63 protein-coding genes, 1 pseudogene and 1 riboswitch (2 of these 65 only partly in view) are annotated in these 57007 nt (G+C 35.4%); of the genes and pseudogenes, 38 read left to right on the top strand and 26 right to left on the bottom strand.

The features are described from left to right. From NKG37_RS00700 to NKG37_RS00650, 11 genes are all read left to right on the top strand, one after another. Positions 1-359: the 3' portion of a sugar O-acetyltransferase gene (locus NKG37_RS00700; protein WP_169189712.1), read on the top strand. The gene continues 202 nt to the left of window position 1, outside the view; only the last 359 of its 561 coding nucleotides appear in the window; the start codon falls outside the window, past its left edge; its stop codon occupies positions 357-359. Between the two features lie 23 nt (positions 360-382). Then, positions 383-1177 carry an HAD family hydrolase gene (locus tag NKG37_RS00695; protein ID WP_169189028.1) on the top strand — a complete coding sequence of 265 codons (795 nt, stop codon included), beginning with the start codon at positions 383-385 and terminating at the stop codon, positions 1175-1177. A gap of 137 nt (positions 1178-1314) precedes the next feature. Continuing rightward, on the top strand, positions 1315-2073 hold the full coding sequence (locus NKG37_RS00690; RefSeq protein WP_016202429.1) for an IclR family transcriptional regulator: 759 nt from the start codon (positions 1315-1317) through the stop codon (positions 2071-2073). Positions 2074-2340: 267 nt separating this feature from the next. Beyond that, complete coding sequence (locus tag NKG37_RS00685; RefSeq protein ID WP_169189027.1) at positions 2341-2988, top strand: bifunctional 4-hydroxy-2-oxoglutarate aldolase/2-dehydro-3-deoxy-phosphogluconate aldolase; 648 nt, start codon at positions 2341-2343, stop codon at positions 2986-2988. 2 nt (positions 2989-2990) lie between these two features. Beyond that, on the top strand, positions 2991-3995 hold the full coding sequence (locus NKG37_RS00680) for a sugar kinase (RefSeq protein ID WP_169189026.1): 1005 nt from the start codon (positions 2991-2993) through the stop codon (positions 3993-3995). Positions 3996-4017: 22 nt separating this feature from the next. Beyond that, positions 4018-4848, top strand: coding sequence for a 5-dehydro-4-deoxy-D-glucuronate isomerase (gene kduI, locus NKG37_RS00675; protein WP_235678988.1), 831 nt, complete (start codon positions 4018-4020; stop codon positions 4846-4848). Between the two features lie 175 nt (positions 4849-5023). Next, on the top strand, positions 5024-5815 hold the full coding sequence (locus NKG37_RS00670) for a gluconate 5-dehydrogenase (protein WP_367976429.1): 792 nt from the start codon (positions 5024-5026) through the stop codon (positions 5813-5815). A gap of 567 nt (positions 5816-6382) precedes the next feature. Further along, positions 6383-7228 carry a DUF72 domain-containing protein gene (locus tag NKG37_RS00665; RefSeq protein WP_169189023.1) on the top strand — a complete coding sequence of 282 codons (846 nt, stop codon included), beginning with the start codon at positions 6383-6385 and terminating at the stop codon, positions 7226-7228. Positions 7229-7296: 68 nt separating this feature from the next. Then, positions 7297-8655 carry a bifunctional metallophosphatase/5'-nucleotidase gene (locus tag NKG37_RS00660; protein ID WP_169189022.1) on the top strand — a complete coding sequence of 453 codons (1359 nt, stop codon included), beginning with the start codon at positions 7297-7299 and terminating at the stop codon, positions 8653-8655. 95 nt (positions 8656-8750) lie between these two features. Then, positions 8751-9053 (top strand): YunC family protein, encoded by a 303-nt coding sequence (locus tag NKG37_RS00655; protein WP_016202422.1) that lies wholly within the window; start codon positions 8751-8753, stop codon positions 9051-9053. Positions 9054-9280: 227 nt separating this feature from the next. Beyond that, positions 9281-10375, top strand: coding sequence for an HD-GYP domain-containing protein (locus tag NKG37_RS00650; RefSeq protein ID WP_169189021.1), 1095 nt, complete (start codon positions 9281-9283; stop codon positions 10373-10375). A gap of 72 nt (positions 10376-10447) precedes the next feature. On the opposite strand, the gene NKG37_RS00645 is transcribed toward NKG37_RS00650, so the two are convergent. Next, positions 10448-11401, bottom strand: a complete 954-nt coding sequence (locus NKG37_RS00645) for a M23 family metallopeptidase (protein WP_224428446.1) — start codon at positions 11399-11401, stop codon at positions 10448-10450. A 282-nt stretch (positions 11402-11683) separates the two neighbouring features. On the opposite strand from NKG37_RS00645, the gene lipA reads away from it, so the two are divergent. From lipA to NKG37_RS00620, 5 genes are all read left to right on the top strand, one after another. Further along, positions 11684-12598, top strand: coding sequence for a lipoyl synthase (gene lipA / locus NKG37_RS00640; protein ID WP_016202419.1), 915 nt, complete (start codon positions 11684-11686; stop codon positions 12596-12598). Between the two features lie 337 nt (positions 12599-12935). Beyond that, positions 12936-13208 carry a YutD family protein gene (locus tag NKG37_RS00635; RefSeq protein WP_016202418.1) on the top strand — a complete coding sequence of 91 codons (273 nt, stop codon included), beginning with the start codon at positions 12936-12938 and terminating at the stop codon, positions 13206-13208. 267 nt (positions 13209-13475) lie between these two features. Further along, positions 13476-14771 (top strand): EAL domain-containing protein, encoded by a 1296-nt coding sequence (locus tag NKG37_RS00630; protein ID WP_016202417.1) that lies wholly within the window; start codon positions 13476-13478, stop codon positions 14769-14771. 22 nt (positions 14772-14793) lie between these two features. After that, positions 14794-15231, top strand: coding sequence for a DUF86 domain-containing protein (locus NKG37_RS00625; RefSeq protein ID WP_016202416.1), 438 nt, complete (start codon positions 14794-14796; stop codon positions 15229-15231). Between the two features lie 28 nt (positions 15232-15259). After that, the gene (locus NKG37_RS00620; protein WP_169189020.1) at positions 15260-16036 is read left to right on the top strand and encodes a TIGR01457 family HAD-type hydrolase; all 777 of its coding nucleotides are present in this window, start codon (positions 15260-15262) and stop codon (positions 16034-16036) included. Between the two features lie 80 nt (positions 16037-16116). Here NKG37_RS00620 and NKG37_RS00615 read toward each other — a convergent pair whose 3' ends face one another. Then, positions 16117-16608, bottom strand: coding sequence for a phosphatidylglycerophosphatase A family protein (locus NKG37_RS00615; RefSeq protein ID WP_101729214.1), 492 nt, complete (start codon positions 16606-16608; stop codon positions 16117-16119). Between the two features lie 192 nt (positions 16609-16800). Here NKG37_RS00615 and yutH point away from each other — a divergent pair, with 192 nt between their 5' ends. From yutH to thrB, 5 genes are all read left to right on the top strand, one after another. After that, on the top strand, positions 16801-17802 hold the full coding sequence (gene yutH / locus NKG37_RS00610; RefSeq protein WP_016202412.1) for a spore coat putative kinase YutH: 1002 nt from the start codon (positions 16801-16803) through the stop codon (positions 17800-17802). Between the two features lie 661 nt (positions 17803-18463). Then, the gene (locus NKG37_RS00605) at positions 18464-19579 is read left to right on the top strand and encodes an IS4 family transposase (protein ID WP_169188410.1); all 1116 of its coding nucleotides are present in this window, start codon (positions 18464-18466) and stop codon (positions 19577-19579) included. 283 nt (positions 19580-19862) lie between these two features. Beyond that, positions 19863-21158 (top strand): homoserine dehydrogenase, encoded by a 1296-nt coding sequence (locus NKG37_RS00600; RefSeq protein ID WP_169189019.1) that lies wholly within the window; start codon positions 19863-19865, stop codon positions 21156-21158. Beyond that, entirely contained in the window at positions 21158-22219 is a 1062-nt protein-coding gene (thrC, locus tag NKG37_RS00595; protein WP_101729212.1) for a threonine synthase, read from the top strand. Before NKG37_RS00600 ends, thrC begins: the two co-directional genes overlap by 1 nt. Next, complete coding sequence (gene thrB / locus NKG37_RS00590; protein WP_016202409.1) at positions 22216-23136, top strand: homoserine kinase; 921 nt, start codon at positions 22216-22218, stop codon at positions 23134-23136. Before thrC ends, thrB begins: the two co-directional genes overlap by 4 nt. Before the next feature lie 57 nt (positions 23137-23193). On the opposite strand, the gene NKG37_RS00585 is transcribed toward thrB, so the two are convergent. Continuing rightward, a complete protein-coding gene (locus NKG37_RS00585) occupies positions 23194-23430 on the bottom strand; it encodes a NifU family protein (RefSeq protein WP_016202408.1) in 237 nt (78 codons plus the stop codon). Positions 23431-23642: 212 nt separating this feature from the next. Between NKG37_RS00585 and NKG37_RS00580 the strand changes: the two genes are divergently transcribed. Then, a complete protein-coding gene (locus tag NKG37_RS00580) occupies positions 23643-23966 on the top strand; it encodes a YuzD family protein (RefSeq protein WP_016202407.1) in 324 nt (107 codons plus the stop codon). Between the two features lie 52 nt (positions 23967-24018). On the opposite strand, the gene NKG37_RS00575 is transcribed toward NKG37_RS00580, so the two are convergent. Then, positions 24019-25092: an NAD(P)/FAD-dependent oxidoreductase gene (locus NKG37_RS00575; protein ID WP_016202406.1), complete on the bottom strand. Its 1074-nt coding sequence runs from the start codon at positions 25090-25092 to the stop codon at positions 24019-24021. A gap of 203 nt (positions 25093-25295) precedes the next feature. Here NKG37_RS00575 and NKG37_RS00570 point away from each other — a divergent pair. Further along, positions 25296-25532 (top strand): annotated as a pseudogene (locus NKG37_RS00570) (YuzB family protein). A gap of 58 nt (positions 25533-25590) precedes the next feature. On the opposite strand, the gene NKG37_RS00565 reads toward NKG37_RS00570, so the two are convergent. Beyond that, positions 25591-26277: a DUF2225 domain-containing protein gene (locus tag NKG37_RS00565; protein ID WP_101729211.1), complete on the bottom strand. Its 687-nt coding sequence runs from the start codon at positions 26275-26277 to the stop codon at positions 25591-25593. A gap of 367 nt (positions 26278-26644) precedes the next feature. Here NKG37_RS00565 and NKG37_RS00560 point away from each other — a divergent pair, with 367 nt between their 5' ends. Beyond that, positions 26645-26956 carry a HesB/IscA family protein gene (locus NKG37_RS00560; protein WP_051993900.1) on the top strand — a complete coding sequence of 104 codons (312 nt, stop codon included), beginning with the start codon at positions 26645-26647 and terminating at the stop codon, positions 26954-26956. 158 nt (positions 26957-27114) lie between these two features. On the opposite strand, the gene NKG37_RS00555 is transcribed toward NKG37_RS00560, so the two are convergent. Next, positions 27115-28107, bottom strand: a complete 993-nt coding sequence (locus NKG37_RS00555) for an NAD(P)/FAD-dependent oxidoreductase (protein WP_016202402.1) — start codon at positions 28105-28107, stop codon at positions 27115-27117. A 316-nt stretch (positions 28108-28423) separates the two neighbouring features. Here NKG37_RS00555 and NKG37_RS00550 point away from each other — a divergent pair, with 316 nt between their 5' ends. Continuing rightward, positions 28424-29131 (top strand): 3D domain-containing protein, encoded by a 708-nt coding sequence (locus NKG37_RS00550; protein WP_101729210.1) that lies wholly within the window; start codon positions 28424-28426, stop codon positions 29129-29131. Positions 29132-29749: 618 nt separating this feature from the next. On the opposite strand, the gene NKG37_RS00545 is transcribed toward NKG37_RS00550, so the two are convergent. Beyond that, entirely contained in the window at positions 29750-30238 is a 489-nt protein-coding gene (locus NKG37_RS00545; protein ID WP_254415626.1) for a divergent PAP2 family protein, read from the bottom strand. Positions 30239-30645: 407 nt separating this feature from the next. On the opposite strand from NKG37_RS00545, the gene NKG37_RS00540 reads away from it, so the two are divergent. Both NKG37_RS00540 and tnpA read left to right on the top strand, forming a co-directional pair. After that, positions 30646-32148, top strand: coding sequence for a leucyl aminopeptidase (locus NKG37_RS00540; protein WP_254415625.1), 1503 nt, complete (start codon positions 30646-30648; stop codon positions 32146-32148). 347 nt (positions 32149-32495) lie between these two features. Then, the gene (gene tnpA, locus NKG37_RS00535; protein ID WP_100525941.1) at positions 32496-32963 is read left to right on the top strand and encodes an IS200/IS605 family transposase; all 468 of its coding nucleotides are present in this window, start codon (positions 32496-32498) and stop codon (positions 32961-32963) included. A 136-nt stretch (positions 32964-33099) separates the two neighbouring features. Here the strand turns inward: tnpA and NKG37_RS00530 are convergent, their stop codons facing one another. Genes NKG37_RS00530 through NKG37_RS00520 form a run of 3 tightly spaced genes read right to left on the bottom strand, consistent with a single transcriptional unit; the run spans position 33100 to position 35415 of the window. Continuing rightward, the gene (locus tag NKG37_RS00530) at positions 33100-34113 is read right to left on the bottom strand and encodes an alpha/beta fold hydrolase (RefSeq protein ID WP_254415624.1); all 1014 of its coding nucleotides are present in this window, start codon (positions 34111-34113) and stop codon (positions 33100-33102) included. 2 nt (positions 34114-34115) lie between these two features. Further along, positions 34116-34604: a hypothetical protein gene (locus tag NKG37_RS00525; protein ID WP_254415623.1), complete on the bottom strand. Its 489-nt coding sequence runs from the start codon at positions 34602-34604 to the stop codon at positions 34116-34118. A 43-nt stretch (positions 34605-34647) separates the two neighbouring features. Beyond that, complete coding sequence (locus tag NKG37_RS00520) at positions 34648-35415, bottom strand: glucose 1-dehydrogenase (protein ID WP_254415622.1); 768 nt, start codon at positions 35413-35415, stop codon at positions 34648-34650. A 244-nt stretch (positions 35416-35659) separates the two neighbouring features. On the opposite strand from NKG37_RS00520, the gene NKG37_RS00515 reads away from it, so the two are divergent. Further along, complete coding sequence (locus NKG37_RS00515) at positions 35660-35851, top strand: hypothetical protein (protein WP_254415621.1); 192 nt, start codon at positions 35660-35662, stop codon at positions 35849-35851. A gap of 194 nt (positions 35852-36045) precedes the next feature. Here NKG37_RS00515 and NKG37_RS00510 read toward each other — a convergent pair whose 3' ends face one another. The 9 genes from NKG37_RS00510 to NKG37_RS00470 all read right to left on the bottom strand — a co-directional run bounded on the left by NKG37_RS00510 (position 36046) and on the right by NKG37_RS00470 (position 42605). After that, a complete protein-coding gene (locus NKG37_RS00510; protein ID WP_254415620.1) occupies positions 36046-36468 on the bottom strand; it encodes a YuzC family spore coat inner layer protein in 423 nt (140 codons plus the stop codon). Positions 36469-36596: 128 nt separating this feature from the next. Then, on the bottom strand, positions 36597-36779 hold the full coding sequence (locus tag NKG37_RS00505) for a hypothetical protein (protein WP_016202393.1): 183 nt from the start codon (positions 36777-36779) through the stop codon (positions 36597-36599). Positions 36780-36887: 108 nt separating this feature from the next. After that, entirely contained in the window at positions 36888-37250 is a 363-nt protein-coding gene (mnhG, locus tag NKG37_RS00500) for a monovalent cation/H(+) antiporter subunit G (RefSeq protein ID WP_016202392.1), read from the bottom strand. Then, positions 37231-37518: a Na(+)/H(+) antiporter subunit F1 gene (locus NKG37_RS00495; protein ID WP_016202391.1), complete on the bottom strand. Its 288-nt coding sequence runs from the start codon at positions 37516-37518 to the stop codon at positions 37231-37233. The genes mnhG and NKG37_RS00495 overlap by 20 nt, the downstream gene beginning before the upstream one ends. After that, positions 37518-37994 (bottom strand): Na+/H+ antiporter subunit E, encoded by a 477-nt coding sequence (locus NKG37_RS00490; RefSeq protein ID WP_016202390.1) that lies wholly within the window; start codon positions 37992-37994, stop codon positions 37518-37520. The genes NKG37_RS00495 and NKG37_RS00490 overlap by 1 nt, the downstream gene beginning before the upstream one ends. 5 nt (positions 37995-37999) lie before the next feature. Continuing rightward, positions 38000-39472 (bottom strand): Na+/H+ antiporter subunit D, encoded by a 1473-nt coding sequence (locus NKG37_RS00485; RefSeq protein ID WP_254415619.1) that lies wholly within the window; start codon positions 39470-39472, stop codon positions 38000-38002. Further along, a complete protein-coding gene (locus tag NKG37_RS00480) occupies positions 39465-39803 on the bottom strand; it encodes a Na(+)/H(+) antiporter subunit C (protein ID WP_016202388.1) in 339 nt (112 codons plus the stop codon). Before NKG37_RS00480 ends, NKG37_RS00485 begins: the two co-directional genes overlap by 8 nt. Continuing rightward, positions 39803-40228: a Na(+)/H(+) antiporter subunit B gene (locus NKG37_RS00475; RefSeq protein ID WP_016202387.1), complete on the bottom strand. Its 426-nt coding sequence runs from the start codon at positions 40226-40228 to the stop codon at positions 39803-39805. The genes NKG37_RS00480 and NKG37_RS00475 overlap by 1 nt, the downstream gene beginning before the upstream one ends. After that, a complete protein-coding gene (locus NKG37_RS00470; protein WP_254415618.1) occupies positions 40215-42605 on the bottom strand; it encodes a Na+/H+ antiporter subunit A in 2391 nt (796 codons plus the stop codon). Before NKG37_RS00470 ends, NKG37_RS00475 begins: the two co-directional genes overlap by 14 nt. Before the next feature lie 227 nt (positions 42606-42832). Here NKG37_RS00470 and NKG37_RS00465 point away from each other — a divergent pair, with 227 nt between their 5' ends. Both NKG37_RS00465 and kapD read left to right on the top strand, forming a co-directional pair. Further along, positions 42833-43039 carry a hypothetical protein gene (locus NKG37_RS00465; protein WP_101729205.1) on the top strand — a complete coding sequence of 69 codons (207 nt, stop codon included), beginning with the start codon at positions 42833-42835 and terminating at the stop codon, positions 43037-43039. A gap of 316 nt (positions 43040-43355) precedes the next feature. Then, on the top strand, positions 43356-43970 hold the full coding sequence (gene kapD / locus NKG37_RS00460; RefSeq protein WP_101729204.1) for a 3'-5' exonuclease KapD: 615 nt from the start codon (positions 43356-43358) through the stop codon (positions 43968-43970). A gap of 246 nt (positions 43971-44216) precedes the next feature. On the opposite strand, the gene NKG37_RS00455 is transcribed toward kapD, so the two are convergent. Then, positions 44217-44606 carry a kinase-associated lipoprotein KapB gene (locus tag NKG37_RS00455; protein WP_016202383.1) on the bottom strand — a complete coding sequence of 130 codons (390 nt, stop codon included), beginning with the start codon at positions 44604-44606 and terminating at the stop codon, positions 44217-44219. Positions 44607-44735: 129 nt separating this feature from the next. Between NKG37_RS00455 and NKG37_RS00450 the strand changes: the two genes are divergently transcribed. Continuing rightward, the gene (locus NKG37_RS00450; RefSeq protein ID WP_016202382.1) at positions 44736-45251 is read left to right on the top strand and encodes a superoxide dismutase family protein; all 516 of its coding nucleotides are present in this window, start codon (positions 44736-44738) and stop codon (positions 45249-45251) included. Positions 45252-45642: 391 nt separating this feature from the next. Next, positions 45643-45882 (top strand): hypothetical protein, encoded by a 240-nt coding sequence (locus NKG37_RS00445; RefSeq protein WP_169189011.1) that lies wholly within the window; start codon positions 45643-45645, stop codon positions 45880-45882. Between the two features lie 277 nt (positions 45883-46159). Here NKG37_RS00445 and NKG37_RS00440 read toward each other — a convergent pair whose 3' ends face one another. The 5 genes from NKG37_RS00440 to NKG37_RS00420 form a co-directional block, all read right to left on the bottom strand. Beyond that, a complete protein-coding gene (locus tag NKG37_RS00440) occupies positions 46160-47434 on the bottom strand; it encodes an Nramp family divalent metal transporter (RefSeq protein ID WP_254415617.1) in 1275 nt (424 codons plus the stop codon). Positions 47435-47811: 377 nt separating this feature from the next. Further along, the gene (locus tag NKG37_RS00435; protein WP_224427632.1) at positions 47812-48360 is read right to left on the bottom strand and encodes a polymer-forming cytoskeletal protein; all 549 of its coding nucleotides are present in this window, start codon (positions 48358-48360) and stop codon (positions 47812-47814) included. A 247-nt stretch (positions 48361-48607) separates the two neighbouring features. Continuing rightward, on the bottom strand, positions 48608-49429 hold the full coding sequence (locus NKG37_RS00430; protein WP_254415616.1) for a MetQ/NlpA family ABC transporter substrate-binding protein: 822 nt from the start codon (positions 49427-49429) through the stop codon (positions 48608-48610). A 29-nt stretch (positions 49430-49458) separates the two neighbouring features. Then, on the bottom strand, positions 49459-50124 hold the full coding sequence (locus NKG37_RS00425; protein WP_101729565.1) for a methionine ABC transporter permease: 666 nt from the start codon (positions 50122-50124) through the stop codon (positions 49459-49461). 1 nt (position 50125) lies between these two features. Beyond that, a complete protein-coding gene (locus tag NKG37_RS00420; protein WP_101729202.1) occupies positions 50126-51139 on the bottom strand; it encodes a methionine ABC transporter ATP-binding protein in 1014 nt (337 codons plus the stop codon). A 156-nt stretch (positions 51140-51295) separates the two neighbouring features. Continuing rightward, positions 51296-51402, bottom strand: a riboswitch (SAM riboswitch). 173 nt (positions 51403-51575) lie between these two features. On the opposite strand from NKG37_RS00420, the gene NKG37_RS00415 reads away from it, so the two are divergent. The 5 genes from NKG37_RS00415 (at position 51576) to NKG37_RS00395 (ending at position 56107) form a co-directional block, all read left to right on the top strand. Then, positions 51576-51836 (top strand): DUF1871 family protein, encoded by a 261-nt coding sequence (locus NKG37_RS00415; protein ID WP_016202376.1) that lies wholly within the window; start codon positions 51576-51578, stop codon positions 51834-51836. A gap of 326 nt (positions 51837-52162) precedes the next feature. Then, complete coding sequence (locus tag NKG37_RS00410) at positions 52163-52663, top strand: Lrp/AsnC family transcriptional regulator (RefSeq protein WP_254415615.1); 501 nt, start codon at positions 52163-52165, stop codon at positions 52661-52663. After that, positions 52663-53832, top strand: a complete 1170-nt coding sequence (locus NKG37_RS00405; protein WP_016202374.1) for an aminotransferase — start codon at positions 52663-52665, stop codon at positions 53830-53832. The genes NKG37_RS00410 and NKG37_RS00405 overlap by 1 nt, the downstream gene beginning before the upstream one ends. Before the next feature lie 246 nt (positions 53833-54078). Continuing rightward, entirely contained in the window at positions 54079-54483 is a 405-nt protein-coding gene (yugI, locus tag NKG37_RS00400; RefSeq protein ID WP_016202373.1) for a S1 domain-containing post-transcriptional regulator GSP13, read from the top strand. A 412-nt stretch (positions 54484-54895) separates the two neighbouring features. Then, on the top strand, positions 54896-56107 hold the full coding sequence (locus NKG37_RS00395; RefSeq protein WP_101729564.1) for an ornithine--oxo-acid transaminase: 1212 nt from the start codon (positions 54896-54898) through the stop codon (positions 56105-56107). A gap of 73 nt (positions 56108-56180) precedes the next feature. Here the strand turns inward: NKG37_RS00395 and NKG37_RS00390 are convergent, their stop codons facing one another. Beyond that, positions 56181-56414, bottom strand: a complete 234-nt coding sequence (locus NKG37_RS00390; RefSeq protein ID WP_016202371.1) for a DUF378 domain-containing protein — start codon at positions 56412-56414, stop codon at positions 56181-56183. Between the two features lie 217 nt (positions 56415-56631). Between NKG37_RS00390 and NKG37_RS00385 the strand changes: the two genes are divergently transcribed. After that, positions 56632-57007: the 5' portion of an iron-containing alcohol dehydrogenase gene (locus NKG37_RS00385; RefSeq protein WP_224427633.1), read on the top strand. The gene runs 788 nt beyond the window's last position; 376 of the gene's 1164 nt are visible here — the first part of the coding sequence; it begins with the start codon at positions 56632-56634; the stop codon falls past the right edge of the window.

Below are 57007 nucleotides of genomic sequence, written 5' to 3'. Positions count from 1 at the left end.
GTTGCGACTATGGTTATAACATCCATGTAGGAGAAAATTTCTTTGTTAATTTTGATTGCGTATTTTTAGATGTTTGTAAGATTAGAATTGGTGATAATTGCTTCATCGCTCCAGGGGTACATATTTATACAGCTACACACCCATTAAATGCGCAAGAAAGGATAGCGGGAGTCGAATACGGAAAGCCAGTGAATATCGGCGATAATGTCTGGATTGGCGGAAGATCTGTTATCAATCCTGGAGTAAACATAGGAAATAATGTTGTTATCGCTTCCGGTTCTGTTGTAACAAAGGATGTACCAGATAATGTCGTTGTAGGTGGGAATCCAGCAAGAATTCTTAAACGAATCGAAGAATAAATACTAGCTTAGGAGGAATTCCGATGATTAAATTAGTTCTAACAGATATGGATGGAACATTTTTGTCTAATAGCGGTGATTTTAATAGGGAACTGTATAAAGATGTAAAAAAAATAATGAAAGATAAAGGTGTTGCTTTTGCTCCTGTTACTGGCAAACAATGCGAACGCATCGAAGAGCTATTTGGAGAAGATGCAAAGGATATATGGATTTTAGGGGATAGTGCAACTCGAATAAAACATAATGGGAAATTTGTCTATGAATCTCTGTTAAGTAATGAGCTAGCATTAGAAATTATTCGTTTACTAGAGGAAATCAGTCTAAATTATACTATTATTGCTTGTACTAGAAATGGTGCATATATAAAGGATAGCATTGCACCTGAAGAAGCATCAATTGTCAGAAAATCTTATGCGCAAGTAAGCAAAGTATCTGACTTTGAAGAAATAACAGATGATTTTGTGAAAATAACGATTCATGATCCACTACTTAAATGTTTTGAAATAAAAGAAAAACTATCTTCCTTTTTTGAATCTGCTTATATTGTAGCATCTGAAGCAGCATGGATTGATATAGCTAATGCAAATGTTCATAAGGGTACAACGGTCGAGCACTTACAGCGGATATTGAATGTCACACCTGAAGAAACGATGGCATTTGGTGATGGTTATAATGATATTGAACTCATGTCGCGTAGTACCTATAGCTTTGCTGTTCGGAATGCAGTGGAAGAATTAAAAGATGCAGCAAATTTTATTACCCGTACGAATGAAGAGGATGCTGTAATGAAAACAATTATACGAATGTTGACCTTATGATAAAAATATCTTCAATATGTCCTTGTAGATACAGCTATTTCTTCACGAAAATTTTTCTGTCTTACATTTTGGTTAAGAGGACTTTTATTTTACCCACTTTTCGTATATAATTTCTTTATTGGAAAAGAGGGTGTATAATGGAGAAAACGAAACCGTATGGAACTGTCCTATTAAGAGCTGCAAAAATTATGGATCATCTTTCAGAAAATCCAAATCAGTCTTTGCAAAACATTGCCCAAAATACAGAGATGACCACTTCTACTACATTGAAAATATTGGATACTTTATTGTTAATTGGCTTTGTTAGCAGGGATAAAAATAAAAATTATCGATTAGGATCGAAGCTTATTCGATATGCCAATCAAGGTGTAGACCAACTGGACTTAGTAGAGCTAACATTGCCGTATTTAGAAAAACTGCAAAAGATGATTGATGAAACAATCCACCTAGGTGTTCTCGTAGACAATGAAATTTTATATGTTAATAAGTTAGAGGCTAAACATCAGACAATAAGAATGTCATCAAGAGTAGGGATAACAAGACCTTTGTATAGTTCCGCAATGGGAAAAGCAGTTCTTGCAGAATTAGAAGAAGAGGAATACTTAAATTATATAAAGGCAACCACATTAGTTCCGTATACAGAACATACAATAACTAACTCTTTAAAATTAGCTTCTGAATTACAGAAAGTTAGAGAAACTGGCATTGCCTTTGATGATGAAGAAATGGAGAAAGATATTTTCTGTATTGGAGCTTCTTTAAAAAAAGATGGGAAAATCATCGGAGCATTTAGTGTAAGTATGCCAAAATATAGGCTCACAGAAGATTTTAAAAATCAAATAATTAAGGCTATCGTCGAGACAAAAAATGAGTTAACGCAAGCTGTGACTCACTAAATCGTTTCGACGATTTTTTTATCCCACTCTTAACGGACAGTAAGACTCCCCTCTCAAGCATATGAGAATACGAGGAAGATAAGTGGGAGATCAAAGGTCCGATTGGTTCAACTAACCATCAGAGGGGGAGGAAGGATAACTCCCCACTAACGGAAGTTTCACTTTATTTGAGGAATGCGTTTACATTTTTCAAAAAAGTATGTATAATCAAGTTATATATTTCTTAATAATAAATTTGTATTTCTAAATAAGAAAAGAGTGGTGGAAATGAAACGAGTTGAAACGTTACAACGTTTAAAGAGTGCTGGAGTTATCGCGGTAGTTCGCGGTAATAGTAAGGAAGAAGCAGTGAAAGCAAGTAGTGCAGTCGTCAAGGGAGGCATGAAGGGAATCGAATTAACTTTTACCGTTCCCAATGCGGATAAAGCGATTAGTGAATTAGTGGAAATGTATAAGCATGATTCGGATATTGTAATTGGTGCAGGTACTGTTTTAGATGCAGTAACGGCTCGTCTAGCAATTATGGCTGGAGCAGAATACATTGTTAGCCCGAATTTTGATAAAGAAACGGCTGAACTATGTAATCTTTATCAAATACCCTATCTTCCTGGATGTTTAACGATTACGGAGATGAAAGAGGCATTAAAGGCTGGAGTAGATATTATTAAGCTATTCCCTGGTAGTGCTTATGGACCGAGTATCGTTTCCGCTTTCAAAGCGCCGATGCCTCAATTAAATATTATGCCAACTGGCGGGGTAAGCTTGGAAAATATGGAGAACTGGTTCAATGCTGGGGTAGTTGCTGTAGGGGTTGGAGGAAATCTATTAGCACCCGTAGCAAATGGAGACTTTGATAAAGTTACAGAGGTTGCTGGTCAGTATATGGAAAAATTTCATCAAATTAAAGGAGCATAAATATGGGGAAGGTTGTCACATTAGGTGAAATCATGCTTCGTCTTTCGACTGATTCTGGAATTCGCATTGCACAGGCCGAAAATCTACATGCTCACTATGGCGGGGGAGAAGCAAATGTAGCAATTTCACTTGCTAATTTTGGCCACGATGTCTATTTTGCAAGCAAAATTCCAGACAATGGTGTAGGAGAAGGAGTAAAAAAGCATTTAAGTCGTTATGGCGTTCATACCGATTTCCTCTTAAGCGGGGGATCTAGATTGGGCACTTATTATATGGAAGCGGGAATTGGTGAAAGAGCAGCGAATGTCATTTATGATCGAGCAGGTTCGAGTTTTGCGGAAATAGCTGAAAGTGAATGGCAAAAGGAAGAACTATTTAAAAATGTCGATATCTTTCATATTTCAGGTATTACTCCTGCTTTATCCTCGAATTGGAAAAAAACAACTATTACGCTCATAAAGGCGGCAAAAGAGGCTGGCTGTAAAATCAGCTTTGATATTAACTATCGAGGTAAATTATGGTCGCAAAAAGAAGCAGGAGAGACAATTACAGAAATTTTGCCGCTGGTAGACTACTGTTCAGCGGGTAAGCTTGATGCTATCTATCTGTTAGGAATTCCTGAATACACTGGCGATGATAATGAATTAGTATACTACTATCAAGAAATACAGAAGAAGTTTCCAAATATCGCTATTTTATATTCTACGAAAAGAAAAGTACTTTCAGCTAGTAGCAATGAATTAATAGGAACATTATGGATGAATGACAGCTACTATGAATCTCAAATACATCTAATTAATCCCATTGTTGATAGAGTAGGAGGAGGGGATGCTTTAGCGGGAGGCATTCTTCATGGAATATTAGTTCAAAACACTCCTCAGGAGATTATTAATTTTGCTTCAGCTGCATCTGCTTTAAAACATACTATTTATGGTGATTGTAATCAATTTAGTGAACCAGAGGTCAAGAGCTTTTTATTAGCTGGCTCTGGAAAAATAAATCGATAGGAGTGACTTAAAAATGCAAAATATGGAAACGCGTTATACACATAGCCCAGAGGATATTCGTCATTACTCTACAGAACAATTACGAAAAGAGTTTTTAGTAGAAAAAGTGTTTATACCTGGAGAAATTAGTTTGACTTATACACATAATGACCGCATGATTTTCGGTGGAGTTACGCCAACGGAAATGTCATTGGAAATTAGTTTAGATAAACAATTAGGTGTAGATTATTTCTTGGAACGTCGCGAGCTTGGAGTCATTAATATTGGAGGCCCTGGTTATATCGAAATCGATGGAGAAAAAGAAGAAATGAAAAAGCAAGATGGTTATTATATTGGCAAAGAAACACGTCATGTAGTCTTTTTTTCTGAAGATCCAAAAAATCCAGCTAAATTTTACATTAGTTCTGTGCCAGCCCACCACAAATATCCAAATGTGAAAATTAGTATTGATAACATTAAACCGATGGAAACCGGTGAACCGTTAACATTAAATCAACGAAAAATATATCAATACATACATCCAAATGTATGTGAAAGTTGCCAATTGCAAATGGGTTATACCATTTTAGAACCTGGTAGTGCATGGAATACAATGCCTTCTCATACACATGAAAGACGTATGGAAGCATATGTCTATTTTGATATGGAAGAGGATACGCGTATTTTCCACATGATGGGCAAGCCAGATGAAACAAAGCATCTAGTTATGAGTAGTGAGCAAGCAGCTATTTCGCCAAGCTGGTCTATTCATTCCGGAGTTGGTACAAGTAATTATTCCTTTATATGGGCAATGTGCGGGGAGAATATCACCTATACGGATATGGATATGATTCCGATGGATAAATTGAAATAAAGTGAAACTTCCATCAATGGGGGGGCCTTCATCCCCCACTGATGGTTAGTTGAACCAATCGGGCCTTTACGGACAGTTGATCTCCCTAGCTTCCTCTTATTCTCATAAGCTTGAGGGGGGAGTCTTGCTGTCCGTTAAGAGTGGGATAAAAGGAGAGAGAAAAATGACATTTGGAATGGATAAATTCCGCATAGACGGAAAAGTTGCATTAGTAACAGGAGCAGTTTACGGAATTGGTTTTGAAATTGCAAGCGCCCTATCAAAAGCGGGAGCAAAAATTGTATTTAATTCTTTAAATCAAGAATCTGTAGAGCAAGCTCTTCGAAGTTATGAAGAAGCTGGAATAGAAGCGAAAGGCTATGTTTTTGATGTAACAGACGAAGAAGCGGTGCAAGCAGCGATTGTGCAAATCAAAGAAGAGGTTGGTCCCATTGATATTTTAGTAAACAATGCTGGGATCATCAAGCGTATTCCAATGGTAGAAATGTCAGCAGAAGACTTCCGTCAAGTAGTGGATGTAGACCTGAATGGACCGTTTATCGTTTCAAAAGCAGTTATTCCCGACATGATTCAAAATGGTGGCGGTAAAATCATTAACATTTGCTCCATGATGAGTGAGCTTGGTCGTGAAACGGTAAGTGCCTATGCTGCCGCAAAAGGAGGACTAAAAATGCTCACAAAGAATATTGCTTCTGAATATGGAGAATACAATATTCAATGTAATGGAATTGGACCTGGTTATATTGCGACACCACAAACAGCTCCATTACGCGAAAAGCAAGCAGATGGATCCCGTCATCCATTTGATCAGTTTATTATAGGAAAAACACCTGCTGCTCGTTGGGGAAATCCTGAGGACCTAGCTGGTTCAGCTGTATTTTTAGCATCCGAAGCATCAAACTTTGTTAATGGGCATATTCTCTATGTTGATGGGGGAATATTGGCTTATATTGGTAAACAGCCTTAAATGATAAAAGAGATAAAATAATATTACTCTAACATTTGTTTAATCAATTAAATTTATAAAACGCAGTAATCAATAATCTTGCTGATTTTGTGGCATATATAATAGATAAAACAAATTTGTCTCCAAATAATCTATATAAGCATCCCGTGTTTCATCCTCTGACGTTAACACGAGCTCAATCTGTTAATTTCTTGTGTTCTTAATTGTATAAAAAAACTTCCATCAGTGGGGGATGAGCCCCCGATTGATGGAAGTTTTTTTATCCCACTCTTAACGGACAGTAAGACTCCCCCCTCAATCTGATGATAATTAAGATGTGTAAGTATATTTAAACTAGATAAAAAAATATCCCAACTTCTTTTGTACTAATTCATTTATCAAAAAAGGCGTACAACAGGTATAGAGCAATGCAGTTATGTCCATTTGCTTTTTATTAGTTATTTAAGGTAATTATGATATGATATTTAGTATGGAAGATTAAATAATATTGTTTTGATTTTAAACGTAATTATGTCTAATCCATATAAATTCCACCTAGAGAAAGACATTGTTATAGAGGTGATTTAATTGATTCATATTGGTTTAACAGGTTGGGGAGACCATACTAGTCTTTATGGAAAAAATACTTCATCACAAAATAAGTTATTCGAATATGCCGGTTATTTTCCTACTGTAGAAGTGGATGCTTCTTTTTATGCGGTGCAATCAGTGCATAATGCAGAAACTTGGGTAAGGAAAACACCTGATTCTTTTCAGTTTATTGTAAAGGCATATCAAGGAATGACGGGACATAATCGCGAAGATACTCCGTACTCCTCGAATGAAGAAATGTTTTCTGCATTTATCGATTCCTTAGTACCGTATAGAAAAGCAGGGAAACTAGCAATGGTCTTGTTTCAATTTCCACCTTGGTTTGATTGTACAAAGGGAAATGTCCAGTATTTAAGAGCATGTAGGAAAAAGATGGGAGATATTCCTCGTGCTCTTGAATTTCGACATCAGTCTTGGTTTGAGCCTAAGTATCGAGAAGGAACGCTTCGGTTTATGAAGGAAGAAAATTGGATTCATAGTATTTGTGATGAACCGCAAGTAAAGCCAGGTTCTGTTCCTACTGTACTGGAAGTTGGCGGTGAAGAAAAAGTACTGATTCGTCTTCATGGTAGAAATCATTATGGATGGCAGCAAAACAATAATCCAAACTGGCGAGAAGTTCGTTATTTATACCGATATAATACTGTTGAATTAAAAGAGTGGGCAGAAAATATTCGCCAGCTTGAAAAGATATGTAGGGATATTTATGTTGTTTTTAATAATAACTCTGGTGGAGATGCTGCCGACAATGGGAAAGAGCTTATTAAATTGCTAAATATAGAATATACGAATTTAGCTCCAAGACAATTAGATTTATTTTAAATGGGAGAAAAGGCAAAAGGAATCATCTCCAACAAATAGAGAAAATACAAAATAAGGAAGGCGAGAAGATGGAAGTCATCCACATATATCATACCAATGATTTACATAGCCATTTTGAAAATTGGCCAAGAATATATGAATTGCTGCGTGAAAGAAAAAAATGGCATAAAGAGGCTGGCGAAGCTGTTTATTTATTTGATATAGGTGACCATTTGGATTTGTCTCATCCTTATACTGAAGCGACGAAAGGCAGAATTAATACGAAGCTTTTAAATAAAGAACAATATGACGCTGTGACAATAGGAAATAATGAAGGAATTACCCTCTCCTATGAGGCATTAGATCATTTATATGATGATGCTTTATTTGATGTAATTGTTGCTAACCTTTATATGAGTGATGGGAAACGACCAGCTTGGGCGATTCCTCATCAAATATACGAGACGGACCAAGGGACAAAAATAGGCGTGATTGGAATTACTGCCTATTTCGAGCGGTTATATGAGCTCTTAGGCTGGAAATTGACTGAGCCAATTCAAGAACTTTCTCAACAAGTAGAAGCGCTTAGAGGACATGTTGATATCATAGTATTGCTATCCCATTTAGGAATAAACGATGATGAAGTTATTGCAACAAATTATCCAGAAATTGATGTGATTTTAGGTGCACATACGCATCATATTTTTCACCAAGGGAAATTAATCAATAATAATCTTCAAGGTGCTGCTGGTAAGTACGGCTATTATATTGGTCATATTGAATTAAAGGTCGATGACTCAAAAAATATAATCGATAAAAAAGCGATATTATATGATACAAGCAAATTACCAATTGCGCATGAAGAGAAAGCTATTATAGAAAATTATTATTTACAAGGAAAGCAAGCATTAGCTGAAAAAGCAGTCACAACAGATGCGCATATTTCTCGAGAAGTCCTAGCAAAAATGCTCTGTGAGAAATTAGTTTCTTGGTGTCATTCAGATTGCGCCATTATTAATGAAGGGTTAATACTAAATGGATTGGATGAAGGAGATGTCACTTACTTTGATTTATTATCGATTTGTCCACATCCAATTAATCCGTGCAATGTTACTTTAACAGGAGCTGAATTAAAAGAAATTTTGCTCGATATGAAAGCAGCAAAATGGGAGACATTGCCTGTAAAGGGTCTTGGATTCCGTGGAACATTAATGGGCAGAATGATATCAGCAGGAATTACACGCGAGATAATTGGAGAAAGAGAAAAATTTTATATACATTCCAAAGAAATACAGGCTGATCAGGAATACATCGTTACAGTTCCTGATATGCTTACGTTCGGTAATTTTTTCCCATCTATTTATCGTGCAACAAAGAAAGATTATTTTCTTCCAGAATTTATGCGGAATATTCTTGCTGATACGTTACGCGATAAGGTAAAAGCTTAAAATTTTTCTTGAGACATAATAATCACTGAATCAATTTCTTCTCTCTTGAATATAATTACCATGAAGGTAAAGAGAGGAGTTGAGCACGAAGTATTATGATTGATGTGTATCCTGTTGATATCAAGGGACATACCTTTATTGCGGTCTCAGTACTATTGCCTAAAACTACTTTACTTGCTGTGAAAAATGATAAAGGTTATATCATGTGCGGAGCGCTAGATGTAGGATTATTAAATGATAAGCTGAAAGACCGAAAAATAATTGCTGGCAGAGCTGTTGGTGTTAGAACGATTGAACAATTGCTGGAGGCACCTTTAGAATCAGTGACAATAGAAGCCGAAGCGTATGGAATCCATAAAGGTATGATTGGAAAAGATGCATTGTTACAAATGGTTTAAATAAAAGCTGTAAAGAAGGTTTAACGAATGGAGGATATTTATCTTTTCGTTAAGCCTTCTTTTTTTATTGCAACAAACTTTATGAAAATAGTCTTTTCTAAAGAAAGAAGCACACTACGATTTAACTACTTAACATTATTTTTAATTTTCTTTCTATAGGTATAAAGAAACAGGAGAGAAAGTACGGTATAATAGTTTGTATACAAATTATTAGGAGCCAATAAAGCATGAGATTAGTTGGGACAAAGAATATAAAAGAGGGTGCAATCTTAGCTAAGCCCATATTAAATAATCATGGAAAAGTGTTAGTAAATAGTGGAGTCCGATTAGAGCAAAGAATTATAAAAAGGTTGCTTGATTTTGGTGTCAGCTATGTTTATTTAGAAGATAAGCACACACAGGATATTAAAGTAAAGGATATTATTTCAGAGCAGGTTAAGATAGAAGCGATGCAAACCATTGAAAAAAGTTTCGATATGATAAAAAGTGCTGATTCTACAAATATTTCAATGGTAATGGAGAAGAACACTCCTGCTTTTAAGAAACTAGTTGGAAAAGTATTGTCAGAATTAAAAAATTATGAAGGTCTTTCATCCATTATGTCTGATGTATATCTTTATGATAATTATATTTTTTCACACAGTTTAAATGTAACTATTTATACATTGGCATTAGGGTTAGAGTTAAAACTTTCACCTAAACAGATGGAAATTCTAGGGTTAGGTGCTATTTTGCATGATATTGGCAAAACAACCATTCCTTTAGAAATTCTTACGAAGCCTGGAAAACTAACAGCAGAAGAATTTGAGATAATAAAGAACCATGCAGAAGCAGGCTTTGAGATTTTAAGAAAAGTGGAGTCCTTGCCACTATTAGTTGCCCATTGTGCTTACCAGCATCATGAACGCTTAAATGGTTCTGGTTATCCAAGAGGTTTGGGAGAAGAGGATATACATTTATTTGGAAAAATCATTGCTGTAGCAGATGTTTTTGATGCGATCACTTCTAATCGCGTTTATCATGATGCCTTATTGCCCCATGAAGCGCTAGAAATTTTATATACAGGGTCTAATCGTTTATATGATGCAACAATTGTCGAGGCTTTTAGAAGATCTATTGTTCTTTATCCTAATGGTTTAAGTGTAAAGTTATCTAATGGAGACAAAGGCATTGTTTGCAAACAAAATAAAGGAATGAATGAAAGGCCAATTATACGAATTGTCGAGAGCCAAGGAAGAGAAATTCCTCCATTTGACTTAGATTTAAAAGAACATCTTTCTATTGTGATAACGGAATGCGATACCATTCAACATCCTTTCTAAAAGTTAATAAGGAGATGAGAATGAAATAACTTCATTCTTATCTCCAAGGAAGTAAAGAGTAGTCATTATTTTTTATTTTTTTGCTTTTATCTGTTCTTGTTTTTCCCATAATCGTAAGTGGGCATATGGATCAAAAGACCATTCTGTATACCCATTATCTTTATAAATCCCATAATGTAGGTGAGGTGGGAATTTCCCAGAAGTACCTGGTGGTCCATATCCCGAACTTCCAACTCCACCTATAATCATACCGGGCTCAACAATCATTCCTGCCTTAATCTCTTTCGAGAATCCACTTAAATGGGCAAAATAATGATAGTTATTATTAATGTCCCGTATTCCTATTCGCCATCCACCATAATTATTCCATCCTTTCATTTCTACAATTCCATAAGAAGTCGCTTTTACAGGGACTCCATAGTCTGCAAAAATGTCTGTTCCTTCATGGATTCGCTTTCCTCCCCATCCTCGAGCATCACCCCAAGTACTGCGATAGCTGTGATTACTTCTTAGAGGAAGAGGGAAGGCATGAGCATCTAAATTTAGCCTACCAAAATTCTTGTATATGGCAGCTTTACCCATTATGATACTTACTGTTTTATCTCTTTTATAGTAATTCCATAAACCAATTTTGAAGTTTTCCTCATCAATTCCGTATTGGCTTATATAATTAGAGAACGCGATAAGGATATCTTCATCATTAAATCTATCTGCTTTTCCATCCCCATCTCCATCCGCTCCAAGCCCTCCAAATAATGGGATGGTTAAAGGGTTCGTGTCCTCTGAATTTGGATTGATAATACCGGCCCACTTTTCTTTCGTAAAATATATCCCAGTCCATCCTTTTGCTTTAGGGATATCTTTTCTTGAGATGCGTATATTTCGTTCATATTGATCGACAGCAGCTATATAATACCAAGGAATTTGATATAATGTTTCTACTTTTTTGTAGAGTTCCATCCTTTTGGTATAAGGATCATCTGTATTTTCATTCGCATATGTGACAGTGTTAGATAGTAAAAACATAAGTATAATGATTAAAAACATTAATCTGTGCAAAGATTAGTCCCTCCCTTCATATTCTGTCGTTATATTTTGTGAGTTATAGCGAAAAAAATAATTATCAATTAATGGTAATCTTTAAAAGGAATAACTTGTAGAGGCATTTCCATTATGTTAAAGTGACAAATGAAAGCGAGGCAATCTTTTTATTGTGTATAACATACAAAGTTTTGTGATTTGAGACTGTTATACAATACTGTTTTTAGGTAAAAATGATGAAAATTATTTTACTAGGAGATGAATATGGTGTCAGAGAGAAAACAAGAATATTTACGCAAACCTGAATGGCTGAAAATTAAATTAAATACGAATGAAAACTATACAGGTTTGAAAAAAATGATGAAGGAAAAGCAGCTACATACGGTTTGTGAAGAAGCGAAATGTCCAAATATTCATGAATGTTGGGCTGTAAGAAGAACAGCTACTTTTATGATTTTAGGAGATATTTGTACAAGAGCTTGTCGTTTTTGTGCGGTAAAAACAGGCTTGCCAACAGAACTAGACTGGCAGGAGCCAGAAAGAGTGGCTGATTCTGTTTATACAATGAATTTAAAGCATGTTGTTATTACTGCTGTTGCCAGAGATGATTTAAAAGACGGCGGAGCAGCTGTTTTTGCAGAAACGGTTCGTGCCATTCGTAGAAAAAATCCATTCACTAGCATTGAAGTATTACCTTCTGATATGGGAGGCGTAGAAGAAAACCTACGATTATTAATGGATGCTAAGCCTGATATCTTGAACCATAATATTGAGACAGTAGAAAGATTGACCCCTAGAGTACGTGCAAGAGCAAAATACCAACGTTCCCTTGAGTTTTTACGTAGAGCAAAAGAAATGCAGCCTAATATTCCGACTAAATCTAGTATTATGATTGGGTTAGGGGAAACGAAAGAAGAAATTATTGCAACAATGGATGATCTACGAGCAAATAATGTAGATATTATGACAATTGGTCAATACTTACAGCCAACTGCAAAACATTTAAAAGTTCAAAAATATTATCATCCAGATGAATTTAAAGAATTGAAAGAAATTGCATTAAGTAAAGGATTCAGCCATTGTGAAGCTGGACCATTAGTACGTTCTTCTTACCATGCAGATGAGCAAGTAAACGAGGCAAAAAAGAATCAGCAAATGGCTGAACATGCAAAAGAAGCATAAAACATTGAGATCCCTTACAGAGGGATCTTTATTTTTAACTCCTATTGATTCCTTCCTATTCTTACGTTAAGAAAATTTCCCATTTATTAATAAATATTTAATCGTATAAAATAAAAATTCTGTATTTTATAGGAAGATTTTATTGTTAGTGCTATGTAAATATCATTCCTAGGGTTATAATGATAGTGGACGAATGTTATGATTTGACTATTTCTCCCAATAAATACTGTCCGTAAAGGTCCGAATGGTTCGACTAATTAGTGGGGGATGAAGGAAAACTCCGACTGATGGAAGTTTCACTTTATATGAAATATATACAGGTTTTGAGGTGATACGATTGGTTTGCATTAATAACCATTGTTATGAACTGATTGAAGAAAGAAAATCAGGTTTTAATGAAGAAGCATTTAAAAATAGATTTAGTGATATATTGACGAAATACGATTATATTGTTGGAGATTGGGGTTATGGACAATTAAGATTACGTGGCTTTTTTGATGACCATAATCAAAAATCAAGCTTTGATACGAAAATTAGTACATTAACAGAATATTTGTATGAATATTGTAATTTTGGATGTGCTTATTTTGTCGTGAAAAAAACAAAATAATAATACGGTAATCCTTCGTTTTGATCTTGAAGAAGGAGCTTCCATTCTGTAAGAAAACAAGAAATGGCTCTGTTTAGCAGGGGAAGGACTTTCTCCCTAAACAAAGCCATGCATGTTTTTCTTTTTACATTTAAAAATTCCTAATGTGACTTTTTGCTTCTAAATTAAATGTTAGCTTTGTAAGGGTAGAAGTAAAGGGAAGTCCATCTATAGAGAAATAATTGCTTTAGTGACAGAAAAAGTTGGCTTTTTGAGAGGAATGGAGCTATGAAATATCAAGAGACTGTATATGCTAGGTTATTGAATTGGGGGAAATTATTCCTTCCAGCAAAATGTATAAAGTATTTTCCCCCATCATTTGTTCTACGAGACCCGATCATTCATCAAGTAGAAAAAGCGATGAATAATGGATATGAAGTAGCCGTTATTGTGATGGATATAACGAATTTACATAGGATAAAGCAACAGTTAGAGACAGAGGATTTTTTTCATTATATCCGAGTGCTAAAAAAATCGTTTCGTACAACGATACAATCAACTGTTTCTAATGAAATCATTGCTATTCATGATTATAATCCGAACGGATTGACCATGTTTATTAGATGGGAGCAAGGAACTGAGTGTTTGGCCATGCTAGATGGCTTAGTAAAAAAAATTATACATAATGTTGAAAGTGGCTTGCGTGCCTCGGGAAGTATTCACCCAGTATTTAATACAGGGTACATGTTTATTGAGAAAAAATATACCTATCTTTCTGAAGCCATTCAAACCGCTCATGAATTTGCGCTTGCCATGGCTCATAAAAGATCAGATACAGAATTCAATAAATTAGTCTATACATTAAGCGATATTGTAGCCAATAAAAGCATCCACTTATTGGCCCAACCTATTATGGATGTAGAAACAAATAAAATTCATGCCTGTGAAATGCTGACGAGGGGACCTAAAGGAACTTCATTAGAAAATCCTCTTCAACTCTTTTCCTTAGCAAGGCAAACGAAGTTTTTGTACGAGCTTGAAATGATTGTTCTCGAAAAAGCTTTTGAACAAATTCAGCAAACAAAATGGCGGCATAATATCTTTATTAACTTCACACCGGTTACAATAGGGAATCCTCGGTTTATTAAAGATATTAAAGCAGTTATTCGTCGATTTAAAGGGATTTCTCCCCAAAAAATTACGATTGAAATTACAGAAAGAGATTCTTTTGAAGGGTTAGAGCATTTTACTAATAATCTCAAAGTATTAAGAATGCTTGGTTTTTTAATCGCAGTTGATGATACAGGGGCAGGGTATGCAAGTTTAAATTCAATTAGTGAAATTATGCCAGATATTATCAAAATCGACCGCTCTGTTATTCAAAATATTGATAAAAATTCAGTAAAAGAATCGATGTTAAAAGGACTGCTTCTTATAGCAAAAGAAGTTGGATCTGTTGTGGTTGCAGAAGGAATCGAAAGTGCAGAGGAAGCCTCTATTTTATCGAAGAATAAAGTCGACTTAGCTCAAGGATATTTCTATGCCAAGCCTACTAGTTTAAGCAATCATTTACAAATCTCATAAGGCACGAAAGGAGTAATGGAATATGTATTTTGTGGACCGAGAAAAAATAGAAGAACAGTTAACCTATTACCATGAGCTTATCAGTCAGTTTGAAAAACAAGATACTTGGAGTACATTTCTGGAAAAGGTGGCACTTGAGAGGATTACCCATATGATGATTGAAGTCATTTTGGACGTGGGAAATAGTATGATTGATGGTTTTATTATGAGAGATCCCGGAAGTTATGATGACATTGTAGATATACTTATCGATGAAAAAGTTATTACACAGGAAATAGGGGAAGATATTAAGGGACTAATTCTTTGGAGAAAACAGCTTGTTCATCAGTATACGAATATTGATCATACGGGACTAGTTTCTGCATTTGAAGCGAAGATGCTTTCCATAAAAGCATTTCCCCCATCTGTAAGTAACTATTTAACGCATGAACTAGGGCCTGTTTCTGCATTTAAAAATTAATATCTAGCAGTGAAAGGATTTTTTATCAATGAAAGCATATAGAGGATATTTAATTGATTTAGATGGTACTATGTATAGAGGAACAGAGGTTATTGCGGAGGCAGCTGAATTTGTCAAACAATTAATTGCGGCGCAAATTCCCTATTTATATGTAACGAACAATTCAACGAAAACACCAGAACAGGTAGCGCAAAAGCTGAGAGAATTTCAGATACCAGCAAAAGCGAATGAAGTATTTACTTCCGCCATGGCATCCGCTAATTATATTGCTGAAAAATCCCCAGGAGCAAGAGTATTTATGATTGGGGAAGAAGGCCTTCAACGAGCATTAGTGGATAAGGACTTGAAGCTAGTGGAAGATTCAGAAGATGTTGATTATGTGGTTGCTGGGCTTGATCAGCAGATTACCTATGAAAAATTAACAGTAGCATGCTTGGCTGTTCGAAATGGAGCAAAGTTTGTGATTACAAATGGTGATACAGCGTTGCCAAGTGAACGGGGTTTATTGCCAGGAAATGGGGCTTTAACTTCTGTCATTTCTGTAAGTACACAACAACAACCAGTCGTTGTTGGAAAACCAGAATCTATTATCATTAACCAAGCAATAAAATTATTGAACTTACCTAAAGAGGATGTTTTAATGGTAGGAGATAATTATCAAACCGATATTATGGCAGGTATCAATGCAAATATGGATACTCTTCTTGTCCATACAGGTGTTACAACGAAAGCGCAATTAAGTAGTTATTCCGTCCAGCCGGCTTATACAGTAGATAGTTTAAGTGAGTGGGTCATAAAAAAATAATGACAATAATAAAAAGAGGACGTTTCAATACCATACAGGGTTTGAAACGTCCTTTTTTGTAAAGCATTCAACTTCTTGACTTATTCCTCCCCTTTAGCACGGTGGGCTAGTCTACTTGAAGCAGCTGCTGCTATGGCACCGACAATGTCATCTAAAAAAGTATGACATTCACCAGTACTCTTATCATTTAACTTTTGTAAAATACCCGGTTTTAATTTATCTACATATCCGTAATTTGTAAATCCAATTGAGCCATAGACATTCACAATAGAAAAGGCAAGTACTTCATCTACCCCATAAAGACCTTCATCAGTTTCCACTATTTCTTGAAGGGGAGATTCTAAAAGCTTCTTTTCTGCCAGCACATCTAATTGAATTCCTGTAATAATAGCATTTTGAACCTCTCTTTTTGAAAGTACTCTTTCCACATTGTGAATACAGTCTTCCATTTGTAAATCTTTATGATACTTCTCTTGTAAAAGAAAAACAAGCTTCGCAATATCTTCTATGTCAACTCCGCGTTCATGTAACCACTTTCTAGCTGTTTTTTCTGTTAGGTCTTTTAATGACATGAACTTCACCTTTTCTTTATTTATTCACTATGTATTCACAGTGTTTATTATTATATGCACAATCATTGATAAATGTTCCTCTACTCCTATTGTTTCCAGGAACTTACTTTTCATTAATTTAATCCTCTTAACAAGTTTTAACAGTCTCAATCATATACTCCTAAAAGAGAGGGAAATGAGGAGGAGGAGAAATTGATTCAGAATATTTTATCTTCAAAGTATGGGATTGATGTGGAAGAGGAAACTAGAATTGGCCACTACGAAGCTTGTATTAGTCAAGGGAGACTATATACACTTGTTCCTGTAGGGAGTATAGACGAAGAAGAGCTAGACGAAAGAGACCAAATAGCTGCACATATATATCAGACTGGAGATCGACATGTCAGTATGTTATTAGAGACTAAAGAAGGCACAAAACAAACAGAAATGAATGAGCAACACTTTTGTGTACTTATTAATGATCGAATACGTCCATTTCAATCTCGACAATTAGGACGGAAACTGGGAAAGTTTCATTTTAGAGGAAGAACCGTTCAATTTGGTGTCCAAAAAATAAGTAGGATGGGACAATGGAAAAGTATGTGGGAACAAAGAATGGATCAAATGGAAGGTTTCTGGAACAGTATGTTATATAAACAACCAGAAAGTGACTTTGATAAATTATTTTTAGAGTCTTTTCCCTATTATATGGGAATTGCTGAGAATGCCATTCAATATCTTGTGGACACAGAATTAGATGATGATCCGAGCGCTGTAGATAGTGGTACGATTTGTTATAACCGTTTTACCAAAGATACATGGGCAGGAGAATATTATATCAAAAATCCATTTGACTGGGTTTTTGATCACTGTGGTAGAGATCTTGCTGAATGGACAAGAGATCGCTATTTTAGAAATATTAAAACATATCATAGAGAAGTGAAGACGTTTTATGAGGAATATCAAAGTGTCATGCCATTAAGCTCTTTTGCATGGAGATTAATATATGCCAGACTGTTATTCCCTATCCATTATGTTGAATGTGTAGAAAATTATTATTCTGCTACACATGAAGCAGACCAATTATTCTTAGAAGAAAAGTTAAAGAAAATGCTCAATCAATCAAGGGATTTAGAAATTTTTCTAAAGGAATTTTACCAAAATACAGAAGTACCAGTTAAAACAATGAAAATACCTATTGTTTCCTGGCTGTGAATAATGGGGAGAAGCAATGGTTATAGAAGATCTTGTTAAAATCACATTTTATGTTTTTAATAAGGTCTTTTTATATTTCATTAGGCTGTTTTCTAAAGGATTGATGTTTATTCGATAGGAAAAAAGAATTAGTTGGAAAATGGAGCAGCCGGAATACACGAAGACGAAGCGGAGGTGGCTTAAGCTTAGCCCACGGAAAGCGAAGTGTATTCCGGCAGCGGGTAATCGAAACAAACTTTATGAAAACAGCCTTTCATTAAAAGAATATATAGATTAGAGTGCGTTATATCTAGGGAGAAGAAAAGGTAACAGCAAAGATGATTAATCTAAACCTTCGCTCACATGTAAACATAATAGAGCGGAAAAACCATTAAAAAATATAAAATGTAAATAAAAATCTAAATATACATAAAATTTATAATTTTCCTTTTAGATTATTATCATCTTCCTATATAATGGATTCAATAAGTAAACGAGCATTCTTTTGATTTTTTTTAGAATAAATACATATATATTCTATCACTAGTGTTGCATTAATTTAATTTCACTATTAAAAATACTCGAAATGTTCACTTTTATTATTTTATGCATAGAAAAAGTCCTTTATAATGGATAAGTCAGGTGGTAACCCGTCCAAATCCACTAAAAAAGGACCAATCTCATGGACAAGATTACACGAAAAACTTCATTTGGACAATGGTTTTCGCCAATTAATCTTCAATTATTTGAAGAACAGGTGAAAACATTGAAATTAGATTGCTATACGAAAAAGTTAACGACAGAATCATTCCTAAAACTATTACTTTTTGCACAATTAGAAGAAGTTGAAAGTCTTCATGCGTTAAGTGATTGCCTTTTTGATGATCATCTTCAAAAGGAAATCGACCTTGATTCTATAAGCATTTCTCAGCTCTCGCGCCGTTTAAATGGTCTAAATCCAGATTTGTTTCAAAGACTTTTCCTTGATTTAGTCGGACAAATTCACGCCAAAACACACTACACAAAACTTGTCATGCCGTTAAAAATTATTGATTCAAGTACTTTGCCACTAAATTTGACCAATCATAAATGGGCGAAGTTCCGCAAAACTAAGGCAGGCGTAAAGTTACACTTACGCCTTGTATTTATGGAAAAGGGAGAATCCTATCCCGAAAAAGCCGTGATGACAACGGCAAGCGAACACGATCGTGGTCAACTTGAGATTATGGTTGACGATAAAGAATGCATGTATGTGTTTGACCGAGGTTATCTAGACTACGAGCGTTTTGATCGCATGACCGATGAAGGCTACTTTTTTCTTTCTAGGCTACGAAAAAACGCAGTCGTACGGGAGGTTTATGATTTTAAACTACCCAAGGATTCATCTGTTTTGTCGGATCAAATGGTGTTGATTGGTACAACTCAAAACCGAGCTGAAAACTATTTTCGACTTCTAAAAATAATAGATTCAAAAGGTAATGAACTTCATTTAATCACAAATCGTTTTGACTTAAGCGCCGAAGAAATATCGGAAATGTATAAATCACGATGGGCAATTGAGCTGTTTTTTAAATGGATTAAACAACATCTCAATATCAAGAAATTCTACGGTCAAAGTGAATGGGCGATTCAAAATCAAGTGTTTATCGCACTTATTGTTTTTTGTCTTCATGTTCTGGTACAACTCGAAACAAAAAGTAAGCGGAAAACCTTGCAAATTAGCCGTTATTTAAGGGCAGCATTGTGGAAACCAGCACATGTCTGGCTTCGCAAAATTGAAGGAAAAGCCATCCCTTAATCAACAAATTGTTGTCGTTGCACAGGTCTAATTGTAAATAAATTTCCAAATGGACAGGAGCCGCCTTTAGAAAGGTAATTACTTTTTTGGCTCTAAGTAGAGTAAACAATTAAACTGAAAATTATGACACTATTTACGCAACACTAGTGATATTCTATTTATAAAATAGAAATTTTTAAAGAATGTATAAACACCCCTTGTAAAAAAAGGATTCAAACACTATAATGTCTACTATACAAAGACAGTTGTTCTTGTAAAAAGAACATCAGCGGGAGGTAAACAGATGGAGACAATCTCAATTGGACTACTCGGATTAGGAACTGTTGGATCGGGTGTTGTGAAAATTATTGAAAATCATCAGGATAAAATTATGCATCAAGTTGGATGCCCAGTGAAAGTGAGAAAAATTCTTGTCAAAAATATCAATAAAGAGAGAGATGTTGAGTTAACAGATATTCTCTTAACGGGTGATGCAAATGACATTTTGGATGATCCTGAAATAGATGTGGTAATTGAAGTAATGGGTGGGATTGAAGAGACAAAGAATATCTTACTTAAAGCGTTAAATAACAAAAAGCAAGTAGTGACAGCCAATAAGGATTTAATGGCTGTACATGGGGCGGAACTTTTACAAGCAGCGTCCCATAATAATTGTGATTTATTTTATGAGGCTAGTGTTGCAGGGGGAATTCCGATTCTAAGAGGTTTAGTTGATGGATTAGCCTCAGATCGAATCGTTAAATTAATGGGAATTGTCAACGGGACAACTAATTTTATATTAACAAAGATGAGCCAGCAACAAAGAGCGTATGAAGATGTCCTAGCAGAAGCACAAGAATTAGGATTTGCAGAAAGTGATCCTACGTCAGATGTGGAAGGCCTAGATGCAGCAAGAAAAATGACTATTTTGGCAACACTTGGTTTTTCTATGAATATTGGCTTAGAAGATGTAAAAGTACAGGGGATTTCTAATGTAACAGATGAAGATATCCTGTATGGAAAGCAGTTAGGCTATACAATGAAGCTCATTGGCATTGCACAAAGGAACGAAGAAAAAGTAGAGGTTAGTGTGCAGCCAACTTTTATTGTAGATAGTCATCCATTGGCATCTGTTCATAATGAATACAATGCTGTATATGTGTACGGGGAAGCGGTTGGACAAACAATGTTTTATGGGCCAGGAGCTGGTAGTTTGCCTACAGCAACTGCTGTTGTATCTGATTTAATGAATGTATTGAAAAATATGAGATTAGGTGTAAATGGAAAAGGTGCCATTGCTCCACAATTTAAAAAGAAGCTAAAAGAACCAGATGAAATGTTCTCAAAATATTTCTTACGGTTACAGGTGAAAGATGAGGTTGGTGTGTTTGCTGAAATTACCTCCATCTTCTCGCAACACGGAGTAAGCTTTGAAAAGATTCTTCAATTGCCAGTGAAGGAAAAAGGATTAGCGGAAATTGTCTTAGTTACCCATCATGCTTCTTTATTAAACTATGAAAATATTTTATTAGAATTAAGCGATTTAGCATCTGTGCGAACAGTAAAAAGTTCTTATCGAGTTGAGGGAGGAATAAAGTAATGAGATGGAAGGGCCTTTTAGAAGAATATAAGGAATATTTACCAATAAATGAATCTACACCAATGTTAACACTGAATGAAGGAAATACTCCACTTATCAAGCTGGAAAAGTTGTCTGCAGAATGGGGAGTAGAGTTGTACGTAAAAACAGAAGGAACAAATCCAACTGGCTCATTTAAAGATAGAGGTATGGTAATGGCTGTTGCCAAAGCAAAGGAAGAAGGAAACTCAACAGTTATCTGTGCATCTACTGGAAATACATCAGCAGCAGCAGCAGCTTATGCTACACGTGCAGGAATGCGCTGTATTGTTGTTATACCTGAAGGGAAAATAGCGATGGGGAAACTCGCACAAGCCGTCATGTATGGTGCAGAGATTATTGCCATTGAGGGGAACTTTGATCAAGCTTTGCAAATGGTTCGAAAAATAAGTGAAACAGAACCAGTTGCACTTGTAAACTCTGTAAATCCATACCGATTAGAAGGGCAAAAAACAGCTGCATTTGAATTATGTGATCAATTGGGAGGAGCACCGGATATCTTAGCAATTCCAGTTGGAAATGCTGGGAATATTAGTGCCTATTGGAAAGGATTTAAAGAATATCACGAAGTAAAGCAAACGGGACTGCCTAAAATTCATGGCTTTGAGGCAGCGGGGGCAGCAGCGATTGTGCATAATCGGGTGTTTGAGAATCCAGAAACGATTGCTACAGCAATTCGTATCGGTAATCCAGCAAGCTGGAAGTTAGCTGTTCAAGCGCAAGAAGAGTCAAATGGAATTATAGATGAAGTAACAGATGAAGAGATTGTGGCTGCATATCGTGCGATTGCTGCTAAAGAAGGCGTTTTTGCTGAACCAGGTTCCTGTGCGTCTATTGCAGGTGTGTATAAACATATCCAAAATGGAAAAATTCCAAAGGGCAGCAAAATAGTAGCCATTCTTACAGGAAATGGCTTGAAGGATCCAAATACAGCTATCGATGTGAGTCCATTAAAACCAGTAGTGCTGCCTAATGATGAGAAAGCAGTCGCTAATCATATTAAAGGAGTCGTTCATATATGAACGAAGGTGAGATGTTACTGATTAAAGTTCCGGCAAGCACCGCAAACTTAGGTCCAGGCTTTGATAGTATTGGATTAGCGTTAAACTTATATTTAACATTGGAAGTTGCTCGAAGTGAATGTTGGGAGGTTATTCCGTTAACAGAGGAGCTGAAGGAATTTCCAAATGATGAAAGTAATTTCATTATTCGAACAGCAATCGAAGTTGCGAAGACATTTGAAACTATTCTTGCCCCTTGTCAGATTAAAGTTGACAGCAATATTCCTTTAGCAAGGGGACTAGGATCTAGCGCTTCTGCTATTGTTGCCGGAATTGAGCTAGCTGATCAAGTGGGGAATTTGCAGCTGACTAAACAACAGAAGTTTGAAATTGCCTCCAAAATGGAGGGTCATCCAGATAATGTTGGTGCGAGTATTTTTGGTGGATTAGTTATTGGCTGTCAAATAGGAGAAGAAGTGGATGCAGAAATCATTCATTCCATAGATTTAGATGTGTTGGCGGTCATTCCAGAAGAAGAGCTCTTAACGAAATCATCGCGGGGAGTATTGCCAAGCTCTCTTTCTTTTGGAGAAGCTGTTTCAGCAGGTGCCGTCTCCAATTTGCTAGTTGCAGCTCTGTTAACAGGCAATTTAAAGCTTGCAGGCAAGATGATGAAACAGGACAAGTACCATCAACCATATCGAAAAGAGCTTGTTCCACATTTGCAAATAATGGAGGAACAGGCCTATAAGCTTGGTGCATATGGTGTGGCTTTAAGTGGGGCAGGACCAACGGTGTTATGCTTTGTAAAGCCTGGAGAAATGGATTCGTTAATGGAAGGATTAACGGCTATACTACCTGAAATGTGTTTTCTACCTTTGGAAATAGATAAGGAAGGAAGTATTTGTTCTGGAGCTATTGCAACAGAGATTAAATAAGGAAAAGAGGATGCAATCGCATCCTCTTTCTCTTTCTGCTTTTCAATGTAGGAAGGATTAAAATACTTGCTCTACTTCATAAACGCCTGGTACTTCTTCTAATAAAGCACGCTCAATACCAGCTTTTAAAGTAATGGTAGAGCTTGGGCAGCTTCCGCAAGCACCTAGTAAGCGTAGCTTAACAATACCATCCTCAACATCAACTAATTCACAGTCTCCACCATCTCTTAAAAGGAATGGACGTAATTTATCTAGTACTTCTTGTACTTGTTCTTTTATTTCAACTTCTTGCATACATATCGACTCCTTTCCTATTATTTATTATAATCACATTAGGATAAAAAATCTATAATCAAGGAACACGAATTAAATAAACAATAAATGGATAGGTTGCAGATAATAGCAACAAACTTTACGAAAACAGCCAATGGATAAATAAAAAGGCACTATTATGAGTGTTGAAATATAGGATTAGCAAGCGTGTCTATATAAGGGGGAGATTTTATTTGAAAAAAGAAATTGAAGTAAGTATATATGGTGCAGATCAAATTTGTGCAAGCTGTGTTAATTTGCCATCCTCTAAAGATACATATGAATGGCTACAAGCTGCCTTAAGTAGAAAATTTCCAGAACAAACTTTTCACATTAATTACTATGATATTTTTCAAGCTAATTACGAGGAAGATAAAAATGAATTTTGCCGGAAAATTATTGATGAAGATTTGTTTTATCCAGTAGTCGTAATTGAAGGAGAGATTGTTGGTGAAGGCAATCCAAAATTGAAGAAAATATATGAGGAATTTAAGAAATACGGATATACGAGTATATAAATAGAAATAAAGAGTGCTGTTTTCCTATTGAAAACAGCACTCTAGTGCGTTATTAGTCAGTAATTTTATTTTTTTTATTTTTATCTTTCCATAAGACTCCGTGTTTAATTAAACGGGGAATTCTTCCTGTTAAAGCAGTTTTGGCAATGAGACCAAAACCGACTTTTTTTCCTAATGATCCAAGGACTCCTTTTAGCTTTATTGGAGGCAAATGATCTGGAAGTACTTTCCCTTTCCATCTTGATGTCAGGACAAAGGCAATTTGTTCTGCTTGACCTTCAGCAAGCTGTGCACTTGGGGGATGCTTTAAACTAGCACAATCGCCGACAACAAACACACGATCATTATTAGGAAGGTGATGATACTTTGATAAGGTAATTCGTCCTTTCTTATCTTTTTCCACATCTAGTGTTCGTACTATTTTATTTGGCTGTATGCCAGCAGTCCAAACAATGCAGTCAAAAGGAATCGGGCTTCCATGGTTATAAACGATATCCTCTTCTATACGCGTAATTACACTGTTTTTAATAACAATTACTTTTTTGTCCTTAAACCATCGTTCTACATAATTTCTTACTTTTTTAGGATAGGAAGATAGTATAGCATCCCCACGATCGAAAAGTGATATTTGTAACTTACTACTTTCAGCTAATTCAGCTGCTAATTCCACTCCACTTAATCCACCGCCAATAATAGCTATCTTTGCTCCCTCAGGTAAGTGGCGGAGCTGCTTATGTGTACGTTTAGATTTACTTATGGTTTGAATGCTATGAGTGTATTTTTCTGCACCTTCGACTTGATGATAATTGTCTTCACAGCCAAGTCCAATAATTAAATCATCGTATTCAATTGGATTTTTTCCCGTCAACCAAACTTTATTATTGTGTAAATCAATTTTTTCCACTTCTGCTTGTATTAGGCTTACTTGAGGGTGATTAGGAAAAGGAATTTGTAGGCTCTTATCATGAACAGTACCAGCGGCAATTGCATAATATTCTGTCTTAAGAAAGTGAAATGGTACTTTATCTATTAAGATGACCATTAAATCATATGGTAAATGAGGTATGATGGAGGATAAAACGCGCATACCGCCATATCCACCACCTAATATTACTAATTTTTTCATTCTTTCCCCCCTTTAATATAAGCGCAAAGATATCTATAGCGATATAAATCGTCCATAAAAGTCGGAGCTTCTCCTTAGAGTATATTAAAAGATTAGGACAGTTTATTCGTTTTTACAGTAGGAAAATGGCTTTTTCTCTTTAGTATTCTTTGCAACAATTCCAAGAAAAAACTAGTATAATTTACAGGAGAGAGGTGAGACGTTTGTTTAAACCATTGATCGAATTTTGTCTTAGTAACCTTTCATCTGGTGCTTACTAAGCGAAAGAAATGCTTGAGCAGGATGAAACGGTAGATGTTATTGAGTATGGCTGCTTAAGTTATTGTGGACAATGTGGAGAAGCGTTATTTGCTCTCGTAGATGGAGAAGTAATAACAGGAGAAGATTCGAAAGATCTGGTGAAAAATATTTATCAATATTTAGAAGAAAACCCTTTTTAATAAAAACAGTTTAAATCAGCGGCGAGAAGAAAAAATTAACCCACTGATTTAAACTGTTTTATATGAAAGTTTTTTGGTAATCTCTCATTTCCTGCCAACTTTCTTTGGCAAGCTTCACAATTTGTGTTTCCACTGTTCTACTTTGTTGCTCGATTACTTTCGAAAAATATTTAGTAGCCTTTTCAAGATTATTCGTACGCTTAGAAAGATCTGCTATTAAATAAATCGTTCTTAATTCTGATACTTGGGTCCCTTGGTAATCACCAACCGAATAGGAGGTCTCATATTCTGATAATGCAAGGTTTATAAAACGCATTTCCTGGTCTGTATTATTTAACATCCGATAATGCCATGCAATTCGCAGATGAAGACCTGCGAGGGTAATATGCTTGTCCTTCCGTAAAGATGCGCAATAAGCGGCTAACTTATAAGTTTTAACACTATCTTCTATACTACGCACCTCACCAAATGAATGAGGAATCCATTGGGAACATACTTTTTCAATCAGCATCATTTTACTATCGGGAGAAAAAGAAGGAACTGTATCATCACTGTAAGAAAAGCCACAAGCTGGGCAAACATTTATGAAATAAAGGAGAGGATTATGCTCAGCGTAAATAGGAAAAAAATCTGTATCTAATTTCTCCAATTTAACAAATCTTGAACGTAATTTTTTTGTAGTAAATTTAGTATGACAAAGCAAACAAGTGCATTGTTTATCATATAATGGTTCAATTTTGTTCAAGTTGCTCACTCCTTTGTCTGATGGGTAATAAGGCGCATTCGCTATATACTATTATACATTACAGTGAGTAATACTCCTTATACAAATATTATAAATAGGTAAAAAGTCTTTGTTTTGAGTATCTGTCGGTTTTAGTGGGAAAGGAAAACGGATAAATTTGTATTTATGATGAGGTAACAAATGATTATTTTGCAAATACTTGCAACAATACGTAACCTTTTGTTACTAGGTTTTACACAAGTCCCTTCAGTTGAGTAGTTGGGAATAGAGGTATATAATAAAAAATAATGATACGTTGAAAGGAGAATGGACAGTGACAGAAGAAATTGTACACATAACAGAAGCCGCTGCTCTTCAAATAAAAGAAATGATGAAGGAAAATGACGAAGAAAATTCTTATTTAAGAGTAGCAGTAAAAGGTGGAGGCTGCAGTGGTTTATCTTATGGAATGGGCTTTTCACCAGAAAAAGAAGAGAATGATCAATTGTTTGAGCAATTTGGTATTCGTGTTTTAGTAGATCAAAACGATGGTCCAATTCTAAAAGGAACAAAAATTGATTACAAACAATCTCTAATGGGTGGAGGCTTCACCATCGATAATCCAAATGCGATTGCTTCATGCGGTTGTGGGTCATCTTTCCGTACAGCAAAAGTGGCTGGGACACCTGAAGAGTGCTAATTACGAAGAGCTGAATAATGAACACGACTATTCAATTAGATGATAGTCGTGTTTTTTGTTAGCAACAAATAAAATACTGTTATCAATCTTTGTTTTTTCAAGAGCAATTCAATGAATTGTGAAAAAGAAGCAAAAGATTGTCCTCCGTCTTAGTAGGTTTATTTAAATAAAGAAGTACTATGAAGCGGTTGTACTCGCGCTTTCGGATCCATATATGTTTTGGCATTATTAACAGCTGTAGGTGCTTCGCCGAATCCAGTAGCAATTAATTTTACTTTTCCGTCATATGTGCAGATATCGCCTGCAGCATAGATACCTGGAATATTCGTTTCCATTTTGCTGTTAACAACAATGGAGTTCTTTTGAATATCAAAGCCCCATTCTTTAATTGGACCTAAGGAAGAAACAAATCCGTAGTTTACAATGACTGCATCTACATCAATAATTTCTTTTTCTTGTGTTGTTACATTCTCAAGAATAACTTGTTTAATCTCCTCATCTCCCACTAATTCAGAAGGAATATAAGGTGTTTTAATGTTAACTTTTGAATTTTTAAGGTTTTCTACGCTATGCTCATGTGCACGGAATTTATCGCGTCTATGTGCTAGATAAACGGTATCAGCAATAGGCTCTAGCATTAATGCCCAGTCTACGGCAGAATCCCCACCGCCAAACACCATTACTTTTTTTCCTGCAAATTGATTTAAGTCATTGATAAAGTAATGAAGGTTTTTTCCTTCAAATTCTTTTGCTTGCTCCAATTCTAATCTACGAGGTTGGAATGCTCCGTTTCCAGCTGTAATAATAATTGTTTTGGAATAATGTACTTCTTTATCTGTAGTGATTTTGAAAATACCATCCCCTTGTTTTTCAACCGTTTGAACAGCTTGTTCTAGCACGATAGACTGTTCAAATTTTTTCATTTGCTCTTCTAAGTTATCAACTAACTCTTGAGCGCGAATTTTCGGAAATCCAGCAATATCATATATATATTTTTCAGGATAGAGTGCTGTAAGCTGACCGCCAAGTGCAGGGAGACTTTCAATGATTTTGACGGTTGCTTGTCTCATCCCTCCATAGAAAGCAGTGAACATTCCAACAGGTCCACCACCAATAACTGTAATATCATAAATGGTTTGATTTTCTTCCAATTTTCCTAAACCCTCCTAATAAAGATTGATTCTACAAGCTATCATATCACAATGATTATGATTTCTCACTTTTTTAATCTTCAGCAGAACCACATCCTACTTTTTTAAAATGGTATAGTTAAAATTTGGTAGTTTTCCTCTGTTAACATCGATTATTGACTAGTGGAAGGAATAAGAAACAATCGATTAGTGTATCCTAACTGATATTTTTTTGCATTATTTGGTATTTTACTAGGGGAAAAGTTCCGCTTTTTAACTATTTATGAATAAATTCTTTGAATATGGGAAATGAATAGTTTTGGGAGGAGTGAAAAATATGAATTTTTATAAAAAGTTTTTTAGAAGGGTAGGCATGGTTCTACTTTTTATGGCAGCACTACTAACCACATTTCAGTCAATTTCAGGTGTAAAGGCTAGTTCGATAAATTATAGCAGTTACGAACAAGTAGAAGCAAGCGAAGATAACGATCAGTTTGATCATACAATAAAGCAAATTGGTGTAGCATTAAAAAGCTTTAAAAAAGTATTAGTGGACAAAACACAAATTTCATCAAGTAAAGAGGTTGCAGGTAAACCTCCTTTGCTAGAAAATATGAAAGATTGGTCACAATATCCAACAAAAAGAGTCGTTGCAACTGGATATACAGCTGGATATGAATCAACAGGTAAGAATCCTGGGCATCCCCAGTTTGGAATCACTTATTCAGGAGTAAAAGTAAAAAGAGATTTATATAGTACAATTGCTGCTGATACTAGTGTATTTCCAATCGGTACTATTCTTTTCATCCCTGATTATGGATTTGGAGTAGTTGCTGATACTGGTTCAGCGATTAATGGAAATAAACTAGATTTATACTATGAAACCGTAGATGACGTCTATAGTCAATGGGGCAAGAAAACAATCGATGTATACATAGTGGAAATGGGTAAAGGGAAATTAACAGAAGAAACATTAAGTTCATTAAATGAAGAAGAATCTATGCAAGTATTCCGTCAACAGTATACTAAAGCAGAAAATAAATAATTACATAGATAAATCGAAAACCGATGTCTTATAGAAAGTGTTTTTTACAAGAATCAAGAAGGTTTGTGTGAGCCTTCCTTTAGGATATCCACATTTTTATACTAGAATTAAAGGCTGGAACAACAGTATTCTAACCAAGGATAAATTCGAACAATTATATGGAGATGTTAATCAAATTTTCGTATAATTGTTTGTTTTTTTCATTCTGAATGGGTTTTGTGGTAGTCACCCGCAGACTGAATACACTTCGCTTTCCATGGGGCGAGCGCCGAGCCGCTTCGGCTTCGCCTGCAGGGTCTCGGACTTTCTCGCAGCTCCCATAGGAGTCTACGTGTATTCAGTCTGCTCCGTTTTTCCTAATAATTATATTTTCTTTATTAAAAAATGATGGAACGAAACAACCTTTAAAAACGGGGTGAAATGGAGCGGAGGACACTCGACTCCTGCGGGAAGTAGAGCAAAGCCTAAGACCCCACAGGCTTTAGCCGAGGAGGCTTAGGTTGCTCCCCGGCGAATCGTGTGTCTGTAGCGCAATGGAACGAATTGGTTTTCCTACTAAATGAGAGATTGTTCGTCTTTACGCATTATATATTGGTTTTGTCCCAGCGTCTTTATTATTCAAATAGCAGTATAATAAATTAACATATGTAAAAGTAGTGTTAATAGAATTCCTGTTAGTCCACCAAAAAATACCTCGATTGGTTTATGTCCCAATAATTCTTTTAATTCTTTTCTTTTTTCTTGTTCTGGTTTGTTTTGCCATCCTTTTGCTTCGTTTAAGAACTTATTAAAATCATTTACTAAACGATTTAAAACAATGGCTTGTTCTCCTGCTTGCCTTCTAACCCCTGTTGCATCAAACATAGTGATAATCGCAAAGATTGCAGCAACAGCAAATATTGGTGAATCAAATCCTGTTTGAAGTGCAATCCCTGTTGAAAGGGCGGTCACAGCGGCTGAATGAGAACTTGGCATGCCTCCAGTACTAGTTAACAAAGACCAATCAATTTTTTTTGTAACAAAAAAGGTAATCGGTACTTTGACAAATTGTGCAAAAAAGATTGCAAATAAGCTCGCAAGTAAAGGGAAGTTAGCTAGTAGTTCCATAAAAAAACACCTCGTCATTTCTTGGTAGAATCTGTAGTACTTTTAGTATGTATACCTTATTTAACTCATTATTAATCTTTCATATAAGGAATGTTAATGGAAATAAGGGGGTAGACAGTGGAGTTAATAATAGAGTGTAATGATTTTCTTTATGTATGTATATTTTTAAAGCCATCGAAGAGTAATAAATGCCATTATGGTTGCCTATTAGGATAGCATTGACTACGCCTCTAATTTTTGCGTTTCCACTTATCTTATTATAACATAACCAATTATCGAGCTTTCTACTTAAATTCGAAAAAATCTTTTTATATTTGCAGAATAGATGTTAGAAAATTTAATTAGCTATACGAAATGATGAATAAATTCGTTATAATGGAAGAAGAAATGAATGGAGGAATGAGTATATGTTTTCATATCAGTCAGAATGGGAATTGCAAAATAACCATGAAAGTATCATTGTCGGGTTATTTGATAAATCTATTAAATTAGAAGGAAAGCTTCAACAATTAGATGAACGCTTTGATGGAGAGTTAACCAATCTAGTAAAAGATGGCGATATTTCAGCAAAGAAAAAATCCATTACGGTTATACATACTTTTGGGAAAATTGGAGCAAAAAGAATTGTTTTTGTTGGATTAGGCAAGGAAAAAGAACTTTCTTTTAATGAACTAAAAGAAATCTTTGGAGCAACATTTAAACGTATTAAAAGTGAAAAATGGGTGGAAACAGCTATTTATTTGGATTCCTTTGTAACAGAACAGAATGAAGCACAGGATGTTGCGCATGCATGCAGTGAAGCATTTGGGCTTTCTACGTATGAATTTGCAGGCTATAAGCAAAAGTCTAATGAACCAGAAAAGGAAATTATGGAAATTACCGTCTATAGCAATGCGGAAGGTGAAGAAGTAAAGGCATCACTAACGGTAGGTTATGTATATGGACAAGCAACAAACTCTGCTCGTACGCTAGTTAATCTACCAGGAAATATGTTAAAGGCAACAGATCTAGCAAATTTTGCTTTAGAATTAGCAGGAAAATATGGATTTGAAGCAGAAATCTTAGAAAAAGAAGATATGCTGAAGCTTGGGATGGGTGCGTTACTGGCAGTAAACCAAGGTTCTACCGAGCCCCCTAAAATGATTGTTCTAAAATATCAAGGAAAAGAAAACTGGGAAGATGTCATTGGCTTAGTAGGAAAAGGGATTACGTTTGATACAGGTGGCTATTCTATTAAGACAAAAGCAGGTATTGTTGGCATGAAAACAGATATGGGTGGAGCTGCAGCAGTACTTGGGGCAATGGAGATTATTGGAGAATTAAGAGCAGAACAAAACGTTGTTGCCGTTATTCCATCTACTGACAATATGATAAGTGGTCATGCATTTAAACCAGATGATGTTATCACATCTATGAGTGGAAAGACAATTGAAGTATTAAATACGGATGCAGAAGGTCGGTTAGTTTTAGCAGATGCAGTAACCTATGCTAAACATCATGGAGCTAATTATCTTGTTGATGTTGCAACACTAACAGGTGGGGTAATCACTGCATTAGGGATGGAGACAACTGGTGCCATGACGAATAATGAATCATTATTTGAACAAGTGCTAGAAGCATCCTATGAAGCGGGCGAGCAAATGTGGAGATTGCCTATTTTTGATAGTCATAAGAAATTAGTACGCAATAGCCCGATTGCTGATTTAAATAATTCACCAGGTGGAGCAGGGCATGCAATTATGGGTGGTGCTTTTATTGGAGAATTTGCAGAGGAAACTCCATGGGTACATCTAGATATTGCTGGAACGTCAACGCAAAGTAAAACAACTGATTTAGGTCAAGCAGGTGCAACGGGCGTCATGACAAGAACTTTAGCACTATTTGTGGAACGATTTGAAGGTGCAAAATAAAGATATTTTATCTCGCTCTTAACGGACAGCAAGGCGCCAGCTCAAGCTGTGGAAAATCGAGGAAGCTACTAGGTGTGGAAGCTTTCCTGTAAAGGTCCGATAAGTGCAACTAGCCATCAGTGGGAGATGATAAAAAACCACTGGTGAAAGTTTTCTAATATATGTAATTTGCCAAAGCCCCTATAAGAAACGGGGCTTTGGCATCTTTTTTGATGGTTTCGAAAACCCCTGGCTATGCCGGGGGTTCCGGAGAGCTTATAGCGAGGTAACAAAAAAACCTCCTTTCATGGTAGGATAAAGTTGGTTTCCCGACCACTTTATCTCACGCAAGAAGGAGGTATGCCCTTATGAAGGACATGAACAGTTTAGCACATACAACATGGAATTGTAAGTATCACATAGTCTTTGCCCCAAAATACAGAAGGCAAATTATTTATGGCAAATACAAAAAGAGTATAGGACAAATCATAAGAGAGCTATGTGAAAGAAAAGGTGTCATTATACATGAAGCAAATGCCTGTCCGGATCATATCCATATGTTGGTTAGTATTCCACCAAAATTAAGTGTATCGCAGTTCATGGGTTACCTAAAAGGAAAAAGTAGCCTGATGATATTTGATCGACATGCGAATTTGAAATATCGCTATGGGAATCGTAAATTTTGGTGTCGTGGTTTCTACGTTGATACCGTGGGGAGAAATAAGAAACAAATACAAGAATATATAAGAAATCAGCTGAAAGAAGATTATATGGCTGATCAGCTAACTTTGTTCGAAGAATTCGATCCGTTCACGGGTGAGAAAAATCGGAAGTAAATAAAGAAATTCTTTAGAATTGGTGAGTGAATGTGGTGCAGAAGGGAAACCTTTTCAGTGGGCCTTTAAGGCCGAGGCCGGTAAGAGAGGCTTTTAGCCGCAGAGCAAACCACCAGTTCACACTGGTGGTTTTGATTTAAATAGACGTACTATGAGCTCTCAGCCAAGATTCCATCGGCTCTGGCATATGTGATTTCGCAACAAGACCAGCATGTCCCCCTTCACATAAAACAAAGGATTTATCTTTGCTTGAAACAAGATTCATGATTGGTTCGCAAAGTGAACTAGGAACAAGAGGATCATTTTTGGTGGAAAATACGAGTAGATTGGATTGGATGTTAGAGAAATCAATTTCTTCTCCATTGATTGTTAATCCACCCTCAACCATTTTATTATCCCTTACAAAATCATTCATAATTTGTTTAAAAGTTTCACCAGCAACTGGAATGTGATCAAGTGTCCATTTGTTCATTCTTGCCCATTTCTCGGTGTAATTCTTTTCTCCAGAACGATTGAGAAGTGCTAAATAATGACTGAATGACAAGGGGGCAACAAGTAATCTTGTCCCGTATTTTACCGATTCTGGTGGAATGATCCCCATTTTATCAATAAGTTCGTCAATCTGTAATTCATTTTCGCGAAGGGCCATCAGCCAATTATTGTAATCAGGAAAAGCAGAAAAATCGATAGGAGAAACAGCTAGAATTAAATTTTTTATATGATGATTATCTAATGCAGCAAATATGGTAGCAAGTGTTCCTCCTAGACAAAAACCAATGACTGTAAAAGAATCCGTTCCGGCATGTCGAATTGCCCTTTTAAATCCTTGCTGAATGTACTTTGTTATATAATCATCTATTGTTAAGTGGCGATCTTCATATGCAGGTATACCAAAATCGATTAAATATACATCATATCCTGCAGTATTAAACGCCTCGATTAAACTCATAGAAGGACCTAAGTCGAGAATATATGGTTTATTTACGATAGAATAAATAAGGTAGATGGATTCTTTGTATTTTCTTCTTTTAGCAGGGTAGTACCACAACGTTGCTTTATTTTTCTTCCATATTGCATATCTTTCTGATTGCCCGACAACTGGATCGTACGATAAGGTATGAATGAAATTAGCTAGATTTTTTTTTGCCATTTTTATATCGCCTGATTAGTAAAGTTGAATTCTTCTTTTTGGGAATCCAATTGTTGTCTTGCTTGCACTAATTCATTTTGTAGAGTAGAAATTCTTTGCTCTTGCTCGGTGATTTTATTGGTCAATTGATTGGAATAATCATCAGAAGGGTTACTGCCTAGTTGTTCGATTAGTTGTTTAACTTCTTTCATCATATTTGTTAATTCAAATAATTGATCATCTAGACTATCAATTTTTTCTTCAGATTGAAGAATTAGTTGGGTTGCATTCGCTAAATCTGTTTTAGTAGGAAGATTAATATAATTACTTAATTGTTCTGTGTAATTTTGAATTTGATCTATTTTGTTGGTTAATGGATTTGCTTTTGAATTAGTTAAATCAATGACAGACATTTGATTTAAGCTATTTTTAATTCGATTATTTAATCGATATTGTAGCAATGTTCCACCTTTTTTTAATAACTCATAAAAGTCGATTGTAACATGAGCCATTTTCCTATCCCTCTTTCTTTTCTTTTTTTAGCTTGCACTTTACTTATAGACTTGAAGAAAGTCCACCATCAATGGCAATAGTTTGTCCGGTGATATAATTGGATGCTTCTCCGGACAAGAGAAGAATAATTCCGTCTAAATCAGTTAGTTGTCCTAAACGTCCTGCCGGAATTCTTGCAGTAATTTGTTTATAATGGTCTTCAAATACTGTCGTTATTTTTGTCGGGAAAAATCCTGGTGCAATCGCATTTACTTGTATATTGTAGGGGGCTAATTTTATAGCTAATTCCTTAGTTAACGTAATAAGTGCACCCTTACTTGTGTTATACGCAATCGCATCTAATAATTGTGGTGGTGTACCATTAAATGCTGTAACGGAAGAAACATTGATAATTTTGCCTTGTTTTTGCTCCACCATTTGTTTAGCGACTGCCTGTGAAAATAAAAAAGAACCTTTAAGATTAACCTCGAGCACTTTGTCCCATTTGTCCTCTGGATAATCTAGAAAAGGTGCCATCCAGGAAGTACCACTGTTATTAATTAAGATGTCTATCGTTCCGAATTTGGCGATTGTTTTACTTATAACACGGTCTATCTCCTCTTTTTTGGATACATCGCAAGGAAGGGCTAATACGTTTACCCCTTTATTCTGTAACTTAGTAGCTGTCTTTGAACACTGTTCTATGTTTCTCGAACAAATGACGATATTAGCACCTGCTTCCCCTAATGTAGTAGCTATCTGTTCTCCTAATCCTCGACTCCCTCCAGAGATAATTGCTGTCTTATTCGTGAAATCCAAAAGTGAATTCATTTTATTTACCATTCCTCCTGCGACATCTATTCCATATAGTATAGACAAGCAATGTCCTAAGGGTGAATAAATTAATGGATTTACCTATGCCTATCCTAATTCTTCCTTATTTACAAATAGTGATGGCTTTGTCCTATTTGGAAATTTAGGATTAACAGGCGATAGCCCAGTCCAAAAAGAGGACATTCGCATAGAAAATAGAGAGAGAGAAATAAGTCTAAAAAGAGAGTGGAGGTAATTGTGAATGATGCATGGATATCCTTATCAATATCCGCAGCAAGATTCCAGAGCTTGGTTTGTAGCACCATTTGTGGGCGGTTTATTAGGCGGTTTATTAGGCGGAGCTTTAGTTAGACCTAGACCGTTTTATTGCCCGGTGCCATATTGTCCAGTCCCATATGGCCCAGTACCATACGGACCTTATCCTTATTACTAAAATATCGTGGTTATATGTAGCTTTTACCATAAATGAAGATCCTACTTGATAGAGGTAAAATCAACGAGCTTCCTAAGAGAAAGTAATAACGAGTATTGAGAAAAAATTTAAAAAATAAATAGCGTTTCGTTTAGATTATTTCAGGCTGAACTTATGTACAGTCTGAAATAATCTATTATTCATGAAAAGAGGGTTTAGCGCCATCTTAATTGAACAGACAAATAGCAGCAATGTGGGGGCTTATTTTTATGGTCAAAATTTAACGTTATTCCATCTGGATTATAAGATATCTTCGGAATTTCTTTTATACCAATTGATTTAATTAATTGTTCAACTGTTGCTGTTTTCGATAATTGGGCGGCACTCATTAAGTTTTTAGAAAAGTCAGGGGAATTAACTAATTGATTTAAACATGCTTCCAAGTCGGGTAAAAGTGTTAATGTATCCTTAGCAGAATCCATAAGTTTAGCAGGATTTACCTCGGGAAATTCTCGAAAATAAATTGGGTAATGAAGATATGGATGGAATGCTGCTGAAGTAGTAGTATTGCGATGATAATAAAGAGCTTGGTACATAGTAGCCATTCCTTTCGTACATAAAATTCTAACTTCTTCCATCATATTCTCTATAGAGGGAGAATATGATTAGCGCGAAAATAAAGACTTGAAATCACTTAAAGGGCAAATTTGCCTTTGATTTCAAGTCTTTAAAATGGGATCGATTATTCAACGCGCTTTCGCTTTTCTTAAAATTTATTGCGATGTTCGACTAAGTCAATTGCTCCTAAGACAACATGCGCTAGTCCGAAACCGAAAACAGTATTGGAAATCATGGAATCAATTTTCCGATTTTGCTTCATTACGATACCAGCAGTTGTAACGGCTGTTCCTAGGACGGTGGGAATTAATCCTTCACGAATATTCTTCATATGTTATTCTCCTATGATGTTTTGGTCCAATAGAAGGACGTCCTTATTATTCACTATTTTGTACAAGCTAAACCCACCGAAACAATGGTTGATTAGGCAAATCATGGCTTATTTGCTTCTTTCTGCTGCATCTTTTGCCTGTTTTAAATCATCTCTTATCGTTTCCTCTGCCATTGGTACTTCACTATTATAAGCAGAGCGAATAATAAGTTGCCCAGCTACGGGAGATGTTAAGAAAATAAAAGCAATCGCAAGAATTAAACGAGAATTAAAAATTTGTTCTAATTGGAAAAAATACAGACAGGCACCAAGGAGAATAAACATTACTCCCAGCGTCGCTGATTTCGATGCTGCATGACTTCTTGTATACACATCTGGTAGCCTCAATACTCCAATGCTTGCAATTAGACTTAATAAGGCTCCTAAGAGAATAAGAATCGCTATAATAATATTAATGATTGTCTCGGTCATTGTCGATAATTACTCCTCTCTCCAGGTACTTAGAAAAAGCCACCGTACCAATAAAGGCTAAAATACTAATAAGAAGAATAACTTCCAAAAAGGCCGAAGTTTTTAATACTACTGATAAAATAGCAGTAATAGCAACAAGATTAATTCCGATTGCATCAAGTGCAACCACTCTATCAGGGGTGGATGGTCCCTTTACAACTCGATAAATGAATAAAATAGTCGAAATAGAAATGATAAGTAAAGATATATGCATGATCGTTTGGAACATTAAAGACTCACCTCTTGGATCGCTTTTTCAAAGCTATTTTTGATACTGCTGATTGTAGCCTCTTTATCACGAATGTCCATCGCATGAATATAGAGAATTTTATTGTCCTCAGATATATCCACAACAAGCGTTCCAGGTGTGAGGGTAATAAGGTTACAAAGGATCGTTATTTCCCAATTCTTTGTTAAAGCTGTTTCTAGGGCGAAAATTCCGGGTGTCACTCTTAGCCTTGGTCGAAGTATAATTTTTAACACTGCAATATTGGAAAGTACTAGTTCTCTTAGAAAAATACCTAAAAGTTTTATAATGGAAACAACTCGATATAAATAAAACTTATCGGTGAAAAATCTTCTTGTAATATAAATGAGCATTAATCCGATAATAAACCCGATTAGAAATGTGTCTGGAGCGAAGGAACCTTTCAGAAACATCCAAACAAAACTGATTAAGAAATTTAATAATAATTGAAAAGCCATTGTCATCACTCCTTTAATACGGCATGTATGTAGTTTTCCGGTTGCAACAGGCTCTCAGCGGCTAGAGAAATATATGGTAAAAGCATCTCTACTCCAATGCCTATAAGGAAGGAAAGAAGAACTAGTATACAGCCAGGGAATAAAAGTGTCTTTATAGGCTTTTTCGTAACATTATCTGATTCATCTCCCCAAAATGCTTTAACAAAAATCTTGATAACAGAAAGTAATACGAGGAGACTAGATAGAACAATAAGAAAGCCACCAATATAATTACTTTCTTCAAAAGCCCCTTGGATAATGAGTAATTTACCGATAAATCCACTTAATGGCGGAATTCCCGCTAGCCCAAGTGCTGCAATAAAGAATGTCCAAGCAAGTAGAGGATATCTCTTTATTAATCCACTCATAGATTTTAAATTACTAGTTCCGGTAATATAAATTATGATTCCGATTAATAAGAATAGAGCTCCTTTAATAATCATGTCGTGTATCAGATAAAAAATCGCTCCAGTTAGTGAAGCTGTATTAAATGTCGAGAATCCAAATAAGATAACACCAATCGCCGTAACAATATTATAGATAATTATTTTCTTTACATCATTATAAGCTATGGAACCGATAGCCCCTAAAATGATCGTAATAAGAGCAAGAGTGCCTAATAACGTAAAGACATATGAATCCTCGTAAAAGAATAAAGAATATGTTCTAGCAATTGAATAAACGCCAACCTTCGTTAATAAAGCTCCAAATAATGCTAGTATCGGTATTGGTGCGGCGTTATAAGATCCTGGAAGCCAGAAGAATAATGGGAAAATCGCGCCTTTTAGTCCGAAAACAATTAAAAACAAGACCGCAATAACGGTTAATATGCCAGTACCACCTACTTCACTAATTCTCTCTGAAATAAACGCCATATTTAAAGTACCAACAACAGAATAAAGATAAGCAACTGCAATAACAAAGAGTGCTGAAGCGACAACATTTACAACAATATACTTTACCGTTTCTCTTAACTGTATTTTGGTATTTCCAAGAACAAGTAGTACATAGGAAGCCATTAACATCACTTCAAAGAAAACAAACAGGTTAAAAATATCCCCTGTAGAAAACGCACCAATAACACCAACTAAAAGAAATTGAATCATGGAGTAATAAAAGTAATTTTCTCTTGCTCTGTCGATTCCTTTAAAAGAATAGAGGATACAGCAGAATGCGATAACGTTTGTTGTTAACACAAGAAGCGCAGATACCATATCTGATACAATCGTTATCCCAAACGGTGCATCCCAATTACTTAAATTAACTGTTTGAATTCCTGCATTTTTAATTTTATCAATCATTACTAGTGCAACAATAATAGAAGTACTAGTACTCAATAAGGAAAAAATACGTTGTAAAATGATTTTCTTATGAAAGAAAATCAAGATAATTCCCATAAATAAAGGAATTAAAATTGGAAATAGAATTAGATTAATCATACTTTTTCCCTCTCAATTTCTCCATATTATCCGTTCCTAATTCCTGATAAGTTCTGTATGCGAGCACTAACAAGAAAGATGTAACACCAAAGCTAATAACAATGGCAGTTAATATTAATGCCTGGGGTAATGGGTCAGTATACCTTTCTGCATGCTGTCCTAAGAGAGGGGCAGCACCTTTTTTTAATCCGCCCATCGTTAATAATAATAAATGAACCCCGTGGCTCAAGAGTCCTGTTCCAATAATAATTCGTAAAAGACTCTTAGAAAGAATTAAATACGTTGCACACATAAATAGAATGCCGATGATGAATGCCATTAAAAATTCCATTAGTCATCCTCTCCAATCGTTTGAATAATGGTCATTGTAACGCCAACTACTACTAAGAAAACACCCAAGTCAAATAATGCAGCAGTATGAAGAGACGTTTCTCCTAATAAAGGTAGGTGCACATGTTTATTAAAAAAATGGGTTAAAAATGGTTTGTTAGAAAGTACAGCAATCATTCCTGTTAAAAAGCTTATTAACAGTCCTATTGCGGTAACGTAAATAAAATTTACAGGGAAGATTTTCTTCACAAATTTTAAATCGTAAGCAATAAGTAATAAAACAATCGCTCCACTTGCCATTAATCCACCGATAAATCCTCCACCTGGTGTATAATGTCCAGCAAAAAAGAGATCAACAGAGTATAGGAGTATTAAAAAGACAATGACTTTAGTAATCGTTTGTAAAACTAAATTATTTATTTTCATTTTTCTTTCCGCCCATTCTTAAGGTTATCATCGAATAAATACCAATTGCAGCAATAGCTAGTACTGTAATTTCAAAGAGAGTATCAAATCCTCTGAAATCAACTAAGATAACATTGACCATATTTTCTCCTGCCGCTTTAATATAGGTATTATCCACATAATATGGAGAAATGGAATCGAATAATTTTGTGCTATAAGAGGCAATGGCAATCAGCATTACAACCAGCCCTACTAGCACAGAAATTACTGCATTTGATATTTTGAAAGGAATACTTTCCTTTTTCCTTGCGTTTCTAGGTAAATGATAAAAACATAGTAAAAATAAAGCGACAGAAACTGTTTCAATGACCAATTGAGTTAACGCAAGGTCAGGTGCTCGAAATACTACATAGAATAAAGAAACGGTATAACCGACTGCACCTAAAAGAATAATAGAGGTCAAACGTGATTTAGAGAACAATATCGCTATAGTCGAAATAACAAGAACAAGCGATAGAACAGCTTCATATCCTCCAATTGGTGCTAGTAGGGAAGTGTCTATTTTAAATCCATCCTTTGCAAATAAGGTATAAGAAAGGATTAGAATAAAGAAAGAAAAGATATAAATCAAATAGGTTCGAAGGGAACCAGTCATATATTTATTCGTCAGTTTGTTAAATGTATTTTCTGTTTCTCCAAATAACCAATCATATATCCGATTCCAAACAACAGGAATAGCTTGATAAATAACAGACCATTTCGTCACTGATAAATAAAGGATTGTTCCAAAAACGATAACGCCAATTGTCATAAATAATTCTGGTTGGAATCCATGCCAATGATAGATATGCAAATCATAAACGCCTCCACCATAAATAGATGTAATGGCAGGGGATAGAATAGTATTAGATAATACCCCGGGAAATAACCCGAAAATCACAACAAGAGATACTAATATAATTGGTGAAATTAACATTCCCATTGGTGCTTCATGTGGCTTAGTAGATAATTTTTCTGGTTGATATTTTCCGGTAAAAGTCTTAAATACAAGAATCATACTATATACGAATGTAAAGATACTACCAACCCAAGCGATGATTGGTAATAGAACTCCCCAAGTATCTAAGTTAAACATATTGAAATCACGAATATTCAACATGCTCGCAAAGAACATTTCCTTACTAAGGAATCCGTTCAATGGTGGGATACCAGCCATTGATAGCGAACCAATCAATGCAATAGCAAATGTGATCGGCATAATTTTCATAAGGCCGCCCAAACGACGAATATCTCTTGTACCTGTTTCGTGGTCAACAATCCCAGCCATCATAAATAAACTACCTTTAAAGGTTGCATGATTGACAAGATGAAAGACTGCCGCAGCTGTTGCGATATAATAAATACTTTCATTGTCATAATGAACACCTGCAGCACCAATCCCTAGTAAAGACATAATCATTCCGAGCTGACTGATTGTTGAGTATGCAAGAAGTCCTTTTAGGTCTACTTGTTTTACGGCAAGAAATGATCCGTACAATAGGGTAATAATCCCGACAAGTGATACAATCCAAAGCCAATAACCAGATACTGCAAAAACAGGACTTAAACGGGCAATAAGATAAATTCCCGCCTTAACCATCGTAGCTGAATGCAAATAGCTGCTGACTGGAGTTGGAGCTTCCATCGCATCCGGCAACCAAATATGGAATGGGAATTGAGCAGATTTTGTAAATGCTCCTAGTAAGATACAAATCATCCCTAACATAAATAAAGGATGAAAGATAATAGAGTTTTGTTGAACAGAAGTAATAATTTCTGAAATATTGAATGACCCTGTCATTAAATATAGGAGTACAATTCCAGCTAATAAGGAAAGACCACCAAATACAGTAATAACCATCGATTTAATTGCTCCATATCGAGAGTTACTTCGGTTATTCCAAAAGCCTATTAAAAGAAACGAAGAGATACTTGTAATTTCCCAAAACATATATAAAACAATCAAATTATCGCATAATACGACTCCAAGCATAGCTCCCATGAAAAAGAGAAGATACACGTAGAATTGATTAAGCTTTTCTTTATCTTTATCTAAGTAATAGATGGAATATAAAATAACAAGTGAACCGATTCCAGCTATTAATAAGGAGAAAAGCATCCCAAGACCGTCTAATTTTACTGCGAAATCAATTCCTAATGATGGGATCCAAGGGATTGATGCTATTTTTGCCTGTAAACTGGAGGTTGTCCCAATATTACTGGAAAAATAAACAAATAGTAGAATTGGAAGTGGAAGTACGAACCATCCTGTATGTACCCTTTTCAAAAGTTTGTATGTGATAGGAATCAATAGGGTGTATATAAAAGGCGCAAGTACAGCCCAATGAAGAATAGACAAATTAAACCCTCCTTAATTAATCTGAAAAAGTCGCTTGATAATGAATGAACATATTAAAGTATAACGCAAAAAAAATGACTGTGCACAGAGGAAACATGAAATATATTGGGCGATAAACTTTGCTATTAAATAGGAAGAAACCGGTCAAAAAACGGGAAAATTTTTTTTGGTTTTTGGTGTAAAATAACCACCTTTTTGCTCAAACTAATGATGAGGTGGTTATAAACATGCATATGAAAGCAAAGATATGGATGTCTATTTGTATATTTTCTCTTTGTCTTTTAGTAGGAATCTTCTTGAATGATTTTCAAAAAAGGGAGTTTTATTCATTAACGGAGCTCCTATTAATAGAAGAAGACGACTCTCTTATTCTCGAAGAAACAATGATTCCATTTGAGCCAAGAGAATATATCCGGAAAATGGCAGTAGAATAATGGTTTGAAAAAGAGGGACAGCCTTACATAAGGATTTGTCTCTTTTTTATGTTTTACCGGTGAGATAAAAATATGTGCAGGAAGAGAAATGTTTTTGCTTAACTATGTGATAAAAACAAAGCTTTTTTCTCTCCAAAAAACACAGTGAAAAAATACAGAAAATTAAAAAGGTTAAGTGATATTCTGTTATAATATAGATAGATAAATAAGGGAAACCAGCTTGTGTGAAGAAACATAGTTTGGAATTATTTTTGAAAAGAAAGAACAAATTGAACACGCGATCATGTGAAATATTGATGAAAAAGAAGGTGAAAGAATGGAAAAGCAACATTTATTTATTGACTTTGAATTCACCATGCCGGAGAAAAGTAGTAAGTTTAAGGGGTTTTATCCAGAAATTATTGAAGTAGGTATTGTCGCTGTTGTAGGTGATTCAATAAGGGAACAGTTTTCGTCTTACGTTGTACCCCGTAAGTTTTCAACACTTTCAAGGAGATGCAAATCTTTTCTACATATTTCACAAGAACAAGTCAATAACGGGATATCTTTGTATGATTTAATGAAAAAGCTTGAAACAATTTGCGGAGGATACCAAAATATCATTGTTACATGGGGAAACATGGATATGAAAGTGCTTAAGGACAATTGTCAAAAGGCACAGCTTCCCTTTATCGTGTCATGTAAAGAAGTGGATTTATCGATGGAATATAAGCGTTTTTTCGGTGATAAAAACCAAACTGGTTTATGGAAAGCGGTTAGGGAGTACGGAAGAGAAGGAACTGGAAAACATCACCGGGCACTAGATGATGCTTTAACCACCTATCATATTTTTAGACTAGTTGAACAAGACAAGAAATATATGGGCAAATCAAATCAACCAACTATTGGAGATTTAATTGATATGTCCAAATTACTGAATAAGTTTGCCTAAAAAGACGAAGAGGTCAATCTTCGTCTTTTCTGTTTAGGCTATTTTCGTAAAGTTTGTTGCTATTACCCGCAGCCGGAATACACTTCGCTTTCCATTGGGCTCGCGCTTCGCCTCCGGGGTCGTAGAATGTCTCGCTAATCCCACAGCAGTCTACGTGTATTCCGACTGCTCTATTTTCCAACTAATTCTTTTCTCCTGTTGAAAAAACAACAATCTTTTAGAAAATAGCCTTTGTTCACATGCATTTTAAGGTAGCTTATAGTATTCCGTATTTAGTATGTCTAAATTTTTCATACTTTGAATAGCGAATGCAGACTCGTCTGCTTGGAGTTCTTGGCGCATTTTTTCTAAGGCAACTTGTAATGATTCATTATAAGAAGGGATTGAATCCTCTTTATACAGTTTGACCATTTTCTTTGGAGCATTCATCTGTTCCCGATAAGAAAGAGCTTTTCTTTCATGGAATATTTCAACCATTGCCTCTTTCGGCTGATGCAAATCACCTTGCATCGGATGCTTTAAGACTGCAAGAACTCGTACTAAATAACTCTGAGGACGGATTTCCGTAATTTCTCCGATGTATTTTCCTGTTTTATAAAAGGCGGTTACAATAGAACCGATAGATAGTTCTGACAATCAAATCCCTCCAAGTATTATTTCCTTTTATAGTATCACAAATAGACTGTATATGATAAACGAGAAGAGCTGTATAATAATGAAGGCTTTTTCAAATAATAATACCAAACCGTCCATGGAGGAAAAAAGATGAAAAAACTGAGTTTATTGGCATTTATAACCCTTTTCCTAACCGGCTGTGCGGAAGGTGAAGTGACGAAATTAGAGGTAGAAATGTTTAATGATGTTGGAGACTCTTTAGGAACAATTGAGCTACAAGAACAGTCTAAGGGAGTAAAATTATCTTTAAATTTAAAAGGTTTAACTCCAGGGATCCATGGTATTCATATACATGAGACGAATAAATGTGATGCTCCTGATTTCCAATCTGCAGGTAATCACTTCAATCCAGATAATAAAGAACATGGTTTACTTCACCCAGAAGGTGCCCATGCTGGTGATTTGCCCAATATCCTAGTAAAGGAAGATGGAACAGTAAAAGCTGAGCTAATGGCACCACAGGTAACTCTTAGAGATGGAAAAACATCATTGTTTACAAAGGATGGGACGTCTATTGTTATTACTGAACAACAAGATGATGGAATGACTCAACCAGCAGGCGATTCTGGGGAAAGAATTGCGTGTGGAGCAATTAAGAAGAAATAGTTCTTGGTGAAGAAAAAAGACAGGCGACTCTTGAGTTAACGGGTTCGGATGAAGAGTACAAAAACTTAAATAGCATATCAATTTTAGGTTCAAATCGCATATGATTTGAACCTTTTATTTTTGTTGATTTAAAAGGGTTTAATCGCAATTGACGTATAAAATAGCACATAAATTAGCATACTAATTAACAGGAAGACAATAGCTAATGTCATACATTCGAAAAGTATGCTAAAATGTATCCCAAAATAATTGCTAAAATTGAGTCAAATATAGAGGTGAAACAAGGATGAACTTTATTAAACCGAAAAACAAGAATGTTGAAAAAGTCGATTGGCTGTTGTCAGAACGGACCAGAGCCATTGTTAAATACTACATAAAGGGGTGAGGAGTGTTGGATACATTCAATTGGATTGTTTTTCTTTGGCAGGTCTCCTTCGGGGTTTCAATAATTACATTACTAATTGGATTAGTAAAGCGGTCTTGGGTATCAATGCTTATCAGTTCTGTAACGTTCCTACCAGTCGCTTATTACTTTCTTGGTGCAGAAAACGGATTGAGGCTAATTGGGTTTATACCAATTCTACTTCTTATACTCACAATAGTATTTTGGCGAAGTAAGAAAAGAGCATAAATAACATTAAAAGAGGGATGGTTTCCATCCCTCTTTTGGCGATTTTTAATGCTAATTTAACTGATAATTATCGGTTGAAAAATGTGTTAATCGGTACGTTTTTTTTATTGTTAATTTAAATTTTGTACTTCAAAACCGAACCCGTTACTCTTGAGTCTCCCGTCTTTTCTTTGTTTTTTTCTGGAAAAATGTTTTCGATAGCGGCAATTACTACACATGCTACGAGTTACTTGCATCAAACTTTATAAAAATAGTTTTTAAAATATTTTCTATGTCATTACTGAAATGTTTGAACAAGAATAAAGAGGTTTAATGCGACAATTAAAATAGCCATTATCCATGAAATAACCGTAATCCATTTCGTGTTAACTAGATTTCCCATGATACGTTTTGAACTAGTAAACATTATTAGTGGAATAAGAGCAAAACCAATTCCAAACGATAAGATTACTTGACTTGCGACAAGTGCGGTCGTTGGATTAATTCCGAGTGCTATGATAGCAATTGGTGGTACCATTGTAATAATTCTTCTAACATATAATGGAATACGAAAATGGATAAACCCTTGCATAATCACATCACCGGACATTGTACCAACAGATGAGCTAGATAATCCGGCTATTAATAATCCCAATCCAAATAGAATGGCTGAAAGGGGGCTAACTAATTGTCCGAAATAGTTAAAAGCTATATCTAAATCTTCCACAAATAATCCATTCTTATGAAATAATGCACTAGAAACGATCAACATCGCTCCGTTAATAAAACCTGCAATCAACATGGCAATGAGAATATCGATAAATTCAAAGCGGAAAATTTGCTTTTTCTCTTTATCTGTTTCCCCAACAATTCTTTTTTGTGTTAATGCAGAATGTAAGTAAATAGCATGGGGCATAACAGTTGCGCCAAGGATTCCTGCTGCTAAAATAACACTATCCATTCCATCAAATTGAGGGGTAAATAATCCGTGAAGTAAAGATGGAACATCCGGCTTCGCAAAGAACATTTGTACGATAAATGAAAGGACAACAATGAATAACATGCCGGTAATTCCCGCTTCTAGGGATCGATAGCCTCGTCTTTGTAATTCAAGAATAGCAAAAGACCCGACAGCTGCAATTAGACTAGCCTCCAATAGAGGAATGCCAAAAAGGAGGTAGATACCAAGTGCAGCCCCAATAAATTCTGCTAAATCTGTTGCCATAATAACAAGTTCGCCTTGTATCCACAAACCGATAGAAACTGGTTTTGGAAATTCTTCTCTAGCTACTTCAGCTAAGTTTTTGCCTGTAGCAATTCCTAATTTTGCTGATAATGATTGAATGACTAATGCCATAATATTGGAAAATAGAATTACCCATAATAATAAATAGCCGTATTTTGATCCAGCAGCAATATTCGTTGCGAAATTTCCTGGATCAATGTATGCAATCGCTGCAATGAATGCTGGACCTAAAAAGGGAAGGATTCTTTTTAGACCTTTAACTTCCCCATTTAAAATACTTTTTGCTGATCTAGAAGGGGTACCTTCTATTGATTGGTTTCTTCCCATTTTTCTCACCTGATTTTACTTTGGTTTAAAAAGTTTCTCTAATGCAACTTTTATATAAAAGATATTCCTAAATTAGAAAATTGTCAATCTATTTGTGTTAAATAAGTTAGGAGAAATTTTGTGAATTTATCCTATTCTTAACGGGCAGGAAGATTCCTGCCTCAAGCTGTAGAAAATAGAGGAGGCTAGGCTTAGACGTTGAAACTCGCCCATAAGGGACACTAATCATCAGATAGGGATAAGGGAAACCTCCCAATGATGGAAGTTTTCTTTAAATAGAGAATAATATGGGAAGATTTTTTTGTAGGAGGAGAGGAAGAAGGATGAAAAAATAAAATAAAAAAACCTAGCTGAGTTTCAGCTAGGTTTATAGGCTATTATTGTACTTCTTGTTCACCAGTTACTTCTCCATCAATTACAGCAGATGCTTTGAATTCATCGCTCTTGTAGTATACATTACCATCAACTTTTGCAGTTGCGTCTACAGTAAATCCGTTAGCTTCTACATAAACATCACCAACAAATGTACCACCTTGAATTTTGAAGTTTTCACTTTGTACTGTCATTTTAGGAGCAGTTAAAGTGAAAGAATCAATGATGTTATGATCTTCATCTTGTGTATAAAGACCAAGTTTACGATAAAGTGGATTTGCAGCATCACCTTTATCGTGGAATTCACCTGCAACTACGATATCGCTGTCAACTGTTAAATCTTGAAGTGTTGCAACAATCCAAGTACCGTTTTCACTTAATCCATTAACTAATGCATCTGCTTCGTTAACGATAGAAGCAGTTGTTACTACATCAGCTTTATCCTCAGCTTTATTATCTTCTTTTTTTGGTTCTGTGTCTGTATTTCCGCAAGCAGTTAAAAGCGCTCCTGCTAAGATTGAAGCAAGTAAAACTTTTGGTGTAATTTTCATCATTTGTTCCCCCTATAATTGTTCTTTTTTATTGTCTGTGAATGGATTCACAATACAACATTATATTAACACACACATTGCAGTTGTAGAGAGGGGAGGTGTGTCCAATTTGTGAAAGAAATAAGGTAAAAATGTGACTTTATTTTAATAATCAGAAAATAAAAATAATTTAAAATAAGAAAAAAGCAAGCTAGGCTGAGATAGAGTTTCTCAGTCTAGCTTGCTTTACTACGTTAGAGCAAATATTTGTTTACTTCATCCACTCTGGTTTCCCAAAGCCTTCAAATTCTTCATCAATTACTTTTTCAAACTCTGCTGATTCAACAGCTGCTTTAATGTCTTTAGCAAATGGAGTATCTAAATCTTTTGTATTAACAACAACACGGTTACGATATTGGTCCAGCATATTTTCTAATTGAAGGGAATCTAATAAATTCATTTTAGCTGCTAGTGCGAAGTTCCCTGGAACAGCAGATAAATCTACACTGTCTACAGCACGTGGTAATTGTGCTGCTTCAATTGGTTCGAATTTTAAGTTTTTAATATTTTTCGTTACATCTTTATCAGAGACAGTAAGTGGATCGGCAGCTGAATCAATTTCAATTAAACCTGCTTCTTCTAAAATTAAGAAGGCACGAGCTGCATTAGTTGGATCATTAGGGATAGCAATTGTCGCACCATCTGTAATGGCTTCTAAACTGTCAAATTTATTTGAATAAATGCCCATTGGAGCAGTTGGAACAGAAATTAGTTCGGATAACTCTAAATTATTTTGTGCAGCAAAAGATTCCATATAAATTTTGTGTTGGAATAGGTTCGCATCAATACTTCCTTCAGCTAATGCATTATTTGGTTGCACATAGTCAGTAAACTCTGTAACTTCTACTTTATAGCCTTTATCTTCAAGAATAGGTTTAATTGCTTTTTTTACCATGTCTGCATAAGGGCCAGAAGTTGCCCCTATATTAATCTCTTTTTTCTCTCCTGCATCCGCATTGTCTTTCTCTTGTCCACAAGCGCTAAGTACACTAAATGATAGTAGTAAAAGAATTCCGATAAGTATTTTTTTCATTGTTTTTCCTCCTAAAGTATTATTTCGATTTAACGTTTATCCAATGTTTTTGATATTTTGTCTCCGAAAAATTGAATGATTTGAACTAAACAGATAAGAACAACTACGGTTGTAATCATGACAGTATTATCATAACGATAATAGCCATATTGAATCGCAAGATCGCCAACACCGCCGCCGCCGACTATTCCGGCCATGGCAGAATAGGCTATTAAATTGATTATCGTAATAGTAATCCCTTGAATGATTCCTGGTCTCGCTTCTGGAATTAATACTTGCCAAATAATCATCAAGGGGGAAGCTCCGATAGCGACTGAAGCTTCAATAACCCCTTTATCAATTTCTCGAAGAGCTTGTTCCACTATTCTCGCAAAAAAAGGAATGGCAGCGACTGATAGAGAAACGGAAGCCGCAGTTGGACCGATTGTTGTGTTTGTAATCCATTTTGCTAAAGGTAAAAGAGCTATTAATAAGATAATAAAAGGGATCGAGCGAACCATATTCACAGCAAAGCCAACAATGTTTTTAATAAATGGGTTTTCTAGAAATAACCCTTTATCGGTAACAAATAAAAGTATTCCTAACGGTAAACCCACAATAATGGCCACAACAATAGAGATGCCTACCATATATAAAGTTTCAAAAAAAGCAGAATTTAAATCAGGAAGTAATTCTATAATATAATTCCAATCAATGCTAAGAGGCATGATGGATCACCTCCACGTTTTTGGTGCGATCTTTAATATACTGAATCGCTTTTGTAATCTCATCGTCCTCACCTGTTAATTCCATGATGAAAATACCAAGTGGATTGTTTTGGATATATTCAATCTTGCCATGTAGAATATTTCCTTTCACTTTGTAGTGCTGAAAGGCATCAGAGATAATTCCTTCTTCTGCAATTGGTCCCTGAAAGGTAACCTTAATAATTTTTCCTTTTCTTTCCTCTAATAAGTGGTTTGGTAATTCAAACTGAAGAATGCTGTTCACAAAGTTTTTAGTAAGCTCCTGCTTCGGATTAGCAAACATATCATAAACTGACCCTTCTTCAATGACCTTTCCTGCTTCCATTACAGCCATTCGATCGCAAATATCTTTTACGACTTCCATCTCATGGGTGATGAGAACGATAGTTAAACCAAGTTCTTTATTAATTCTTTTTAATAATGCAAGAATAGACTTTGTGGTTGTTGGATCAAGTGCTGAAGTTGCTTCATCACAAAGCAGTACTGCTGGATTGTTAGCAAGTGCCCTAGCAATTCCAACCCTTTGTTTTTGTCCACCGCTTAATTGTGCTGGAAAGACATCTTTTTTATCTGCTAACCCTACCATCTCGAGTAATTCTATTACCCGTTCATGAGTTTTCTTCGCTGGAAGATTTGCTGCTTTTAAAGCAAAAGCGATATTTTCATAAACTGTTTTACTACTTACAAGATAAAAATGTTGAAAAATCATTCCTATTTTTAACCGGGCAGCTCTTAATTGCTTTTGATTTAATTTTGTTAAGGAAATATTATCGATGATAATTTCGCCGCTTGTAGGCTTTTCCAATAAATTGAGACATCGAAGAAGAGAGCTTTTTCCTGCACCACTGTAGCCTACAATTCCGAATATTTCTCCTTTTTTAATGGATAAAGAAACATGGTCAACGCCTACGACTTGGTCTTTTTTCGTTTTATATACTTTTACTAAATCGTTTATTTGTATCATTAGAAATTACTATCCCCCTTTGCATAACCATTTGCTTGTTTAATGCCGTCTTTAAAAGATCGTTTTCTTTAAGCAGATTTATGAAATATTTTTTAAAAATATCTGGAAAATAAAAAAACTTCTTTCATTTGAAAGAAGTATCGTATACATATACCGATCTTATCTTTCAGAATAAGTCATTCTGCAGGAGTTAGCACCTTCCTTTAGGAAAGGAGGTTGCTGGATGTCATCGGGCCTGTTCCCTCAATCTCTCTTGATAAGTAAATATGAAATTTTCACTAAATGAATAATAAAGCTAAAATACTGAATTGTCAATATAAATTTACAATTTAAAACGGTCTGATTCTATCCGATAATCCCTTCTTTTCGCTTATGTTCTTTAAAGGGATATATGATAGAATGTTCTTTAGCAAACAGGAACAAAGGGTGGCAACGAATGAATAGTCAAGAAATGAATTTAGAATTTATCCGTTTATTAAATGAATGGGATCCTTTTTCAATAGGTGAGGGGAATTATGAAACAGAGATTGCGGACAGTCTTCAAGCTTTATATGATTTGGATTCGGAAGAAGAACTAGCGAATGCTATCCAAGCTATTTATGAATTTTCTTTCGAAGAAGTCATTCCATTAGAAAATTGCTTAGCAATCTCAAATAAACTAATGTATGTAAAACGAAGTAGTTCTTGTTCTTTTTAAAGGGAAAACTGAATTTTTGTGCATTTATCCAACTCTTAACGGGCAGTAAGTCCCCGAGCTCAAGCTGCGGAAAAGCGAGGAAGTCAGATGGTGAAACTCGCCCGTAAAGGTCCCCATCATAAGTGGTGGGGGCGGAAAAAAACGTTACAGATGTAAGTTTATATAAAAGATTAGTCTAAATGTTCATTCCTGTTGGGGGTTCCCTTTTTAATTCATTATGGCGGAAAAAATCATTTAAATAACAGAATCAAAAAATGAAATGATCACGATAAATTTAGCGATAATTTGGTATAATGAGAATATTTCAAGCGAGTAGGAGGATAAACATGAGATTAACAGATAAGGAAATTGAAATTGCGGAAATTCTAGAAAAAGATGCGAGGATTTCTGACGAAGATATAGCAAAAATGATTGGAGAAAATATAGAGACGACGAAAGAAATGATCACGAAACTAGAAGAAATTAATGTGGTTGTTCGCTATACATCGATTGTAGATTGGTCAAAAGTAGAAGGCCATGAAGGAGTAACGGCAATGATTGATGTCAAAGTGACTCCGAAAAGAGGAGTTGGCTTCGATGAGGTTGCGCAAAGAATTTATCGTTTTAAAGAAGTTAAGTCATTATATTTAATGTCTGGTGCATATGATTTATCTGTCATTATTGAAGGGAAATCGATGAATGAAGTAGCTAGATTTGTTTCCGAAAAGCTTTCAACGCTGGATTCGGTTATCTCCACTACTACTCATTTTATTTTAAAACAATATAAGCATGATGGAACGATTTTTGAACCATCCGATGATGATAAAAGAATAGTGGTGTCCCCATAATGAAGCAAACCAAAAGTTATGTCGCACAAAAAGTAGAGGAAATGAAGCCATCTGGAATCCGCAGATTTTTTGATTTAGCTTCTGGGATGGAAGGCGTAATTTCTCTTGGGGTAGGAGAACCAGACTTTGTAACTTCCTGGTCTACAAGAGAGGCGGCTATTTTATCGTTGGAACAAGGATATACCTCTTATACAGCAAATCCTGGACTACTAGAGCTTCGCGAGGAAATTAGTCATTATATGCAAAAAAGATTTTTTGTTTCATATAACCCTGCATCCGAAATAATCGTTACGGTTGGAGCTAGCCAGGCAATTGATATTGCTTTACGAGCTATTCTTAATCAAGGAGAAGAAGTAATTGTTGTAGAACCGTGTTTTGTTTCCTATGCACCGTTAGTGACGCTTGCTGGCGGGGTTCCAATTACGGTTCAAAGCTTAAAAGAAAATGATTTTAAAATCAAACCATTTCAGCTAGAAGAAGTTATAACGGACCGCACAAAAGCAATCATGCTTTGTTCACCTAATAATCCAACTGGAACAACACTTTCCAAAGAAGAGCTTGCAGCAATCGTGGCAGTTGCAGAAAAACATGATTTACTTATTCTATCCGATGAAATTTATGCAGAGCTTTGCTATGATGAGGAATATACAAGTACAGCGGCGATAGAGGGAGCGTGGAAGCGGACGATTCTTCTTTCGGGTTTTTCTAAAGGTTTTGCTATGACAGGCTGGAGACTAGGTTTTGTATGCGGTCCAGAAGAATTAATCCAAGCGATGTTAAAGATTCATCAATACAGTTTAATGTGTGCCCCAACAATGGCACAATATGCTGGACTTGAGGCATTAAGAAGTGGTCAAAACGATGTAGAAGAAATGAAGAAAAGTTATAGACGAAGAAGGAATTTTATTGTTCAGTCATTAAATGACATGGGGTTAACTTGTCATATACCTGGCGGAGCCTTTTATGCCTTTCCTAATATAACCGCAACAAAAATGAACGCTGAGACGTTTGCTGAAAAGCTTTTGATGGAAGAGAAAGTAGCGGTTGTACCTGGAAGTGTATTTGGAGAAAGTGGAGAAGGGCATGTTCGTTGTTCTTATGCAACTTCTTTGCAACAATTACAAGAGGCAATGAAACGGATGAAACGCTTTGTTGATAAATATGCGTAATAGGTAAAAAAGAGGTGTTTATATAAGTGGAACAACTCATTGATTGGCGTAAAGTTGTTGTTCTTCCTTTATAACATCTCTTTTTATTGTGTTAATTTTATCCCTTTAAAGACATAGTTTATGCAATTGATAAACGGGAATCATAAATACAATAAATAAATCCTTTTGTAAATATGCCGATATTGTGATATAATCTTATAATGCGTATAAAAGGAAAAATTAATATAAACAATTAGGAGTGTTCTCATGTCAGATAAAATCGAAGTTGGAAGTGTTATTAAAGGAAAGGTTACAGGTATTCAACCTTACGGAGCGTTTGTTTCTTTGGATGAAAATACACAAGGTTTAGTTCATATCTCTGAAGTAACACATGGTTATGTAAAAGATATTAACGAATTTTTAAAAGTTGGAGATGAAGTGAACGTTAAAGTTCTTTCAATTGACGAAAACGCAGGAAAAATTGGTCTTTCTATCCGTGCAACAGAAGAAGCACCTGCACAACCGGAAGCTGCTAAAGCAAAAAAACCTCGTCCTAAGCGTCAAACAGCTACTGTAGTTGAAACAGAAAACGTACAAGGTTTTAATACGTTAAAAGATAAATTACAAGAGTGGATTGATCAATCCGACCGTAACGATTTAATTAAAAAATAATTAATATTTATAAAAAGGCTGTCCATTATGGCTTTAAACTTCATTTGTATTAATCAGATGAAGTTTGCGCTTATGGGCAGCTTTTTTTGATGGGAAATTTGCTTTTTTCATAAAATCTTTAAATGGAACTTGGCCATCGAATAAAATAATGTATTATTAGAAAATATCGATAAAAAAATCTATCCTTCCACTGAAAAATCGGCTAAAGTTAATCTATAGAAGTTTCATTTTATCCCACTCTTAACAGACAGTAAGACTTCCCCCTCAAGTTTAGGAGAACACGAGGAAGATAGATGGGAAATCAGCTGTCCGTTAAGGTCCGATTGGTTCAACTAACCTTCAGTGGGGGAGGAAGGAAAACCCCCCACTGATGGAAGTTTCACTTTATACAACGAAATGGAAGGATGATTGGATGGTACAAGAAGTCAATAAATCAATCTCGTTAATTGAACAGTCTGAGAAATATGGAGCAAAAAATTATAATCCACTCCCAATAGTCATTTCGGAAGCAGAAGGTGTGTGGATTAGCGATCCTGAAGGAAATAAATATATGGATATGTTAAGCGCATATTCTGCTCTAAACCAAGGTCATCGTCATCCCAAAATAATTGAAGCGTTAAAAAGACAAGCAGATCGTGTTACGTTAACATCCCGTGCTTTTCATCATGATCAATTAGGTCCTTGGTATGAAAAAATCAGTGCACTAACTAAGAAAGAAATGGTTCTACCGATGAATACAGGAGCTGAAGCGGTAGAAACTGCTATTAAAGCTGCAAGAAGATGGGCGTATGATTGTAAAGGAGTAGAAAAAGATAAGGCAGAACTAATCGTATGTGAAGGGAATTTTCATGGAAGAACAATGGGAGCCGTTTCCCTTTCCTCTGATAACGAATATAAGCGGGGGTTTGGGCCACTGTTGCCTGGAATTAAAATTATTCCTTATGGAGATATAAATCAATTGAGAGAGGCTATTACAGAGCATACAGCCGCATTTATTGTTGAGCCAATTCAGGGAGAGGCAGGTATTATCATTCCTCCTCAAGGTTTCATGGAAGAAGCATATGAATTATGTAAAGCAAAAAATGTTTTGTTTATTGCAGATGAAATCCAAACAGGCCTATCAAGAACAGGCAAATTATTTGCGAGTGAATGGTACGGTATTGTACCAGATATGTATATATTAGGAAAAGCGCTTGGAGCAGGTGTGTTTCCTATCTCTTGTGTAGTTGCTGATTCAGACATTCTAGGAGTATTTAATCCAGGCTCTCATGGATCAACATTTGGTGGAAACCCATTAGCTTGTGCTGTATCGATTGCTGCGCTAGATGTCATTATAGAAGAAAATTTAACCGATCGTTCGCGACAATTAGGAGATTATTTTCTACAAAAATTAACAGAAATTAAAAACCCTATTATAAAAGATATTAGAGGAAGAGGATTATTTATTGGAGTTGAGCTTACGGTAGAAGCAAGATCCTACTGTGAAAAGCTAAAAGAAGTGGGATTATTATGTAAAGAGACTCATGAAACGGTAATCCGTTTTGCTCCTCCATTAACGATTACAAAGGAAGAGCTAGATTGGGCGCTAGAACGTATAAAACAAATATTAAATAGTCCAATTTAAAATACGCTCTTATAGATAAAAGCTGACATTTAATAAAGAAGGCATGTCAGCTTTTATCTGTTAAATTTGTTAATTATCGAGTCGATCTAGGTTCGGGGTCTCGAACAACCTCGGCAGTTGGCTTAAATAGCAGCCCAAGGTTTATTAAGCCGGCAATTCCAACAAGACCATAGATAATTCGGGAGATTGCAGCTCCTTGACCACCGAAAATGCTTGCAACTAGATCAAATTGAAAGAAACCAATTAGTCCCCAATTTATTGCTCCTACTATTGTTAAAACCAATGCAATTCTTTGGATTGCGCTCATATTGTATCCTCCTTATAGTAGAATCCCTTTTATTTTTTGTTAAATCCATAAAACTATACATACAGAAAAGTTGTACGAATAATTCATAGTTGAGAATACACATACTATCAGTCGGTGCGAAGCTTAATCTTTTGATTTTCCGAGCAGTTTGATTAATAATTAGGCATACAAATTAGTTTTTGTTACTAATTTTAAAAAGAAATGGGAGGCGTTTTATTTGGAAAACTTTGTTTTTTATAACCCAACAAAACTTATTTTTGGTAAAGGGCAATTGGCGCAATTAAAAGATCAATTAGCTTCCTATGGAGAGAAAATCCTGCTTGTTTACGGGGGAGGAAGTATTAAAAGAAATGGTCTTTATGATAAAGTAATGGCTATCTTAAATGAAAATGGTAATGAGGTATTTGAATTATCTGGTGTAGAGCCAAATCCTCGCTTAACTACTGTACAGCGTGGAGTAGATATTTGCAAAACAGAAGGAATTGATTTCATTTTAGCAGTTGGTGGAGGCAGTGTTATTGACTGTACAAAGGCTATAGCTGCCGGTGCAAAATTTGATGGAAACCCATGGGAGTTCATTACGAAAAAAGCAG

The sequence above is a fragment of the Niallia sp. RD1 genome, from assembly GCF_024219955.1.
Lineage (GTDB): Bacteria > Bacillota > Bacilli > Bacillales > Cytobacillaceae > Niallia > Niallia alba.
This window is presented reverse-complemented; position numbering and strand designations above follow the sequence as displayed.

What these genes read in the sequence shown, in the direction of transcription:
- NKG37_RS00430 (WP_254415616.1), bottom strand. Translation starts at nt 49,429, where the DNA reads ATGAAAAAAATACTTATCGGAATTCTTTTACTACTATCATTTAGTGTA.
- NKG37_RS00600 (WP_169189019.1), top strand. Translation starts at nt 19,863, where the DNA reads ATGGAGACAATCTCAATTGGACTACTCGGATTAGGAACTGTTGGATCG.
- NKG37_RS00695 (WP_169189028.1), top strand. Translation starts at nt 383, where the DNA reads ATGATTAAATTAGTTCTAACAGATATGGATGGAACATTTTTGTCTAAT.
- NKG37_RS00485 (WP_254415619.1), bottom strand. Translation starts at nt 39,472, where the DNA reads ATGATTAATCTAATTCTATTTCCAATTTTAATTCCTTTATTTATGGGA.
- NKG37_RS00530 (WP_254415624.1), bottom strand. Translation starts at nt 34,113, where the DNA reads ATGGCAAAAAAAAATCTAGCTAATTTCATTCATACCTTATCGTACGAT.
- NKG37_RS00420 (WP_101729202.1), bottom strand. Translation starts at nt 51,139, where the DNA reads ATGATACAAATAAACGATTTAGTAAAAGTATATAAAACGAAAAAAGAC.
- NKG37_RS00690 (WP_016202429.1), top strand. Translation starts at nt 1,315, where the DNA reads ATGGAGAAAACGAAACCGTATGGAACTGTCCTATTAAGAGCTGCAAAA.
- NKG37_RS00490 (WP_016202390.1), bottom strand. Translation starts at nt 37,994, where the DNA reads ATGGCTTTTCAATTATTATTAAATTTCTTAATCAGTTTTGTTTGGATG.
- NKG37_RS00465 (WP_101729205.1), top strand. Translation starts at nt 42,833, where the DNA reads ATGCATATGAAAGCAAAGATATGGATGTCTATTTGTATATTTTCTCTT.
- NKG37_RS00520 (WP_254415622.1), bottom strand. Translation starts at nt 35,415, where the DNA reads ATGAATTCACTTTTGGATTTCACGAATAAGACAGCAATTATCTCTGGA.
- NKG37_RS00505 (WP_016202393.1), bottom strand. Translation starts at nt 36,779, where the DNA reads ATGAAGAATATTCGTGAAGGATTAATTCCCACCGTCCTAGGAACAGCC.
- NKG37_RS00655 (WP_016202422.1), top strand. Translation starts at nt 8,751, where the DNA reads ATGATTGATGTGTATCCTGTTGATATCAAGGGACATACCTTTATTGCG.
- NKG37_RS00480 (WP_016202388.1), bottom strand. Translation starts at nt 39,803, where the DNA reads ATGGAATTTTTAATGGCATTCATCATCGGCATTCTATTTATGTGTGCA.
- NKG37_RS00575 (WP_016202406.1), bottom strand. Translation starts at nt 25,092, where the DNA reads ATGAAAAAATTAGTAATATTAGGTGGTGGATATGGCGGTATGCGCGTT.
- NKG37_RS00540 (WP_254415625.1), top strand. Translation starts at nt 30,646, where the DNA reads ATGTTTTCATATCAGTCAGAATGGGAATTGCAAAATAACCATGAAAGT.
- NKG37_RS00495 (WP_016202391.1), bottom strand. Translation starts at nt 37,518, where the DNA reads ATGTTCCAAACGATCATGCATATATCTTTACTTATCATTTCTATTTCG.
- NKG37_RS00620 (WP_169189020.1), top strand. Translation starts at nt 15,260, where the DNA reads ATGAAAGCATATAGAGGATATTTAATTGATTTAGATGGTACTATGTAT.
- kduI (WP_235678988.1), top strand. Translation starts at nt 4,018, where the DNA reads ATGGAAACGCGTTATACACATAGCCCAGAGGATATTCGTCATTACTCT.
- NKG37_RS00630 (WP_016202417.1), top strand. Translation starts at nt 13,476, where the DNA reads ATGAAATATCAAGAGACTGTATATGCTAGGTTATTGAATTGGGGGAAA.
- NKG37_RS00475 (WP_016202387.1), bottom strand. Translation starts at nt 40,228, where the DNA reads ATGAAAATAAATAATTTAGTTTTACAAACGATTACTAAAGTCATTGTC.
- mnhG (WP_016202392.1), bottom strand. Translation starts at nt 37,250, where the DNA reads ATGACCGAGACAATCATTAATATTATTATAGCGATTCTTATTCTCTTA.
- NKG37_RS00550 (WP_101729210.1), top strand. Translation starts at nt 28,424, where the DNA reads ATGAATTTTTATAAAAAGTTTTTTAGAAGGGTAGGCATGGTTCTACTT.
- NKG37_RS00515 (WP_254415621.1), top strand. Translation starts at nt 35,660, where the DNA reads ATGATGCATGGATATCCTTATCAATATCCGCAGCAAGATTCCAGAGCT.
- NKG37_RS00670 (WP_367976429.1), top strand. Translation starts at nt 5,024, where the DNA reads ATGGATAAATTCCGCATAGACGGAAAAGTTGCATTAGTAACAGGAGCA.
- NKG37_RS00545 (WP_254415626.1), bottom strand. Translation starts at nt 30,238, where the DNA reads ATGGAACTACTAGCTAACTTCCCTTTACTTGCGAGCTTATTTGCAATC.
- NKG37_RS00645 (WP_224428446.1), bottom strand. Translation starts at nt 11,401, where the DNA reads ATGTTTTTACTATCTAACACTGTCACATATGCGAATGAAAATACAGAT.
- NKG37_RS00560 (WP_051993900.1), top strand. Translation starts at nt 26,645, where the DNA reads ATGATGAAGGAAAATGACGAAGAAAATTCTTATTTAAGAGTAGCAGTA.
- kapD (WP_101729204.1), top strand. Translation starts at nt 43,356, where the DNA reads ATGGAAAAGCAACATTTATTTATTGACTTTGAATTCACCATGCCGGAG.
- NKG37_RS00585 (WP_016202408.1), bottom strand. Translation starts at nt 23,430, where the DNA reads ATGCAAGAAGTTGAAATAAAAGAACAAGTACAAGAAGTACTAGATAAA.
- NKG37_RS00405 (WP_016202374.1), top strand. Translation starts at nt 52,663, where the DNA reads ATGAAGCAAACCAAAAGTTATGTCGCACAAAAAGTAGAGGAAATGAAG.
- NKG37_RS00395 (WP_101729564.1), top strand. Translation starts at nt 54,896, where the DNA reads ATGGTACAAGAAGTCAATAAATCAATCTCGTTAATTGAACAGTCTGAG.
- NKG37_RS00510 (WP_254415620.1), bottom strand. Translation starts at nt 36,468, where the DNA reads ATGGAAGAAGTTAGAATTTTATGTACGAAAGGAATGGCTACTATGTAC.
- NKG37_RS00680 (WP_169189026.1), top strand. Translation starts at nt 2,991, where the DNA reads ATGGGGAAGGTTGTCACATTAGGTGAAATCATGCTTCGTCTTTCGACT.
- tnpA (WP_100525941.1), top strand. Translation starts at nt 32,496, where the DNA reads ATGAAGGACATGAACAGTTTAGCACATACAACATGGAATTGTAAGTAT.
- NKG37_RS00415 (WP_016202376.1), top strand. Translation starts at nt 51,576, where the DNA reads ATGAATAGTCAAGAAATGAATTTAGAATTTATCCGTTTATTAAATGAA.
- NKG37_RS00660 (WP_169189022.1), top strand. Translation starts at nt 7,297, where the DNA reads ATGGAAGTCATCCACATATATCATACCAATGATTTACATAGCCATTTT.
- NKG37_RS00450 (WP_016202382.1), top strand. Translation starts at nt 44,736, where the DNA reads ATGAAAAAACTGAGTTTATTGGCATTTATAACCCTTTTCCTAACCGGC.
- NKG37_RS00615 (WP_101729214.1), bottom strand. Translation starts at nt 16,608, where the DNA reads ATGTCATTAAAAGACCTAACAGAAAAAACAGCTAGAAAGTGGTTACAT.
- NKG37_RS00435 (WP_224427632.1), bottom strand. Translation starts at nt 48,360, where the DNA reads ATGATGAAAATTACACCAAAAGTTTTACTTGCTTCAATCTTAGCAGGA.
- thrB (WP_016202409.1), top strand. Translation starts at nt 22,216, where the DNA reads ATGAACGAAGGTGAGATGTTACTGATTAAAGTTCCGGCAAGCACCGCA.
- NKG37_RS00410 (WP_254415615.1), top strand. Translation starts at nt 52,163, where the DNA reads ATGAGATTAACAGATAAGGAAATTGAAATTGCGGAAATTCTAGAAAAA.
- NKG37_RS00685 (WP_169189027.1), top strand. Translation starts at nt 2,341, where the DNA reads ATGAAACGAGTTGAAACGTTACAACGTTTAAAGAGTGCTGGAGTTATC.
- NKG37_RS00605 (WP_169188410.1), top strand. Translation starts at nt 18,464, where the DNA reads ATGGACAAGATTACACGAAAAACTTCATTTGGACAATGGTTTTCGCCA.
- NKG37_RS00625 (WP_016202416.1), top strand. Translation starts at nt 14,794, where the DNA reads ATGTATTTTGTGGACCGAGAAAAAATAGAAGAACAGTTAACCTATTAC.
- NKG37_RS00525 (WP_254415623.1), bottom strand. Translation starts at nt 34,604, where the DNA reads ATGGCTCATGTTACAATCGACTTTTATGAGTTATTAAAAAAAGGTGGA.
- thrC (WP_101729212.1), top strand. Translation starts at nt 21,158, where the DNA reads ATGAGATGGAAGGGCCTTTTAGAAGAATATAAGGAATATTTACCAATA.
- NKG37_RS00440 (WP_254415617.1), bottom strand. Translation starts at nt 47,434, where the DNA reads ATGGGAAGAAACCAATCAATAGAAGGTACCCCTTCTAGATCAGCAAAA.
- NKG37_RS00650 (WP_169189021.1), top strand. Translation starts at nt 9,281, where the DNA reads ATGAGATTAGTTGGGACAAAGAATATAAAAGAGGGTGCAATCTTAGCT.
- yugI (WP_016202373.1), top strand. Translation starts at nt 54,079, where the DNA reads ATGTCAGATAAAATCGAAGTTGGAAGTGTTATTAAAGGAAAGGTTACA.
- NKG37_RS00390 (WP_016202371.1), bottom strand. Translation starts at nt 56,414, where the DNA reads ATGAGCGCAATCCAAAGAATTGCATTGGTTTTAACAATAGTAGGAGCA.